The organism is Actinoplanes flavus (assembly GCF_017592555.1).
In the GTDB taxonomy this organism is placed as follows: Bacteria; Actinomycetota; Actinomycetes; order Mycobacteriales; family Micromonosporaceae; genus Actinoplanes; species Actinoplanes flavus.
Genome location: NZ_JAGFNS010000006.1, coordinates 56,176 through 113,846 on the forward strand (window position 1 = coordinate 56,176; position 57,671 = coordinate 113,846).

44 protein-coding genes and 1 pseudogene (2 of these 45 only partly in view) are annotated in these 57,671 nt (G+C 68.7%); 19 read left to right on the forward strand and 26 right to left on the reverse strand.

The window, feature by feature from the left end; translation table 11 throughout:
• The 3 genes from J5X75_RS10705 to J5X75_RS10715 all read right to left on the reverse strand — a co-directional run.
• Positions 1-3,352, reverse strand: the 5' portion of a protein-coding gene (locus J5X75_RS10705; RefSeq protein WP_208467197.1) for a PIN domain-containing protein. The gene continues 71 nt to the left of window position 1, outside the view; the window shows 3,352 of its 3,423 coding nt (coding positions 1-3,352); the start codon lies at positions 3,350-3,352; the stop codon falls past the left edge of the window.
• Positions 3,353-3,840: 488 nt separating this feature from the next.
• Positions 3,841-4,587 carry a TIR domain-containing protein gene (locus J5X75_RS10710; protein ID WP_208467198.1) on the reverse strand — a complete coding sequence of 249 codons (747 nt, stop codon included), beginning with the start codon at positions 4,585-4,587 and terminating at the stop codon, positions 3,841-3,843.
• Positions 4,584-5,795, reverse strand: a complete 1,212-nt coding sequence (locus J5X75_RS10715) for a helix-turn-helix domain-containing protein (RefSeq protein WP_208467199.1) — start codon at positions 5,793-5,795, stop codon at positions 4,584-4,586. Before J5X75_RS10715 ends, J5X75_RS10710 begins: the two co-directional genes overlap by 4 nt.
• Before the next feature lie 440 nt (positions 5,796-6,235).
• Here J5X75_RS10715 and J5X75_RS10720 point away from each other — a divergent pair, with 440 nt between their 5' ends.
• The 11 genes from J5X75_RS10720 to J5X75_RS10770 all read left to right on the forward strand — a co-directional run bounded on the left by J5X75_RS10720 (position 6,236) and on the right by J5X75_RS10770 (position 19,274).
• Positions 6,236-6,766, forward strand: a complete 531-nt coding sequence (locus tag J5X75_RS10720; RefSeq protein ID WP_208467200.1) for a hypothetical protein — start codon at positions 6,236-6,238, stop codon at positions 6,764-6,766.
• Between the two features lie 456 nt (positions 6,767-7,222).
• Positions 7,223-8,065 carry an aspartyl/asparaginyl beta-hydroxylase domain-containing protein gene (locus J5X75_RS10725; protein WP_208467201.1) on the forward strand — a complete coding sequence of 281 codons (843 nt, stop codon included), beginning with the start codon at positions 7,223-7,225 and terminating at the stop codon, positions 8,063-8,065.
• Between the two features lie 45 nt (positions 8,066-8,110).
• The gene (locus J5X75_RS10730; protein ID WP_208467202.1) at positions 8,111-8,980 is read left to right on the forward strand and encodes a hypothetical protein; all 870 of its coding nucleotides are present in this window, start codon (positions 8,111-8,113) and stop codon (positions 8,978-8,980) included.
• Positions 8,977-9,534 carry an SLOG cluster 4 domain-containing protein gene (locus J5X75_RS10735; RefSeq protein ID WP_208467203.1) on the forward strand — a complete coding sequence of 186 codons (558 nt, stop codon included), beginning with the start codon at positions 8,977-8,979 and terminating at the stop codon, positions 9,532-9,534. The genes J5X75_RS10730 and J5X75_RS10735 overlap by 4 nt, the downstream gene beginning before the upstream one ends.
• The gene (locus J5X75_RS10740; protein ID WP_208467204.1) at positions 9,531-10,058 is read left to right on the forward strand and encodes an orotate phosphoribosyltransferase; all 528 of its coding nucleotides are present in this window, start codon (positions 9,531-9,533) and stop codon (positions 10,056-10,058) included. The genes J5X75_RS10735 and J5X75_RS10740 overlap by 4 nt, the downstream gene beginning before the upstream one ends.
• An 8-nt stretch (positions 10,059-10,066) precedes the next feature.
• Positions 10,067-10,753 (forward strand): HAD family hydrolase, encoded by a 687-nt coding sequence (locus J5X75_RS10745; RefSeq protein WP_208467205.1) that lies wholly within the window; start codon positions 10,067-10,069, stop codon positions 10,751-10,753.
• A 283-nt stretch (positions 10,754-11,036) separates the two neighbouring features.
• Positions 11,037-13,706: an alanine--tRNA ligase gene (gene alaS / locus J5X75_RS10750; RefSeq protein WP_208467206.1), complete on the forward strand. Its 2,670-nt coding sequence runs from the start codon at positions 11,037-11,039 to the stop codon at positions 13,704-13,706.
• 426 nt (positions 13,707-14,132) lie between these two features.
• On the forward strand, positions 14,133-14,918 hold the full coding sequence (locus J5X75_RS10755; RefSeq protein ID WP_208467207.1) for a replication-relaxation family protein: 786 nt from the start codon (positions 14,133-14,135) through the stop codon (positions 14,916-14,918).
• 267 nt (positions 14,919-15,185) lie between these two features.
• Positions 15,186-16,070 (forward strand): replication-relaxation family protein, encoded by an 885-nt coding sequence (locus tag J5X75_RS10760; protein WP_208467410.1) that lies wholly within the window; start codon positions 15,186-15,188, stop codon positions 16,068-16,070.
• Between the two features lie 1,240 nt (positions 16,071-17,310).
• Positions 17,311-18,096: a DUF5131 family protein gene (locus J5X75_RS10765; RefSeq protein ID WP_208467208.1), complete on the forward strand. Its 786-nt coding sequence runs from the start codon at positions 17,311-17,313 to the stop codon at positions 18,094-18,096.
• Between the two features lie 83 nt (positions 18,097-18,179).
• Positions 18,180-19,274 (forward strand): three-Cys-motif partner protein TcmP, encoded by a 1,095-nt coding sequence (locus J5X75_RS10770; RefSeq protein WP_208467209.1) that lies wholly within the window; start codon positions 18,180-18,182, stop codon positions 19,272-19,274.
• 192 nt (positions 19,275-19,466) lie between these two features.
• Here J5X75_RS10770 and J5X75_RS10775 read toward each other — a convergent pair whose 3' ends face one another.
• From J5X75_RS10775 to J5X75_RS10790, 4 genes are all read right to left on the reverse strand, one after another.
• Positions 19,467-19,919, reverse strand: coding sequence for a hypothetical protein (locus J5X75_RS10775; protein ID WP_208467210.1), 453 nt, complete (start codon positions 19,917-19,919; stop codon positions 19,467-19,469).
• A 97-nt stretch (positions 19,920-20,016) separates the two neighbouring features.
• Positions 20,017-21,516: a recombinase family protein gene (locus J5X75_RS10780; RefSeq protein ID WP_238487682.1), complete on the reverse strand. Its 1,500-nt coding sequence runs from the start codon at positions 21,514-21,516 to the stop codon at positions 20,017-20,019.
• A gap of 110 nt (positions 21,517-21,626) precedes the next feature.
• Complete coding sequence (locus tag J5X75_RS10785) at positions 21,627-24,176, reverse strand: NACHT domain-containing protein (RefSeq protein ID WP_208467212.1); 2,550 nt, start codon at positions 24,174-24,176, stop codon at positions 21,627-21,629.
• 88 nt (positions 24,177-24,264) lie between these two features.
• The gene (locus J5X75_RS10790; protein ID WP_208467213.1) at positions 24,265-24,606 is read right to left on the reverse strand and encodes a hypothetical protein; all 342 of its coding nucleotides are present in this window, start codon (positions 24,604-24,606) and stop codon (positions 24,265-24,267) included.
• A 301-nt stretch (positions 24,607-24,907) separates the two neighbouring features.
• Between J5X75_RS10790 and J5X75_RS10795 the strand changes: the two genes are divergently transcribed.
• Together J5X75_RS10795 and J5X75_RS10800 are read left to right on the forward strand one after the other, a co-directional pair.
• Positions 24,908-27,343, forward strand: coding sequence for a phosphoketolase family protein (locus J5X75_RS10795; RefSeq protein ID WP_208467214.1), 2,436 nt, complete (start codon positions 24,908-24,910; stop codon positions 27,341-27,343).
• A 234-nt stretch (positions 27,344-27,577) separates the two neighbouring features.
• Positions 27,578-28,030, forward strand: coding sequence for a peptidoglycan-binding domain-containing protein (locus J5X75_RS10800; protein ID WP_208467215.1), 453 nt, complete (start codon positions 27,578-27,580; stop codon positions 28,028-28,030).
• Positions 28,031-28,033: 3 nt separating this feature from the next.
• Here J5X75_RS10800 and J5X75_RS10805 read toward each other — a convergent pair whose 3' ends face one another.
• The 6 genes from J5X75_RS10805 to J5X75_RS10830 all read right to left on the reverse strand — a co-directional run bounded on the left by J5X75_RS10805 (position 28,034) and on the right by J5X75_RS10830 (position 33,340).
• Complete coding sequence (locus J5X75_RS10805; protein WP_208467216.1) at positions 28,034-28,786, reverse strand: energy-coupling factor ABC transporter ATP-binding protein; 753 nt, start codon at positions 28,784-28,786, stop codon at positions 28,034-28,036.
• A 4-nt stretch (positions 28,787-28,790) separates the two neighbouring features.
• Positions 28,791-29,540, reverse strand: coding sequence for a cobalt ECF transporter T component CbiQ (gene cbiQ, locus J5X75_RS10810; RefSeq protein ID WP_208467217.1), 750 nt, complete (start codon positions 29,538-29,540; stop codon positions 28,791-28,793).
• A complete protein-coding gene (locus tag J5X75_RS10815; RefSeq protein ID WP_208467218.1) occupies positions 29,537-29,878 on the reverse strand; it encodes a PDGLE domain-containing protein in 342 nt (113 codons plus the stop codon). The genes cbiQ and J5X75_RS10815 overlap by 4 nt, the downstream gene beginning before the upstream one ends.
• On the reverse strand, positions 29,875-30,570 hold the full coding sequence (locus tag J5X75_RS10820) for an energy-coupling factor ABC transporter permease (RefSeq protein WP_208467219.1): 696 nt from the start codon (positions 30,568-30,570) through the stop codon (positions 29,875-29,877). Before J5X75_RS10820 ends, J5X75_RS10815 begins: the two co-directional genes overlap by 4 nt.
• Positions 30,571-30,634: 64 nt before the next feature.
• Entirely contained in the window at positions 30,635-31,591 is a 957-nt protein-coding gene (locus J5X75_RS10825) for an Acg family FMN-binding oxidoreductase (RefSeq protein WP_208467220.1), read from the reverse strand.
• 72 nt (positions 31,592-31,663) lie between these two features.
• A complete protein-coding gene (locus J5X75_RS10830) occupies positions 31,664-33,340 on the reverse strand; it encodes a GAF domain-containing sensor histidine kinase (protein ID WP_208467221.1) in 1,677 nt (558 codons plus the stop codon).
• Positions 33,341-33,427: 87 nt separating this feature from the next.
• Between J5X75_RS10830 and J5X75_RS10835 the strand changes: the two genes are divergently transcribed.
• Positions 33,428-34,075, forward strand: coding sequence for a response regulator (locus J5X75_RS10835; RefSeq protein ID WP_183222082.1), 648 nt, complete (start codon positions 33,428-33,430; stop codon positions 34,073-34,075).
• A 957-nt stretch (positions 34,076-35,032) separates the two neighbouring features.
• Here the strand turns inward: J5X75_RS10835 and pflA are convergent.
• Genes pflA through J5X75_RS10850 form a run of 3 tightly spaced genes read right to left on the reverse strand, consistent with a single transcriptional unit; the run spans position 35,033 to position 39,992 of the window.
• Positions 35,033-35,749, reverse strand: coding sequence for a pyruvate formate-lyase-activating protein (gene pflA, locus J5X75_RS10840; RefSeq protein ID WP_307798019.1), 717 nt, complete (start codon positions 35,747-35,749; stop codon positions 35,033-35,035).
• A gap of 14 nt (positions 35,750-35,763) precedes the next feature.
• Entirely contained in the window at positions 35,764-38,004 is a 2,241-nt protein-coding gene (pflB, locus tag J5X75_RS10845; RefSeq protein WP_208467223.1) for a formate C-acetyltransferase, read from the reverse strand.
• An 8-nt stretch (positions 38,005-38,012) separates the two neighbouring features.
• Positions 38,013-39,992, reverse strand: coding sequence for a hybrid sensor histidine kinase/response regulator (locus tag J5X75_RS10850; protein ID WP_208467224.1), 1,980 nt, complete (start codon positions 39,990-39,992; stop codon positions 38,013-38,015).
• A gap of 108 nt (positions 39,993-40,100) precedes the next feature.
• Here J5X75_RS10850 and J5X75_RS10855 point away from each other — a divergent pair, with 108 nt between their 5' ends.
• Entirely contained in the window at positions 40,101-40,490 is a 390-nt protein-coding gene (locus J5X75_RS10855) for an ATP-binding protein (RefSeq protein WP_208467225.1), read from the forward strand.
• A gap of 4 nt (positions 40,491-40,494) precedes the next feature.
• On the opposite strand, the gene J5X75_RS10860 is transcribed toward J5X75_RS10855, so the two are convergent.
• From J5X75_RS10860 to J5X75_RS10890, 7 genes are all read right to left on the reverse strand, one after another.
• Positions 40,495-40,890: an Hpt domain-containing protein gene (locus J5X75_RS10860; protein ID WP_208467226.1), complete on the reverse strand. Its 396-nt coding sequence runs from the start codon at positions 40,888-40,890 to the stop codon at positions 40,495-40,497.
• A gap of 51 nt (positions 40,891-40,941) precedes the next feature.
• Positions 40,942-42,093 (reverse strand): L-rhamnose isomerase, encoded by a 1,152-nt coding sequence (rhaI, locus tag J5X75_RS10865; RefSeq protein WP_208467227.1) that lies wholly within the window; start codon positions 42,091-42,093, stop codon positions 40,942-40,944.
• Positions 42,090-43,121, reverse strand: coding sequence for an ABC transporter permease (locus J5X75_RS10870; protein ID WP_208467228.1), 1,032 nt, complete (start codon positions 43,119-43,121; stop codon positions 42,090-42,092). The genes rhaI and J5X75_RS10870 overlap by 4 nt, the downstream gene beginning before the upstream one ends.
• Positions 43,118-44,113, reverse strand: a complete 996-nt coding sequence (locus J5X75_RS10875) for an ABC transporter permease (RefSeq protein ID WP_208467229.1) — start codon at positions 44,111-44,113, stop codon at positions 43,118-43,120. The genes J5X75_RS10870 and J5X75_RS10875 overlap by 4 nt, the downstream gene beginning before the upstream one ends.
• Entirely contained in the window at positions 44,110-45,612 is a 1,503-nt protein-coding gene (locus J5X75_RS10880) for a sugar ABC transporter ATP-binding protein (RefSeq protein ID WP_208467230.1), read from the reverse strand. The genes J5X75_RS10875 and J5X75_RS10880 overlap by 4 nt, the downstream gene beginning before the upstream one ends.
• A gap of 3 nt (positions 45,613-45,615) precedes the next feature.
• The gene (locus J5X75_RS10885) at positions 45,616-46,644 is read right to left on the reverse strand and encodes an autoinducer 2 ABC transporter substrate-binding protein (RefSeq protein WP_208467231.1); all 1,029 of its coding nucleotides are present in this window, start codon (positions 46,642-46,644) and stop codon (positions 45,616-45,618) included.
• A gap of 565 nt (positions 46,645-47,209) precedes the next feature.
• Positions 47,210-48,430, reverse strand: coding sequence for a DUF3618 domain-containing protein (locus J5X75_RS10890; RefSeq protein WP_208467232.1), 1,221 nt, complete (start codon positions 48,428-48,430; stop codon positions 47,210-47,212).
• A gap of 34 nt (positions 48,431-48,464) precedes the next feature.
• Between J5X75_RS10890 and J5X75_RS10895 the strand changes: the two genes are divergently transcribed.
• Positions 48,465-49,316 carry a hypothetical protein gene (locus J5X75_RS10895; RefSeq protein WP_208467233.1) on the forward strand — a complete coding sequence of 284 codons (852 nt, stop codon included), beginning with the start codon at positions 48,465-48,467 and terminating at the stop codon, positions 49,314-49,316.
• Between the two features lie 247 nt (positions 49,317-49,563).
• Here J5X75_RS10895 and J5X75_RS10900 read toward each other — a convergent pair whose 3' ends face one another.
• The 3 genes and pseudogenes from J5X75_RS10900 to J5X75_RS45915 form a co-directional block, all read right to left on the reverse strand.
• Entirely contained in the window at positions 49,564-49,980 is a 417-nt protein-coding gene (locus tag J5X75_RS10900) for a phage holin family protein (RefSeq protein ID WP_208467234.1), read from the reverse strand.
• A 395-nt stretch (positions 49,981-50,375) separates the two neighbouring features.
• Positions 50,376-51,055, reverse strand: a pseudogene (locus tag J5X75_RS10905) (response regulator).
• Positions 51,052-52,212, reverse strand: coding sequence for a sensor histidine kinase (locus J5X75_RS45915; RefSeq protein ID WP_208467235.1), 1,161 nt, complete (start codon positions 52,210-52,212; stop codon positions 51,052-51,054). The pseudogene J5X75_RS10905 and the gene J5X75_RS45915 overlap by 4 nt, the downstream one beginning before the upstream one ends.
• Before the next feature lie 181 nt (positions 52,213-52,393).
• On the opposite strand from J5X75_RS45915, the gene J5X75_RS10915 reads away from it, so the two are divergent.
• From J5X75_RS10915 to J5X75_RS44140, 3 genes are all read left to right on the forward strand, one after another.
• Complete coding sequence (locus tag J5X75_RS10915) at positions 52,394-53,119, forward strand: ABC transporter ATP-binding protein (protein ID WP_208467236.1); 726 nt, start codon at positions 52,394-52,396, stop codon at positions 53,117-53,119.
• Complete coding sequence (locus J5X75_RS10920; RefSeq protein ID WP_208467237.1) at positions 53,113-55,359, forward strand: ABC transporter permease; 2,247 nt, start codon at positions 53,113-53,115, stop codon at positions 55,357-55,359. Before J5X75_RS10915 ends, J5X75_RS10920 begins: the two co-directional genes overlap by 7 nt.
• Before the next feature lie 175 nt (positions 55,360-55,534).
• On the forward strand, positions 55,535-57,671 hold the 5' portion of the coding sequence (locus J5X75_RS44140) for a serine/threonine-protein kinase (protein ID WP_238487683.1). It continues 404 nt past the right edge of the window; the window shows 2,137 of its 2,541 coding nt (coding positions 1-2,137); the start codon lies at positions 55,535-55,537; the stop codon falls past the right edge of the window.

The following is a 57,671-nucleotide window of genomic DNA, read 5'->3' on the forward strand; positions in this document are numbered from 1 at the left end:
CCAGCATCATCGACATAGCAAAGGCATGCCCCTGCCTGGCAGCCAGATTGCGGTAAACGCCGGCAGCCACGGCCTCGAACGGGTCATTAACCGGCGGCCGTTCACCGATTCCCGCCCGGACACCGCGCAGCACGGCCGGGAGTCGATCGGCATTCATCCACGGCTGCGTCATGAACCGGTTTAAGAGGGCTTTCAGGTTGGCGCTGGCGCCGCTGTTGTCTTCGGTAATGCGAACCAGTCCGATGGCGGTCGCAGACACCCATCCCTCGATCTGTTCCGGTCCGGCGGTCACGGCGTGCGTCAGCATGGCGAGCACGAAATCGATCACCGGCTCCGGGTCGACCCAAGTCGCAGGCCGGGTTAGCGCGAAGGCCACCCCGCGTGGCGTGTGGCCGTCGATCGCCGCAGCCAGGTCGAACGTAGACCTGTCGAATCCGAAGTCGCTGAAGTAGTTCGTAAGCAGCACCGCCTCAGCCGCTACGCGAAGCTCACGCGAGACTTGTCCACGGCTCTGCAGGTGCCGGATCAGGTCCACCGTACCGAAGGCCTGGACGCCCATGCTGGCAGCGACCAAACGCAGACGAAGGTCGTCGCACCAGAATGGTGAGCCTTGAGCGGCCGCCATGTCGAGCGATGACAGCCACTCGAACCTCTGGTCGGTATCGCGGAAATTCGTCAACCGCGGCCACGGCCGACGAGTCGCTTGGCGCAGTAACGAACAGACCAACATGGCCTGCTCGGCATAAGCATCAGCGACAGACTCCTCGATCGTTGTGACGGTCGGTCGATGCCCGACTGGATCCCAGCCGGTCGACATAGTCGAGCGCATGCCGAGCGACTCCTGTCCCCGGATCGCGTCGTCGTAAGCGTCGTCGGTAGCAAGGACCTGTCCGAAGGAAGAGAACAGCTGCGAACGCAGGCGTGGTTCGAGTAAGGCCAGCGTATGAGCTGCGGTGATGTCGATGACCACGGTGCTGTTTAAGGCGCCCTCGGTAGCGGCCCTGCCAGACGCCTCTGCCGCCTGAGAATGCGCGTTGACAAAGCCGGCGCCGCGCTTGAGCGATACCTCCGTGTAAGTGACGCCGTAAGTACTAGCTATGAAACCCAACGGCAAGTTGGCCAGGTCGAGTTGCTTGGTCGCTTCGCTGAGTGATTCGTAACGTGCGCGGTGGGCCGGTGCCAGCGAGCCGAGCGGGTCCTCCTCCGAGATCGTCACCTTGCGAAACACCGTGCTGTCGGGAAATCGCTCGGTGTAGTCGAACATTGCGGCGTGCAACGCGGCGAGGTCCTCGTCGGTCGTCGACAGCCCTTGCCGTCGGAGGCCGAAGAAGATCTGAGCGATGATGACGCCCACCAGCTGCTCGTCATCTGGCCACCGTGCCATCGTGGACAGTGCCCGAGACACGAACTGGGTGCTGGTATCGAACCGGGCAACCAGCCCGATCCATGTGAAGGCGTCGTGCCGGTCTCGGGGAGCGAACGGATCCCCGTCAGGGGTAAGGGCGTTCCATGCACCCTCTCTGTCGTTGCGGCGCACCAAGGCGTGCACCAGTGCCCAGCGCGCACTTGCGGCGTTGGGGTCGAGCGTCACCAGGCTGCGGGCCTGCTCGATCGCTAGGTCCCACTGTCCGTCATCCACGTGAATCTCGAAGATCAACGCGCGGGTGTCGAACTGGCCAGCCCACTCCGGGCCACCCATGGTTAAGGCGCGTTCGGCTGCCCGAATCGCTGCTCCAGGCTCGCCCGCCGCCCGCAAGTGGGTTGCTGACGCGAGCATCAAACCCGGTTCGTTCCACCGCTGCGCACTGTCATTGAGCACGTCCGCGGCCAGCTGATGCTTTCCCTCTTGCCCATATCGGTCCGCGAGCAGCATCGCGAGCGCAAGGTGTTCGGTGGCACCAGTGCGTAGGGCTTCGATTGTTCCGGCCCCGGCACCCATGGCACGGTGGATGGCCTTAATCTCGTTGACCATCCGTGGGTGCTGTTGTTCGACCTCGGACAGGTCCGGCAGATCACCTCCAGTATGGGCTAGGCCTCGGACCGCGATGAGGAAGTCCGTGCCGGTCTCTGCCGCGGCCAGGGCGGTCTGCCACGCCGTGGCGGCGACCCTGTCGTCGGCAGTGCCGGTCAGCACCAAGGCTTCAATCTCGGCCATAAGGAAGGGGCTACCGATCTCAGCGGCTAACGTGCGGGCCTGGTCGTACTGGCCGGTCGTGGCGAGCAGTTCCGCCTTTTCCCTTCGCAGCCTGGGGTCAGCGGCCTCGTGTTGCCAGGCCTCGCCCTCAGGTGCCGCCTCGATAAGAGCCCGCGCTTGCTTCACTTTACCGCCGAGCCGCCGCGCCTTGACCGCAACGATGATCGCTTCGACGCTGTCACCGTGCCACGATCGTCGAGCGTTACGCGCCTTGATCGCCAATGCGGCAGCCTGTTCGGCATCGGCCAGCCGGCTGACGGTCTCCCCGTATTGCGCCCGGTAAAGCAGCAGCTCAGCGACGTAAATTGCTGCTCCGCTCGCGCCCTCAATTTTGGCGGCATCGAGCGCGTACTTGATCCCCAGGTTCAGGTTGTCCGCCCGAGCATGCAGCCGCGCGAGCAGATGCAGCCGCATTGCCTCGTCAGCGTTAGACGATGTCCGCCACTCTGACAGGAGGTCAATGGCCGGATCCCACTCCTTGCGGTGGACGAGCAACAAGGCATGGGCGAGCACATGTTCCGCGGCCGCGCCTGCTAGGAGTTCGTCGACCTCTGCGACGGCTTCCTCGGGCAGACTCATTGCCTGCCGGGCCTTCCAATAGGCCGCCGGATAGGCACCTCGCTGTACTGCCACGGCGAACAACGTCGCGGCCGTGGGGCTTTGGCCGTAATCGGAGGCCAGTTCGCCGAGCCAGCAGATCACCTCCACTGGCGCCTCGGAGAACCAGGCCGGCGGCTGCTCACCCCATTGCCTAAGGACAGCGCCGCGGTCATCAGCCGTAACGACGCTTTGCACCAACTGCTCCACGACCGGCCACGAATGACGAATCGCTATGGCTCGATCGCGGCGCCACGGTTGGAGCATGTTCACCTGGTCATTGAATGCCTGAGTCGTTGACATCCGACTCAGGATGGAGCGGGTGCCGTCCTCCACCGTCACTCGAGTGGATGACGCCTCGGCACGCATGTGTTCGAGCTGCCGGGCCTGCTCCTGCTCGCTCTCCAGGGAGTCAAGGTGCCGGGAAATCAGCCGGGCGACGGCCACGCAGGCGACGGCCACGAGGGCGAGTCCACCCATCATGAGGGTGACGTCATCGGTGAACAGATTGATCACCACAGCGGCAACGGCTTCGCTCACCGTAATGACCACAAGCGTCATCGCCCACAAGGGCACCCTTGCGCCTCGGCCACGATCCGGCTGGGCAGGGCTTCCGTCCGACGGCGAACCGTTTGCCGCATCGGGGGCGGCGGGTCGACCAAATCGCCACGACATATAGTTTGCTCGCCTTCAGTCCAGTTGCCGCCGCTAGATATGGCATCGAGCCGCGCTGCGGCACCGTACCAACTGTAGGCGACGGTGGAGAGGGCTTGGAGGCACCCAATGCAGCGGCAATTGGGGCGGACTATTCGCTTGGACGGTCATTGAAAGCTCGCATAAATGTCCGCAAACATTGAAACGACTGCCACCAAAGTCGACTAGCATGTAACACGACTGATACTCACAGCGAACATTTTCCGCTTCGGCTGGCTCGTCTGCAATCTACTCTATCGGAGAGAGCTGCGGACCATCGCTATGGCGTGATCGAGTGCACTCGACTCGGCAGATCAGGGGATCAATCAAAGCTGCCCAAAGTATGACTAGAAATCTTATAATCGTGCAGGTCGAGTTTCTTCTGGAGCAGAAAAGATGCCAATATCACCGAAGGCAACTACTTCGGAAAATGCATCCTGACCACCGACAATGAATCGCGCCTCCAGCACCCATCGGAGGCGGGTACGGTCCACGTTATGCTGAATCCACAACACTCGGGCACCCATCAACGTACGTCCTTTTTGGCGCCGTTCGCTCAGCCATGACTGGAACTGGACGTGGTTCCACACCGATAGCGGGACCTGACACTCGGCTCCGTTGCGGCGTGAGCCGTTGCTGATCATCTCCATCGCTGCTGCCGCCGCTTCGTTGAGAGTGGCGGTAACCGGTGCGCCGTTGCGGATAGCGCATTCTCGGAGATAGCCAACGTGGGCGGCGTTGGGTGGGGTACCGAGGACGACTCGGCCGCTGGATTCCCAGCGGCCGAACTCGACGTTTGTGGTCAACCCTGGCATGTTCTGCATGTTTCTGGGGACCCAGAACAGGATGACGTCGACGATGGCGAGCCAGCGGTCTTCCCAGGTGTGGTGGTCGTACTTCAGCGGCTTGCCGTTACGCGGCTCGGGCACGAAGACGACCAGCTCGCCGGCGCTCTGCCACGCGGACTCAACGGCCTTGAGCGCTTCGGGGCGCCACGACGGAACGTCAGTGGTTCGCGGCATCGGGCCGGCGATGAACAACGACGCGTCCCATGCTTCGGGCGGTTCCTCGTTGGCGTAGACGACGGTGACTCTGCTGCTCACGGGTTAACTCCCACACGCTCACACAAGGCTCTTAGTTCGGTCCATCCGGTTCCGCGCCGCGACTTCTCCAGCAGGTGGCGGACCGTTTCGGTGACCAGGGGTGACAGCCGCACTCGTTGTGGAGCGAGTCGTTCGGCGTTGAGGAGCATCCGCAGGGCTTCGGCGTCCTTGTTGATGTTGCTGAGCGCACGGGCAGTGTCGATGTAAAAGGCGGCCTGCCTCGACCGTGAGATCCCCGCGATGCCCGTGGGATCGATGTCCCGGGCGATCTGGACGGCTGCTCGTGGATCGCCGGCGTCGGCGTTCATGCTCACCCGCCACACGTCGATGGCTGTGGGGCCGAAGTTCAGCCCGAGTGCCGGGGACTGGCCGGTGAGCTGGGCGATGCGTTCGGCTTCGCCTATCGCGGCTTCCGCGGCGCTGGTGTCACCGAGTGCCCATTTCGAAAAGCCGGTCATCATGTAGAGCTGGCCGAGCATCTCCTTGCCATGGGGTTTGTCGGTGTGTGGTTCCAGCTCGGTGGTCGCTCGTTCGGCGATCCGGAGCGCTCGGGCGTACAGCCCGCAGCCGCTCGCCGCATGCGCTTGCGACCACGCGGACAGGCCGAGCATGACGGGATTCTGTAGGTAGGTCGCGGCTTGACGTCCGCGGTCGGCGATCAGCACCGCCGAGGCAGGGTCGCCGAGGTATCTGATGACGAATGAGGCGGTGTCCTGGGCAAGGACCAGCGCTTCGAGCGCCCGTTCTCGGTCATTACCGAAGGCTGCGGCGTGCAATTCACGCAGCAGCGGTGGGATGAGCTTCGCCGCGCCGGTGTAGTCGCACTTGAGGCGCAGGTCCATGACCAGGTCGAGGCGCTGGATCGATGACTCCAGCTCGCCTTCGGTGGTGCCGGGTGGATCTTCAAGGTCGGCTTCGATGGCCGCCTGCACGATGTGGTAGATCGCGCTCTTCGTTTCTGCTTCGCCGTGCTCAGGGCCGATGGCGCCGGTCCCGGTGAGTTCGGCAAGGGGAACGTTAAGGGCCTTGGCCAGGGCGGCCAGCATGAACCGGTTGTCGGCGCTGCGTTCGCCTCGTTCCAGCCGGCTCCACTGCACGTGACTGATGCCCGCTCGGGATGCCGCGTACCGGATGGACCAGTTGCGCTGTAGCCGCAGCATCCGCAGACGTTCACCGATGGGTTCCGTCGCGATGCGCGGTGATCTCATGCCTGCTCCCCGGGCGTTTCGGCCCCTGCGCGACGGAACTGCCGGAACCACTTGGTACCAGTGTGGCACGCGCCCGTCGATAACTTCCACACACGATCAGTAGCCGGATGCCGCATCGTTCGATGCCGTTGAACTGCCGGTCCGGCCGGAGATCGCGTCAGATCGGAAGGAGGAGCGATGGCAGCGAACACGTACTACGCGAGATCGGCGGCGGAACCACTGGCCGAGGCACAGCAAACTCTGGACCGGCATGTGACGTCGAGCGCGACCGGCCGTTGCCTGGAGTGCGGTTCGCTGGGGCCGTGCCGGAACCGGGAAGGTGCGGTGGCGATCTTCGCTCGGAGTCTCCGGCTGCCGATGCGTCAGCCGGGGGCAAGTCGGCCCGAGTTGATCGGCGCGGTGCGGGTTGGCGCGCCAGTGCTTGGGGCGGCGAGACAGCGATGAGCATCCTGACCGTTGCCGAAGATACGGTGCCGCGCCACGGCTGTCCGTATGACCAGCGAGTGCGCTCTTCGAGGTACGCGGTCGCACTTGCCGCCGGCGACAAGCCCGCCGCCGTGGTGTTGGACACCGAGGCCGATCTCGGTTGGGCGCTACGGCGGTGGCTCGTCGGCATGGTGGCCTTCGACCGGCGTGACAGCTGCTGGGTTTGGCTGGATCGCGATGAGAGCTGGGAAGGCCTGGTCGTCGGCGAGGCCAACGAGGATCTGACGGACCCTCGGGCCGCGGTGCTGGCCCAGCAGTGGGCGGCCGGCCTGCTGCTCGAAGAGGACTCGGATGTTTTGCTTTGTGACCTGTGCTTTTGCGGCTCGTCCCCGCCGCCGCGGCTGACGGAGTGGCGGACAGTCTGGTACGCGGGGATCCGCCATTACGCGCCGTTGTTCGCCGGTACGGCGGCGTGTCATGTTCCGGTTTCGGACCTCCGCCCGGCGACGGGTACGGAGTGCTGCTGCACGGAGCGCGAGAGATGACCGGGGAGGAAGCTGACCTGGAGGCAGGAACGCCGCTGCATCTCGCTGTACGTCCGGGCGGGGCCTGCCGCGCCTGCCGGGACCCTTGGCCCTGCGACGTGCAGCGGACAACCCTGGCCCGGGAGTACCGGCATGCCCGTACCTCGCTGCTGGTCTAACTCGCCCTCCGCATGATCGACGCGATGGAACACACGCCAGCCACTGAAGCGGGCCATCTGTACGGGCGGTACCTCGGCTGGGTGCCATCGGCAGACGACTGGAACGGTTCGCTGCCCGCTGTTGAAGACGCCCGTCACGGAGCCCGCGCCGCGTGACGGGAGCCGACGCGGGCGTGGCCAGCCCTTCCCCCTGTGGACGGTCACGCCCGCCCGGTCAATCCCTGCTGCGGTGCCGCTGTATCGAGCGGACCGCTGCCTTCATTCCGATCCAACTTCGGTTCCTGGAAGGAAGTCACTCATGACCAGCACCTTCATGAACCCGACCACGCTGCCGGCCGACGTCGCGGCCCTCCGGCGACTCGACTCCGGATTGATGGAACGGCTGCGCCACGAGGCGTTGACCGTGCCGCAGGACTGGGTCGTGGAGTACGGCGACTACCAGAACGGCGGCTGGCACACGTTGTCGCTGCTCAACGACTCCGGCGACCCGCGCGACGTCACGATCCGGGACTGTCCCCAACCGCAGCCCACGGCCCTCCTCGAACGGATGCGCGCCGTGCAGGAGTTGATCGCCGAGCTGGGCGTGCGGGTCATGTGGGCGCGGTTGGCGCGCCTGGACGCGGGCGCGTTCCTGTGGGAGCACCGCGATTACGGCGAGTTGACCACGACCGAGCGGCACCGCCTGCACGTGCCGCTGGTGACCAACTCCTCGGCCTACCTCGTGCTGGGCGGCACGAAGGTGCACATGAGCGTGGGCCGGGTGTGGCGGCTGACACCGACGAGCCCGCACGGCGTATGCAATCGGTACGGACCGTCACGAGTCCACCTGATCATCGACTGCTACGCCGACGACGCATTCGCGTCGCTCAACCACAGCGAGGCACCCGACCCGGGCACCGCCGAACGGCTGCCCGAGCCCGAACAGGCCCAGCTCGATGAGGCAGTCGCGATAGCGACCGGCCTGGCGGAATTGGGTTACGACCATGCCGCCGAAACGACGTTGCTGGAGCTCTTCTACCAGTACGCGATGCCGGAAGGCCGGGCCTACGACCTCATCACCGGCATGTACACCGCTCTGCGCCGCGACGACGACGCCCGACGGTGGCACGCCAAGAAGGCCGTGATGCTCGGCCACGCGTGACCGCTTCGCCGCAAACCTTTCCGTTCGATCTCCAGGAGGCTCGCTGTGAGTACCCACTTGCTCGACGACGTCGCCGCGGTCAACCTGCCGCGCCAATTCGGACTGCTACAGAAGGCGATCGGCGTGATCAGCCGTAGCCAGGCCGTGCACTCGCTGCACGTACGCGGCTCCCTCGCGGCCGGCACGGCCGACCGGCTCTCCGACCTCGACTTCATCGTCGCGGTCCACGACCCCAGCTTCGGCCCGTTCCTGAGAATCATCGACACCCTGATGAGCACCGAACTCGGCGCGCTGTTGCCGGGCTGGCGAGACACGATCGTCGCCCGCATGGGCGGCCTCGGTTACGTCTTCCTCGTCCCACACGAGGGCGCCCTGCACCAGATCGACCTGTACGCCGTGCCGGTCTCACGGCTGGACACCGTGCTAGCCCGCACCAAGGCGATGCCGGTTTACCAGGCCGAAGGCGAACACCGCGGACGCAACAGCCAACAGGTCGACTGGCTCATCAACAGCACCCTCGATCGACCCTGCACCGCCCAGGAACTGCTCGTGGAGATCTTGGTGCTGGGGCACATGATCGACAAACGGATCGCGCGGGGGCAGCGCTACGTCGCGTACGCGGAAATGTTCGCCCTGCACACCGCCGCGAAGAACCTCATCAAGACGGCGCTCGCGCCCGGATCGGCCTTCTACGGCTGGTACCACCTCGTGGAGGAGATCGGCGCCACGCCGATCGGCCGACAGTGCCTCGCCGATCTCGACCGTCTGATCTCGGGCCAACCGGTCCCGGACGCCTACGACTTGACGGCTGCGCTGACCATCACCCTGGAGCTAGGGGAACGCGCCGTTCCGGAGGCCGTCGCCGCGCTGCGTCCGGCGATCACCGCCTACTGGCACTACCTGGAGCAGATGTGAGAGCCCCCAGCGGCACAGCGGTGTTCTTCGGAGGTTGCGTTCCGGCTTCCCCGCGCGAGGAACACCTCGCTCACGACATCGGCGTCCTGCTCGCCGAGTACGGCTTCACCCTGTGGCACGGTGGCTACAACGGGCTGATGGAACACGCGGCGAAAGGGGCCGCCGAGCACGGTGCGCCGGTCGTAGCGGTCAGTGTCCAGAACATGCCGTGGGGCAGCTTCAACCCGCACGTCACCGACACGATTCTGCTGCCCACCATGGGTGCACGCATGCACACCTTCCTCGACGCGGCGGACGTCATCGTCGCCATGGGCGGAGGTATCGGAACACTGCACGAACTGACCGCCGCCCTCTGGTACGCGGGCAACATCCGCCCGGTCCCCGTGGTGATCGCCGGCGCGACCGCGAGCCGGCTGATCAGCTTCCTGCGGAAAGAGCGCTGGGTGTACGAGTCACCGACCCGCCCACTGAGCTTCCTACACAGGATCGACCGGGCAACCGATCTGATCCCCTTCATCACCGCTTCCCATGACGCTCACCGGAGCAAGTCGTGACGGCGCTGGCACAGCGAGTCCTCGCCGTCGGCACGATGAACGGCCCCTATGTGCTGCCCACCGGGAGAACCCTGGACTTCTACTTCGACGAATATCGCGTCGTAGCGGATCCAGCACTTCTGGCAGAGACAGGTAAGGCCCTCGCTCGCCTGCTGCCGCCGCGCATCGACGTGATCGCCGGGCTGGAGCTGGGCGGCGTACCGTTCGCGCTCGCCGTTTCCGCAGCCACTGGCCTACCGACAGCCCTCGTCCGAAAGGTGGCCAAGCCCTACGGAGCCCGACTGCAAGTCGAGGGCCAACCGCCTCCGGGCGCGCGGGTAGCGATGGTCGATGACGTGATCCGATCCGGACGGCAGATCACGATCGCCGCGACAGCGCTAAGGCAGGCCGGTAGCGATCCGGTGACGGCGCTGGCCCTCCTGATCCGGCCGGGCAACGCCAAGGCGCTACTCAACAGCCAAGGCATAGCCGTGGCAGGTGTCATCGACGACAGCCCGGTTCCGCTGAGGCTGGGGCAACCATGATCCATGCGGTGCTCTACGACCTCGACGGCGTCATCGTGGACAGCAAGTCCACCGTCGTGGAAACGCTATGTGAGGTGGCTGGCATCGCGCTCGGAACATTGCCACCACCGGAGAAGGTCCGTCGCCTGGCCTATCTGCCGCCGGTGCAGGTACTTGCCGAATTGGGCGTCGCTGACGCCGCCAAGGTGTTCGACGCCCACTTCGATACCGCGTACGCCGGGCACGCCCGTAAGTCACGGCTCGTCGCCGGGATGACGGCCGCGATGTGGCGTGTCCGGATGTCCGGACGCAGGCAGGCCATCGTCACCATGCAACGCCGCCACCGGCTCAACCTCCTTCCGTTGGGTGAGGTGCGCGACCTGATCGACACGATCGTGTGTTTCGAGGACGCCACGCCCAAACCCGCACCCGATCCGCTCTGGCTCGCACTCGACCGGCTGCAAATAGCTCCGGACCAGGCGTGCTTCATCGGGGACACCGCTTCCGACATACGAGCCGGAAGAGCGGCAGGTGTGACCGCGTACGGTGCGGCCTGGGGCTACCAAGACGCGGCTGCCCTGGTCGCAGCGAGCGCGGATGGGTTGCTCACCGAGCCCGCAGATGTCGTCGGTCTGGTCCTGGGCGAGCGGTCCGTCACAGTAGGCTACGATTCCAGCGCGACAGGTATGACCGTGCGCTCCGGCAGCAGCCCGTGAGCGGCGGCATCACCGTAGATCGGAAGCAGGGCAGGCATGGGAATGGTGGGGCGGCGAGCTAGCCGCGCCGAGCTGGGGAACGAGGACCGCGTCCTCGCCTGACCCCCTCGGCCCGGCTCGGCGTGACCAGAAACCCGCTTCCCACCGCTGTTTTCCTGTGCGAACCCGCCTGGACGGACACCGGCGAGGACCCCACACCATCCTTTCGCGTGCCCTGCACGTGATCTGCGGTGGTGTGGGGCGCCAGGTGCGTTCGCCACCTCATCACCTGTGAGGCTCTGCCATGCGTTCCGCCGACATCCGCAAGATCTTCTTCGAATACTTCACCAGCCGCGGCCATACCCGCGTCCCGTCCAGCTCGCTCGTCCCGGACGACCCGACGCTGCTTCTGGCCAACGCGGGCATGAACCAGTTCAAGCCGTACTTCCTCGGCGAGGTGCCGCCGCCGTATCCGCGCGCCACCAGCGTGCAGAAATGCGCCCGAACCTCCGACATCGACAATGTCGGCAGGACCACCCGGCACGCCACGTTCTTCGAGATGCTCGGCAACTTCTCCTTCGGCGACTATTTCAAAGCCGACGCCATCCGGTACGCCTGGGAGCTGCTCACGGAGCACTACCGCCTCGACCCCGAAAAGCTATGGATCACCGTCTACCAGGACGACGACGAAGCCATCGAACTCTGGCGACAGGTCGGTGTCCCCGCCGAACGGATCCAGCGCCTCGGCATGGACGACAACTTCTGGTCCATGGGCGTACCCGGGCCGTGCGGACCGTGCTCGGAGGTCTGCTACGACCGAGGGCCCGCGTTCGGTCCGGCCGGCGGCCCGGAGGCCAACGGCGAGCGCTACCTGGAGATCTGGAACCTCGTCTTCATGCAGAACCTGCGCGGTGAAAGCGCCGGCGGCGGCAAGGGCGACTTCCCGATCTTAGGCGAACTGCCCAACAAGAGCATCGACACCGGCCTCGGCCTCGACCGCATCGCCGCGATCCTGCAAGGCGTGGACACCGTCTGCGAGACCGACCTGCTCGCGCCCACCCTGGCAACGGTAGAACGCCTGGCCGGACGCCGCTTCCCCGGCCGCAACGGCAGCGACGAATCGGTCTCATTCCAGGTCGTCACCGAACACGCCCGCTCCACCGCGTTCCTGATCGCCGACGGCGTGCTCCCCTCCAACGAGGGCCGCGGCTACGTGCTCCGCCGCCTGATGCGCCGGGCGATCCGCCATGCGCGTTCCCTCGGCATCGACCGGCCCGTCCTGGCCGAAGTCGTCGGCAGCGTCATCGACAACCTCGGCACCGACTGGCCCGACCTGCGCAACCAACGCGAACTGATCACCGCCGTGGTCAGCCGAGAAGAGGAGACCTTCGGCGTGACCCTGCGCCAGGGCACCCGGCTACTCGAAGCCGCGATCACGCGCACTCGCACCAGCGGCGGTACCCGGCTCGCCGGAGAGACGGCGTTCGAACTGCACGACACGTACGGCTTCCCCATCGAACTCACCCTCGAAGCGGCCCAGGCCGCCGGCCTCACCGTCGACGAAGACCGCTACGCCGCGCTCTTGGAGGAACAACGACGCCGGGCGAAGAAGAGTGGCAAGGCCCAGACCGCGGCCGCGATGCGCCGCCAAGACGCCTACCGCGCGATCCTCGCCCAGCACGGCCGCACCGACTTCGTCGGCTACACCGCCACCACCGCAGACACCGAACTCATCGCACTGCTCGCCGACGGCGAACCACTCCCGGTGGCGTACGAGGGCCAACAGGTCGAGGTCATCATCAGCCGCAGCCCGTTCTACGCCGAACGCGGCGGACAGATCGGCGACACCGGAACCCTGACCACCGAAGACGGCACCACCATCGAAGTCACGGACACCACCTACGGTCTCGACGGCTTCTACGTCCTCACCGGCCGAGTAACCACCGGCCAGGCCCGTGCCGGTCAATCGGCCCACGCCGTCGTAGACGCGGACCGACGCGCCGCGATCGCCCGATCCCACTCAGCCACCCACGTCCTGCACGCCATGCTGCGCCGCAATCTCGGTGAACACGCTCGTCAGCAAGGCTCTCTCGTCGCCCCCGACCGACTGCGGTTCGACTTCGCCCACTTCGCGCCCGTCGACCCGGACCGTCTCCAAACCATCGGCACCATGATCAACGACTACCTACTCGCTGATCCCGTCGTACGCGTATGGCATGCGACCCGCGCCGAAGCCGAGGAAGCCGGAGCCATCGCCTTCTTCGGCGACACCTACGGCGACCTCGTCCGGATCGTCGACATCGGCGACGCCTCGCGGGAACTTTGCGGCGGCACCCACGTCGCTCACGCTACTCAAGCCGGGCCGGTACGCATCCTCGGCGAATCCTCCATCGGTGCGGGCCTACGCCGCATCGAAGCATTGACCGGCCGCGACGCACTCCAGCGAGTCGACCAAGAACGCCGCCTCCTCGACGAGGTCACCCAGTTACTCGGAAGCCGACCCGACGACCTGATCGCCACCCTGAGCAAACGACTGGCCGCGCTCGCTGAGGCCGAGAAGAGCCTGGCCGACTACCGTCGCCGGGAACTGGAGACCGTCGCCGCCGAACTGGCCGGGAAACGTCGCAACCTCGGTCAGGGGACGCTCGTGACCGCGCACGTCAGCAATATGCCGGCTGCCGAGCTTCGCACGCTTGCCATCACCGTCGTTGACCTCCTGCCACGAGCCACTCCGGCGGGCGTCATCCTCGCCACTAACGACGACGGCAAAGCGCTTCTGGCGGCAGCGATCAACCGCCCGCTGTTGGATCGTGGAATCCAAGCCCGCCAGTTGCTCATCGAGGCAGCCGCCACCATCGGCGGAGGAGCCGGCGGCACGGGTCCGATCGCCAGCGCAGGAGGACGTAACAGCACCGCCCTCGGCACGGCCCTCGCTCTGGCCGAGGATGCCCTCGCCGCCGTCATCGGCCCGTAAGCGCGAAGTCCAGCTGAATCCGCCTCGCGATTGGAGGGTTCTGGCCGATGCGCCCTTGGCCAGAACTCTCCGCCGTGCGGTGCTCCCCAAAGCCGCAGCAGCCCTAAGGAAAGTCTTTTTCGCGGCTTTCGTCATCGTACTTTCAGATGAACAAGTGAACAGCGAACGTTCGGAGAGCGCTCTCCATCGGTACTGGGTAGATGCGTGTGCTTTGTAGGCCGAGAAAGCTGCCGCCTCCGCCGCTCTCGCGGACACATAGCCGCAACATCGGTTGGACACCAACGTTCTGCGTTCCCCGCAACAGCCGGAGATACCCGATGATGATGATGATCGATGCGCGTGAGGGGGTGATGACGATTGGCCCGTCGTTACCGAGTCGGTCCGGGCGAATTCCACTCCACCCCACCGGTCCAGCCTGCTAGTGACGTGGATCTACGCGGGCTGCGCGAGCGGCACTGGCGACTGCTGTCGCTAGTGGCCGAACATGCGCTTCTGGACAGCGAGTGCGCCGCCGAATTGATGTTCGGCAGCCGTCCAGCAGCGGTGCGGCACCTGCAAGCCCTGGCGCGAGCCGGATTGGTGTGGCGATTCGCGCGCGATGACGATCGCACCCACCGCGCCTTCTACGAGGTCAGCACGAACGGCGTGGATGCCCTGACCGCCCGAACGCGGGCCAGCGGACTTCCGGTGCCCGTCAACCTCGGCGGCGCTCACCGCGATCAGTACGTGACCAACCACGTGCATGTCGGCTTGGTCCGCGCAGCCAAGGCCAGCGAGGGCCGGGCCTGGCTGTATAGCTGGCACCGCGGCGTAGAGGCCGCCGCCGGGATGCGCCGGCTCGGCATCTCCTCCGTGTATCCGCAGGCTGCGGGAACGTGGCTGGAGAACGGGCGGGTGCTGCGGTTCCTGCTGCATGTCGACGACGACCGACACTCTCTGTCCAGCGAGCCACCTCCGGCAGCGCAGGCGCTGGCCGGCTACCGCCTCGGCCGTACCGGAATTCCGGCGACCGCGCTACTCGTGCTGGCCTCGACCGCCGAACGCGAAGCCGAATTGCATCGCAACCTGACTGCACAACCTCTGCCAGTGCCGGTCGCCGCGACCACCCCGCAGCGCCTCTATGCCCTCGGCGACCCCAGCGCGAAAATCTGGACCCCGACCTCCACGGAGCCGGGTCGACTGGTCCGGCTGATCGACGTCGCGCCGTACTGACGTCCCCGGGCCATGGCACCGATCTTCGGTGACGGGGTGGCCGTCGGTGGGCTGTCCGCGGGGATGACCGCCCAGGTGATCGCTGCGGGGTCAGTCTTGATCCGGATCCCCAAACGGACACCCTGTGTGGCCTGACAGTGCAGGTCATCCCCACTGTCGCCAGTTCCGCGCATGTGCAGACAGACCCTCTACCTGGGGTCTCCCCGGGGGTACGCGAACATCTCCGAACTCCTCCTCATCGACCTCCTCGATCGAAAGGCGTCGCCTATGCAAGATGACTTCCTGAGAATCCAATCCCGCCTGACGGACCGCGACCACGTTCTGCTCGGCTGGCTTGCCGACCACGGCGTACTCACCTCCTTCCAGATCGCGCACGCGCTCTATCCGTCGCTCGACTTCGCCCAGCGACGGCTGCGCAAGCTCTGCGCAGAGGATGTCGACCTGCTCGCACGATTCCGCCCGTTCCGCGCCGAGGGCGGCACGTGGCCCTACCACTACGTGCTCGGCCAGCGCGGCACCGAGGTCGTGGCCGTCGCCCGCGGCACCGAACTGCCGCGCAAGGACCAAGCGCGCAAGCGGCGCTGGCACCTGACCAACCGGGCCAACCTCCCCCACCTGCTGGGCGTCAACCAATTCTTCACCGACCTGGCGGGGTACGCCCGAACCCACCCACACGCCAGCCTCGACCGCTGGTGGCCGGCATCGCGATTCACCACCTTCGCCGGATTCATCGAGGAAGGCGACTCACCCACCCTGATGGCCGCAGTACCGAAAGTGCGCCCGGACGGGCACGGCATCTTCACCGAACACGGCCGCAGCGTGCCGTTCTTCCTCGAACACGACACCGGCACCGAGCCACTCACCACCCTGATTGGCAAGATCGACGGCTATCTCGACCTCGCCTACCACCTCGGCCGCGATCGACCAGTGCTGTTCTGGCTTCCCACAGCCCTTCGGGAACGCCACCTCCACCAGCGACTCACCGAAGCCGGGATCCGCTACCCCATCGCCACTGCCGCCCGTGACACGGCCGCACAACGCGCGCTCAGCCCCGCCGACAACCTATGGCAGGTCTACCAGGTTCCCGGCGCCCGTCTCCGGCTCACCGATCTCGCCAATCTGACCGGCACCGCCGACCCAACCTCGGACTGAGCGGCTACCCGGCCTCGAAGGCGACGATCCATCGCATGACGATCGGATCGTTGCGCTGGACATCTGATGCCGGCTCCCACCGAGCCGTCCCGCCCCATACGGAAATCGATGTTGAGTCACCCCGGTCACCGTTGACAGGTTCTGTCAGGGCCTCTGAGCCGTGATTCGATCGCCTTCCCGCTATTGATCAACGTGCGCGTCTGACAGCTCCGCCGTCCAGTCCTTCACGCGGGATTCTGCCGGAAGCGCCTCTGAGCTGGCCTGTCAGATTGCATGGCCAGCACAGGGATGTTCTCCGTCCGCATTCGGTCCAGCGTGACCGGAGGCGGTTCCTGACAGAACCTAACAGTCCACGATGACCGAGCGTCGGACTGGCAGCCTGCTCTGCCCGCAGCCTCGCGGCCCCAACCGAGCCTGCCGTCCTAAACCACCGTCCGGCAGCATGCCGGACGAAATCCTTCCCATGATTGGAGGCCTCATGCGATTCGTGACCGTCTGCTTCCCGCAGCTCAACGCCCCTCAAGGAGGACGATGGTTCGACGCCGTGATGACCAACGGCTGAATCGCCGCTCATCACGCGGCCCCTCGCCCGCTACCCCGACTCGGTCAGCGGGCGAACTCGTCTCGGAAGACAACCCGCACGCGGACGTGCCCGGCCACCCTGACGCTCGCGGCACCTTGCCGATGGCCCGCCATCTGACCGACCTCGCCATCGAGGACGAGATCCAAACCCTCGCCGCCGAAGCAGCACTGCCAACTCCCGATCAAGCCGCCCGCCTTGCCCGGCTGCTACGGCTACATCAATGCAGGCGTCGCACAGCCTGACCGTTCCCACTTCCCGGTCGGACGCGGCACCGCTGCCGCGTCCGGCCGTTTACAAGATCGCCAGCCGCGGTCTGAGCCCGTGCGGGCATGTCCTTGATGTGGATCAAGTGCGCCGACCGTTTAGAGACGTACCGCGACAGGGGGACATCGCGATGCTGATATTTGCTGGCCGGGCGGTTCGCGAGAGGGTTATCCGGCGGCCGAGCATCCGTGTCGTCGAACGAGCATGGCCCATCCGGGGAGGTCAAGACGCGATTCGTCCGGAAGTTTGCGAAGGTAGCGCCACGCCGACCGCCCATGTGGCGTTGTACGAGACGAGATCACCGGCCTTGTAACCGCTGAAGCCGAAGAGATCCAATCTCTTCCAAACCGAACGAATGTTCGACAAGATGTGATCTCAAGGGGGGTGACTTCGATGGCGGACCGAAGCGGGATCGAGTGGACCGAGGCGACGTGGAATCCAACGACCGGCTGTGACCGCATTTCCCCTGGCTGTGACAACTGCTACGCCTTGGCACTGTCGCGGCGACTCAAGGCTATGGGGTCGGCGAAGTATCAGACGGACGGCGATCCGCGGACCTCTGGGCCTGGTTTCGGTGTTGCACTACACGAGGACGCCCTGAACATTCCCCGGCGATGGCGAGATCCGCGAGTTGTGTTCGTCAACTCGATGTCGGACCTGTTCCACGCCCGGGTGCCGGTGGCCTATGTGCAGCAGGTTTTCACGGTCATGCGAGAAACCCCTCGACACACCTATCAGGTGCTCACCAAACGCGCATCCCGGCTTGCCAAGCTCGCGCCGCTCCTCGACTGGCCGCCAAACGTATGGATGGGCGTCAGCGTCGAGACGGCCGATCAACTATTTCGCATCGACGATCTCCGACGCGTTCCTGCCGCTGTCCGGTTCGTCTCGGCGGAACCCCTACTCGGACCGTTGGCGAACATGAACCTATCCGAGATCGACTGGCTCATAGCTGGGGGCGAGTCCGGACCGAACAGCCGTCCCGTCCAGCCCGCCTGGGTGCGGGAGGTACGCGACCAGTGCGAGGCTGCGGGCACTGCGTTCTTTTTCAAGCAATGGGGCGGCCGCACATCAAAGTCCGGCGGACGCGAATTGGACGGACGCGAGTACTCATCGATGCCCGCACCGTCCACTGGTGCAGACGCGGCCGACGCTCGACTTCTCCTCACGCGGAGCTAACCCGCAGGGTCCCGGCGAAGGATTCCGCGCAGCGGTGTTGCCGTGCGACACTGCTGCGTGACGCCGGGTAGTCAGGGGGATCAATGCCGGTTGACGGTGATGTGCCATGGCCGTGTGCGCCCCATACGGAGGCCAAGCACAACATCTACCGCCGCTATCTGGAGCGATGGTTTCCGATATTGCTGGCTTACGAGAACTCGTATCCGTCGGTCACCTACGCGGAGGGGTTCGCCGGCCCCGGCATCTACAGCGGCGGCGAACCCGGCTCGCCGGTCATCGCCATACGTGCGTTGACGGCCAAGGTTCCGCCCACCAAGGGCGTCGCTCGGTTCCTGTTTGTCGACGACGACGAGCGCTGTACCAGCATGCTCAAATCGACACTGCGGGAAGCGTTCCCCGACCGCCCCCGATCCGACCATGCGATGCCCGTCAACATCGTCCCCGGCACGTGCGCCACCAACCTTGAGCCCGAGCTCGACAAGATGAAGGCCTGGGGGCAGCCGATCTTCGCCAACCTCGACTCCTGGGGTAACGCCCCAGTGCCCTACCGGCTACTGCAACGCCTTGCCACAAACGTTTCCAGCGAAGTCATCGTCACTCTCCAGCCACAGCACTTCGTCCGCTTCGTCACCAAAATGGGCCCAGCAGCCGATGAAGTCTTCGGCGGAGATCCGACCTGGCGTTCGGTCACCGAACTCGCGGCAGAGGCGAAGAGCCGGCACATTCTCACCTGCTACCGACAAGCGCTGCACACCGCCGGCTTCGAGTATCTGCTGGACTTCGAACTGGTTCCTCGCAACGGGCAGCCGTTGTATCTCGTCTTCGGCACCGGGCATCCGCTCGGCGTGAAGAAGATGAAGGACTCCCTCTGGGAGGTCGATCGCACCCAGGGAGTCGGCTTCCGCGATCCCCGCGACGAACAAGCCGAGACACTGTTTGACATCACCGCACCGGAACTCGGCCCGTTGACCCGGCTACTTGTTCAGAAACTTCGCGACAACGGACCCACCCGGATCGAGGATCTCCGCAAGTTCGCGCTTTTCGAAACGGTCTACCGCGAGGAACACGTCATCAGAGCCCTCCAGCCTCTGACGGATCAGGGCGTCATCACCAGCGACCGTCGTGGCAGCCTCCGCAGGTCCTCCATCGTCTCCCTCGCCCCGACCCCGGGCCGGTGAACGCGAATCCCGAGCGCTGCACACAGCTCCGCGAAACAACGAGGTTGCTGCGTACACAACCGACCCGAGCCCGTCTTGCTCGGCCATTTCGACTGCGTTGCCATCGGGACGCGGACTGAGCGCTGCGGCATTCGACGCAGCGTCGAATGCCGCAGGGTTTCTCCGATGCACGTTCTTGAGACCCTCCCACGTTCAGGCCTGCAGAACCTCGCGGAAGCCCTTGAGCAATGCCTCCAGCTCGTCAACCTTCGCAGCGAGCTCTTCCAGCTTTGCTTCGTTTTCCCTGTCGACCTGGATGGTGTCGGAGGTGTTGAGCTTACGTAGGGCGCGTTCAGCCTCCTCGCTGCTAGACCCATTGCGAACCGCATTGATGACCGCGCCGGCCTCGCTCCCGATCTTGTACACCACCACGTAGTGGTTCTGGTTACGTGGAAGCTCGGCGGGAAGGTGACCCAGACCCATGTTCGCCAGCTCGGCGCTGATCGTCGCCACTACGTTGACCTTTAGCCGCTGGTAGCCACTGAGGTAGCGCAGGTCCCACATGGATACTCGCAGAACGCCACCGCTGCTGCGCACGTCAGCGTCAAGCTCCTGCCACGTCTCATAAGCAGCCTCGTACTCGTCATCCGCGTCATACTGCGCCACTAGTAAGTCCTTATCGGAGGGAGGTAAGCGTTACGCCAGTCTGGTTTAATTTTCTACTTCGGTCAAGGTTTGATTTTAGATGCTTCGGCCCACTCGGTTAGAGGCCAGCGGCATCCTCGCCGAACCTCCACTTCCAGCCCAAGCGGTGACGGCCGAAGGGGCGACGGCTGCCCTTACCTGCTGGGAGGAGCGTGATGTCCGCGACCAGCCGGATGATGTCGCGTTTGACGGCTACCTCGTCTCCCAACTCGGCCCAGGCCTCGACTGCATGCTTGCCGATCCGGCCTCGGAGCACCGGTGGGATGCCGGCCTCGGAGGCTCGGGCCTCGTGCTGGGCGATCTGATCGAGGAGGCCCTTCTCGGCGCGAGCGAAGCTGATCGCGGTCACCTCGCCGTTCTCGGCAAGCCGCCGCCAGTCCTCCAACTCGGCGCGCAGCCGGGCGGCCTCGGCGCGGGCGTGGGCCACCTCGGCGTCGGACGCGGCCTGCGCGGTCAGGATCTCGTAAATGTCCTCTCGTAACAGCCACGCCACCACCACCCGCTGCACGAACTCGTCCATCAGATCCATCGGCGCCGCCACGCAACGCTTGTTCAGGCACGAGTACACATCACGCGACCAGTTACGCCGCCTGGCGAGCTGGCGTGAGATCGGGCCGCCGCACACTCCGCAGGGGACGACGTAGGACAGCAGGTACACCGCCCGTCCCGCGCGGGTGGTCTTGCGGGACGGGTCCTTCAACATGCGGACGGACGCCCAGTAGGTGTCCTCGTCCACGATCCCGTCCCAGATCCCGTCCCCGACGATCTCGCCACGCAGTACCCGCTTGCCGATGTAGGCGGGCCTCAGCGCGATCACGCGAACTACGCCGCGCATCCACTTCGTCCCCTGCGGGGACGGCACGCCCCGCGCGTTCAGCTCGTCCGCGATCCTGATCAGCGGAATGCCGCTGGTCACCTTGTCATAGATCTCCCGCACGATCCCCGCCCGGGTGTACTCGCTGGTCGTGCCGTCCGGCGCGGTAGCGATCAACACCTCGTCGTCGGGCTCCTGTCGCTCCAGGGCTCGGGTACGGGTGTGGTAGATCCGCCGGTACCCGTACGTCACCCGGCTGTGCGGGCGACCCGCCTCCGCCGCGCCGACGATGCCGCGCAGCACGTTGTCGCGAATCGAGTCGGCCAGCCATTCCGCCTGCACGGCCTGGAAGCCGAGCATCATCCGGTCGTTCTTGTCGCGCAGGTCGTACAGAACCCCGCCCACCAGCCAGAAGTTCAGGCCGACCTCGGTGCACATGTCACGGATCTTCACGTACACCGAGAGGTCGCGCTGGTTGCGGGAGATCTCCCAGATCACCAGCACGTCGCCCTTGCCAGTCTGGATCGCGTCGATCAGCCGCTCGAATTCCTCCCGCTCCTTCGTGGCGTGGCGGCTGGCCGACCGGTCGTTGTCCGTGAAGGAGGCCGAGTCCGTCCACCCGTGGGAGGTGATCTCCTTGACGTTGAGCACGCCCTGATCGTGGACGCTCTTGCCCTGTTCCTTCTTGTCCTGCGAAGCCCTCTGATAGCGCAGCGCTCGCACCTCGGCGCCACCCGCCAGCAAGGCCGTCTTGGTCTCGAACCGATTCGCGTTTCGCGGCCGCGCCGCCCGCCGTACCATCGATGCTGTCCCGTTTCCCCTGGTAATCGGTACCAACGCATCGACCATAGCTGTTATCGATCAATGGGAGTCCAGGACAACCAGACCGACGACGGCGACCACACGCCGCTGTAAAGACCGATCCGGACGTCGCGGCCGTGCGGCGTGGTGATCCGCTCGACGGCCAGACGCTCGATGAAACTGGGGAAACTCCCGCTGGTCAGCTGCGATTGCCACAGCAGGGCCTGGCTGCTCCAGTCACCGACGATGTCCGGACGCCCCGGGAACAACTCGCTCGCCCGGATCTGGTCGCTGACACACGCCAGGAGCAGCAGCAGATTGGCGCTGTAGGCCGCGTACCGGGATGGCTCGCCGTGGCGGGACGGCTGGTATCCGGCGTAGCGCTGCCCCGCCGGGCTGTGTGGCAGAGCCTGGAAGAGCCGCAGGAGGAGCGCCTTCAACGACTCCCGGACCGCGTGCTTCTCCGCCCACGCCGTCCCGCTGAGAAAGTCGATGATCGTGGAGCGGCGGCTCAGCGGCTGATGGGAGAGCAGCGCCCGCAGCAGATCGTCGTGCATCGGCGCCGGCCCGAACGACGACGTGGTCACCGACGCCTGGGCCGCCACGTCGAGCAGCACCTGCCAGGTGAGCCGGGCCACGAAGAACTCGGTGAACGTGGCGTGCAGGAACTCGTACGTCTCCAGGGAGGCCTGACCTCCGGCCCGCGCCCGATGAACGAAGAAGAACCGCCCGAGCGTCAGCTCGGCCGGGCGCAGCGCGACACGCAGCCCGCCCGGCGGCTGCTGGACCGGGCCGAGCAGACCGGCCAGATCCGCCTCCAGGTCGGCCTCGCTCACCCACAGCGTCGAACGGTTGAACATCGCGAAGGCCACCACCGCCAGCCGCCGCAACTCCTCCTCGACGGCGGCGGCGAGATCGCGGGCCGGCAGGCCGGGCCGCTGCTTGACCACCTCCCGGACGGCGAAACTGCGCAGCAGCCGCTCATACAGCTGGTCCTGCCGCAGACTGCCGCCGGCCTGCTGCAACGCGTTGCCGTCGGCGTCGTAGAGGGCCAGCATGAGCAGCAGCAGCGGTTGCTCGGCGAGATGCCGGTGGGCCAGCGCGCTGTCCACCGCCAGCGGCGCCAGCCGGCGGCTGGCGAGACCGGCCGCGTTCGCCCGGTTCCAGACCGCCAGCCAGGCCGTGATCTGCTTGTCGTCGAACGGCTCCAGCCGGATCGCGAGTGTCTCCGCCGTGGTCCGCGCCCGGTTGGCGACCGCGATCCGGCTGGTCACCACGACCGCCACCGGCCGGCCCTGGACGGCCTCGCGGTGCTGGAACGCGGCGACCCGCTCCAGGTAGTCGGTCTGGCTCACCCCGGTCGCCTGGAGCAGCTCGTCGAAGCCGTCGAGCAGGACGACGGGCAGGGCGTCGCCGGCCGAGCGGACCAGGGCCGGCCAGTCGAGCCGGTCCCCGGTGGCCGCGCGGATCGCGAACTCGAGCTGGTCCTGAATCTGGTCGAGGGACGGGGTGTCCCGCAGCACGACCCGGATCGGCAGGAACTCGCTGGCGGGCAGCCCGGCCGCCAGCACCCGGGTGAACACCGACTTGCCGGACCCGGGCTGACCCAGCACCAGCAGCGGGGCCCGGACGGCCCGTGGCGAGGTCAGGTGACCGATCAGGAAATCGCGTAGATCGTCTCGCACTGGGAACCGCGCCCACCAGTCGTCATCGCTGACCAGCGTCGACCCGGCATCATGCGACACCCGGAACCGGGGTGGCAGATAGGCCTCGCCGAGCGTGGGCACGGTGATGCCGTCCGGCACGTCGCCGGTGTCGACCACCGGACGGTCCAGGTCGTCGCGGTGGGCGGAGGCCAGCCCGGCCCGCCGCTCGTCCGGCGCCTGCCCGGCGTGGATCGCCAGCAGGACCGGGCCCATCTCGGTCAGGGACGCCCGGACCGCCCGCTGCTCCTGCCGGGCCACCCAGTAGGCGACCTCGGGAAACTCGGCGCACAGCCGCAGCAGCGCCTCGTCGTAGCGGGCGACCGAGGAGTGGGCGACCGAGGACAGCGTCTCGGCGATCCGGGTGCGGTCGGGCGCAGGTAGGTCCTCCGCGACGGCGAGGCCGTCGAGGAAGCTGGCCAGGCCGTCCGCGAGATCGTGGTAGTAGCTCCGCAGGTCGCGGCGGAAGTCGGCCAGCGACCGCTCCGGGCCTGGCAGCAGGCGTCCGGCCGCCATGATCTGGGGGACGAAGTCGCCGGGAGCGGCCGGACCGCCAGTGCCCAACGCGATCTGCTCGGCACGGGTCAGCTCGGCCGGCAGGCGCACTCCGGCCAGGCCCTCGAAGAAGGCGGCGACCACGATGACGGTGTGGGCGGCCTCGATCCGCTCGGTGCGGCCGTAGCGGGACAGGCCGCAGCAGCGCTCCGCCAGGCCGCGGACCAGCTGGTGGCTGAGCCGGGTCAGCTCGGCCTTCGCGTCGAACCAGCCCAGCACCTCCTCGACCAGCGGCGTCGTGCCCAGCATGAGCCAGCCGGCTGTCTTCTCCAGCAGACCGACGACCACGCTTTCCTGGCCGCCGAGAAGCCGGGCGGCGTCGGCGTAACTGAGCGACTTGGCCACGGATCCATCTTGGACGTCCGAGCGGAATGCGGCGTCATGCCCAGGGTTGAACCTTGCCGTCATCCCGTGGTCGTAGACAGAGATGGCCTCAGGAGGCGAAGCGGCGGGCGATGTCGCGGTGGGCGGCGGCCGCGGTGGCGGCGTCCCGGTCGCTGAACGGTGAGCCGGGGCCGGCGCCCATCGTCTCGACCTGGTCGGCGAAGCGGCGGTGGCTCTCGCCCGCGTGTTCCCGGCAGGCCAGGCAGGTGACGCTCTCCGGCAGGGTGGAGGTCATCGCGTACGGCACCCGGCAGCCGCACGCCGTCGGGACCTCGGCCGGCAGTTCGGCGGCCAGGCCGAACGTCGCGGCCAGCATGTTGCGCTCGGCGGCGCGGGACCGCAGCGCGCCCGCCTCGACGTGGATGTGTGGATCGTCCGACGGATTCACCATGGCCCCACTGTGCCATGCGCCGGCGGAATCGTCCGGCACGGGTGATGCCGCCGGGGCCGCCCGCGGGCAAGCCTGGACACGTGAGCGTGGAGCGCCGGATCCGGTGGCAGAAGTTTCCTCAAGAGGCCGTGGCGCCGGCCCTTCGCCACTTAACGTGAGCTTCATGTTCCGGCCACGGCATACCGGTGGTCGGCGGGGGTAACGTCCCGATCGGGAGGGTCTTAAGGCCCGTGTCCGTTCTCCGGGCCGCCGATACGTTGATCGTGACCAGTCAGGAACTCGAAAAATTCCGTCGAGAGGAATGATCGTGACCGCCGTTTCGGATCACCGGGCCGCCACGTTCGACCAGCAGGAGCTCGTGCAGAAGCTCGCGGCTCCGGACGACGCCGAGATCGCCAGTCTGGACGCCTGGTGGCGGGCGAACAACTACCTGACAGTCGGGCAGATCTATCTGCAGGGCAACCCGCTGCTGCGGGAGAAGCTCAGGTCGGAACACATCAAGCCCCGCCTGCTCGGGCACTGGGGCACCAGCCCCGGCCTGTCGCTGATCTACGCCCACATGTCCCGGCTCATCAAACAGACCGGGCAGCAGGCCCTCTACCTGACCGGGCCCGGCCACGGCGGCCCCGCCCTGGTGGCCGCCGGCTACCTGGAGGGCACCTACTCCGAGATCTACCCGCAGGTCGGCCTCGACGAGGGCGGCATGCTGCGGCTGTTCCGCCAGTTCTCCTCACCGGGCGGCATCCCGAGCCACGTCTCGGTGACCACGCCGGGCTCCATCCACGAGGGCGGCGAGCTGGGCTACGTGCTGGTCCACGCGTTCGGCGCGGTGATGGACAACCCGGACCTGCTGGCCATCGCGGTGGTCGGTGACGGCGAGGCGGAGACCGGCCCCCTGGAGGGCTCGTGGAAGGGCGTCTCCTTCCTGAACCCGGCCCACGACGGCGCGGTCCTGCCGATCCTGCACCTCAACGGTGCGAAGATCGCCGGGCCGACGGTGCTGGCCCGCAAGGACCCGGCCGAGGTGCGCAAGCTGTTCGAGGGCCACGGCTACGACGTCCTCGAGGTCGAGGGCGACGACCTGCCCGGCATGCACCACCGGTTCGCGGCGGTCCTCGCCGAGGCGTGGGGCAAGATCAAGGGCATCCAGGCCGCGGCGCGCGGCGGTCAGTGGGACGGCACGCGGCCCAACTGGCCTCTCATCATCATGCGTACGCCCAAGGGCTGGACCGGTCCGGAGAAGATCGACGGCATCAAGGTGACCGGCACGTGGCGCTCGCACCAGGTCCCGCTCTCCGGGGTCAAGGGCAACGACGACCACATGGCCGAGCTGGAGAAGTGGCTGCGGTCGTACAAGCCGGAGGAGCTCTTCGACGCCACCGGCGCGCCGGTCGCCCAGATCATGGACCTGAACCCGCCCGGTGACCTGCGGATGAGCGCCACCCCGCACGCCAACGGCGGCCTGCTCACCAAAGATCTCGACATGCCGGACTTCCGGGACTACGCGATCGACGTGAAGCAGCCGGCCCAGGGTCGCGCCGAGTCGACCCGCAAGCTGGGTGAGCTGATGCGCGATCTCTACACCCGCAACCCGGACCGGTTCCGGCTGTTCTGCCCGGACGAGACGAACAGCAACCGGCTGGGCGCGGTGTTCGAGGTGTCCGACCGCGGGTTCATGGAGGCGGTCAACGACGAGGACGTCAAGATCAGCAACACCGGCCGGGTGATGGAGGTGCTGTCCGAGCACAGCTGCCACGGCTGGCTGGAGGGTTACAACCTCACCGGGCGGCACGGCATGTTCGCCACCTACGAGGCGTTCGCCATGGTCAGCGCGTCGCAGACGGTCCAGCACGGCAAGTGGCTCCAGGAGGCGGCGCACCTGCCGTGGCGGGCCAAGGTGCCGAGCCTGAACATCCTGCTCACCTCGACGGCGTGGCGTAACGACCACAACGGCTTCTCGCACCAGGGGCCCGGCCTGATCCAGGTGGTGCTCCAGCAGCGTGGCGACGTGGCCCGGGTCTACCTGCCGCCGGACGCGAACACCCTGCTCTCGGTGGCCGACCACTGTTTCCGCTCCCGGTCGTACGTGAACCTGATCGTCATCGACAAGCAGCCGCAGCTCCAGTGGCTGACCATGGACCAGGCGATCGAGCACTGCACCAAGGGCGCCGGCATCTGGGAGTGGGCCGGCAACGACGACGGCGAGCGCGACCCGGACATCGTCCTGGCCTGCGCCGGCGACGTGGTGACCATGGAGACCGTGGCGGCGGCGCAGATCCTCAACAAGAAGCTGCCGCAGATGAAGGTCCGGGTCGTCAACGTGGTCAACCTGATGACACTGCCGCGGCCCAAGGACCACCCGCACGGCATGCCCGAGACCATGTTCCGTGAGCTGTTCACCGACCACGTGGACGTGGTGTTCGCCTTCCACGGCTACCCGGGCGCCATCCACCAACTGGTGCACGGCCGGCCGGACGCGGACCGGTTCCGGGTGCGCGGCTTCATCGAGGAGGGCACCACCACCACGCCGTTCGACATGACGGTCCGGAACAAGGCGTCGCGCTACCACCTGGTGATGGACGCGATCAACAACGCGAAGCGGCTCCCGGCCGGCGCCAGCGAGCTGAAGGCCTGGTGCCAGTCGCAACTGGCCAAACACGAGCAGTACGTGGTCGAGCACCTGGAGGACATGCCCGAGGTCCGGGACTGGTCGCTGGGCGACTGGGCCGAGCACTGATCTTGATCGTGCGATATCCCACTGGGTATTGCACGTAGATGAGCGGTACGGCGCGCGAATCTCCACATTCGCGCGCCGTTCGCGTATCGGAGTTCGCGAATCGGTCAGCGCGCCGAAAAGATTTCCTCCGAAACTACGGCGGAGACCTGTCTCACCCTTTCAATCATCGGCGTGGGGAGCGAAAGTGAGGGAAGCACACACCCGTCGCTCGACGATGAGGAAGGGGACCCCCGTATGACCGCCACCCTGAACCCCTGGCCGACGACCCGGCAGGGATCCACCGACCACCCGGTGCAGACGCTGCAGTACCTGCTGCTCGCCCATGGTCACACGGTCACCGTCGATGGCGTTTTCGGCTCCGAGACCGGCGACGCGGTGCGCGCCGTCCAGCGCGCCAAGAACCTGCCCGACGACGGCGTGGTCGACGCGGCGACCTGGCGGGCACTGCTCGTCGCCGTGCGTCCCGGGATGCGGGGCAGCGCGGTCCGCGGCCTCCAGGAGGAGTTCGCCCTCGACGGCGCCGACGGCATCTACGGCCCCAAGACCGAGGCGGCGATCCGCGACCTCCAGGCCAGCATCCGCGACGGGGGTGTGGCGGTCGACGTGGACGGGGTGGTCGGCCCGCAGACCTGGCAGGCGCTGGTCAGCGGCCTGCGCGAGGCGGCCCCGCTGAGCAAGGCGGCCTGAGGGTCAGCGCCGGATCGTCGCGGGATCGAAGCCGAACGGGAGCTCCAGCCGGTGCGCGGCCATCAGGTCGCGGTCGGCGAGCAACTCCCCGGTGGGCGCGTCCGCGACGATCCGTCCGCCGTCCAGGATCACCGCGCGCGGGCAGAGCTCCAGCGCGTAGGGCAGATCGTGGGTGACCATCAGGATCGTCACCGGCAGCGCGTCCAGGATCTCGGCCAGCTCCCGGCGGCTGGCCGGATCGAGGTTCGACGACGGCTCGTCGAGCACCAGGATCTCCGGCCGCATCGCCAGCACGGTCGCCACCGCGACCCGGCGGCGCTGCCCGAACGACAGGTGATGCGGGATCTGGTCGCGGTGCTCCAGCATCCCGACCGCGTCCAGCGCCTCGGCGACACGCTGGGCGAGCTCGTCTCCCCGTACCCCGAGATTCGCCGGACCGAAAGCCACGTCCTCCGCGACCGTCGGCATGAAGAGCTGGTCGTCGGGGTCCTGGAAGACGACGCCGACCCGGCGGCGGATCTCGGTGATCGCCTTGCGATCGCCGGGCGTGACCGGCAGCCCGGAGATCTCCACCCGGCCCGCGCCGCCGTGCAGGATGCCGTTGAGATGCAGCACCAGCGTGGTCTTGCCGGCGCCGTTCGGCCCGAGCAGGGCCACCCGCTCGCCCGGTTCGATGGTCAGGTCGATCCCGTGCAGCGCCTCCCGCCCGTCGGGGTAGGCGAAGGTGAGGCCGGTGATCTGGAGCGCCGCGGTCATGACGTCATGCTAGGAGGGCGGTCACGGCGATCCCGGCGGAGGCCACCGGCAGTGCGGCGGAGAGCACCCACTCGGCCGCCGGCGCCGGCGCGCCCACCGTGACCGGCATCCGCCCGGCGTAACCGCGCGACAGCATGGCCAGGTAGACCCGCTCGCCGCGCTCGTAGGAGCGCAGGAACAGCGCCCCGATGCCGACCGCGAACGCCTTCACCTGCCAGAGGAACCGCGGATCGTAGCCGCGGGCCAGCCGGGCGATCCGCATCCGGCGCGCGTCGTCGGCCAGGACGTCCAGGTAGCGCACCATGAACGTCATGATCTGGGTGATCACGTCCGGGCAGCGCAGCCGGTCCAGCCCGACGATCAGGTCACGGGTGGTGGTGGTCGCGGCGAGCAGCAGCGACGCCAGCACACCGAGGGTGCCCTTGGCGAAGATGTTCCACGCCCCGTAGAGGCCCTCGACCGACAGCGACATGCCCAGCCACTCCACCCGCTCGCCGTGCCCGGCGAACGGCAGCACCACGGCGAGCAGCACGAACGGCAGCTCGATGGTGGCCCGCTTCAGCAGCCAGCCGGCCGGCACCCGGGCCAGGGCGGCGACGATCGCGATCAGGACGGCGTACCCGGCGAAGGCGGCGAACTCCTCCCGCGGGGTGACCACCACGACGATGGTGAACAGCAGCACCGCCACGATCTTCACCTCGGGGGAGAGCCGGTGGATCGGGCTCTCCCGGTTGAGGTGCAGCGAGTTGTTCAAGAAGAGGCCTTCTCCCGCCGCCGCAGCAGCCAGAACAGGCCGCCGCCGATCGCGAAGGTGATCAGCACCCCGGCCACTCCGGACAGCCCGGTGGCCAGGAACTCGTTGTCGACGCCGGCCACCGCGTAGTCGGCCAGCGGGCTGTCCCCGAGCTGGTGCTCACCCTCCCGCTGGGCCATGCAGGTGCCGCCGGTGATCTCGTCGTCGGCGTTGAACGTGCAGCCCTCCCGGGCCGCGTAGTCCAGGCCGTCCGGGCTGCCGGAGGCGAAGCTGGACACCACACCCGCCAGCAGCAGGGCCACCAGCAGGCCGGCGATCAGGAACGCCTTCTTCCTCATGCGAGCACCGCCTTCGCCAGGACCGGCTTGCGGAAGTGGCGCAGGGCGTAGACCAGGTCGGGACGGACGCGGGCCACGGTGACCACGGTGATCGCCGCGATCAGGCCCTCACCGATGCCGATCAGGGTGTGCACGCCGGCCATGGTGGCGGCGATCGCGCCGATCGACAGCTCGGTGGTGCCGCCCAGCGCGTACTCCACCACGAAGCCCATCGAGGCGATGACGACGCCGGCGACCGAGGCGATCAGGGCGGTGGCGCCGAGCCCGGCGGGGTTCTTCGGCAGCACCCGCAGCAGGCCGGCGACCAGCAGGTACGCGGCCGCCGCCCCGATCAGGGCCATGTTCGTGATGTTCAGCCCGAGCGCGGTCAGCCCGCCGTCGGCGAACAGCAGGCACTGCACGATCAGCACGGTGGCGACGCAGAGCGCCCCCACGTACGGCCCGACGAGCATCACCGCGAGGGTGCCGCCCAGCAGGTGGCCGGAGACCCCGGGCAGCACCTGGAAGTTGAGCATCTGGACGGCGAAGATGAACGCCGCCACCAGGCCGGCCATCGGCGCGAGCCGGTCGTCGAGGTCGAGCTTGGCGCGCCAGACGCAGAACGCGAGGCCCACCACCGCCACCACTATGAAGATCGCGGAGACGGGACCGTCGACGATCCCGTTCGCGATGTGCATCGCCTGCGTTTCCATGGCGCCAGCATATGAGGACAACCCAGTTGTTGCATATCCTTGGCAACAGGCCCAGTGATGATCTTCACCCGGTCAGGACGTCCGCGACCTCCCGGCGCGGCGTCGGCTGGCCCTGGTAGCCGTACCCGATCCGGAGCGCGATCTGCGGGAACCCGGTCCGGCCCAGCGAACGCCGCAACTGGTCACGGGCCGCCGGCACCTCGATCGGCTGGGAGATCAGCGAACTCGCCAGCCCGGCGTCGGTCACCGTCAACAGAATGTGCTGCAACGCCTGACCCGCCATCAGCTGGTCCAGCTTGCGGTCGCCGGCGGTGCCCAGGATGCCGACCAGCGGCTCCGGCTCGTAGTCCCGGCCCGGCGCCCGGCGCCGCCCGCCGAAGTTGCGCTGCGGCAGCAGGTCCTGCGCCTGCCCCACGGCCGCGGCCGCGGCCACCGGGATGCCGTCGTGCGCCGACTCGGTGTCCACCCAGGTGATCATCTCGGCCTGGTAGTGGGAATCGCGCCGCAGCACCCGGTCGGCGCTGTGCGCGATCTCCGAGAACCCGGTCAGCGCCGTCATCCCGACCAGCAGATCCAGCCAGGCGCCCTCGGCCCGGGCCGCCTCGATCAACCGGATCCGCACGTCGGCCGGCACCGGATCGGGCCAGAACGGGTCACGGTTGCTGTGCCGGCGGTCGATCGCGGCGTACAGGTCCCGTTCGAGATAGGTGGGCGGCCGGCTCCGGCCCGGCGTGAGACGGGCGATCACCTCCGGCCGCGCGCTGTCCGGAAGCAGCATCACATCGGCCGGGGCGCCACCCCAGGCCAGCGCCAGGCGGGCGTTGAAGGTGGCCGCGCCCAGGGCGAGCCGCATGGCCCAGCCGCCGCCGTCCGCCACGGACAGCTGCCGGTCCGGGTCGGCCAGCACCTCGACGGCGCCGTCGTTCAGGCGGAACGCCCACGGCTGGCTGTTGTACATGGAGGGAGCCTGAATGCCGGCCGCGGCGGCGCGCCGCAGGTCGGACTCGTCGTAGCGGGTCACAGCGTTCTCCTTCACTGTCCCCTCCCACGGTGCCCTTTCCGGGTATCGCCGGTTAAGGGCCGAAGGTCCCGGTCAACCGCCGATCGGGACCCGCCAGGTCAGGAGAGTTCCGGAACCGTCCGGGCGGGGGCCGATCTCGAACGAACCACCCAGATCACTGGCCCGCTCGCCCATGTTCAGCACACCGCCCCGGGCCATGGCCGGCTCGATACCGGCCCCGTCGTCCTCCACCATCAGTGTCAGCTCCCGATCCGCGGCGCGCACCGAAACCCGGACACTGGTCGCCTGCGCGTGCCGGGCCACGTTCGACAGGGCCTCCCGCAACACCGCCATCAACTCCGGCACGATGTCGTCCGGCACCGCGCTCTCCACCGGCCCGGACGTCTCCAGCGTGGGCCGGAACCCGAGCGTGTCCAGCGCCGCGTCGACCGTGTCCCGCAGCTCGGTACGCAACGTCGCCCCCACCGGCGCCCGCAACTCGAAGATCGACCGCCGGATGTCGCGGATCGTGGCGTCCAGATCGTCGACAGCCGCGTTGATCCGCTTCACCACCTCCGGCTTCACCCCGGCCGGGGCCACCGCGCCCTGCAACTGCATGCCCGTCGCGAACAGCCGCTGAATCACCACGTCGTGCAGGTCCCGGGCGATCCGCTCCCGGTCCTCCAGCACCGCCAGCAACTCCCGCTCCTCCTGGGCGCGGGCCCGCTCCAGCGCCAGCGCCGCCTGCCCGGCGAACGACGACAGCAGAGCCGCGTCGTCGGTGCTGGCCGGATGGCTGACGATCAGCACACCCTGCGGCGAGTCGGCGCCCGCCAGCGGGGCCAGCAGCGCCGGCCCCTCCGGCACCGGGCCCGGCCACTCGGCGGCCCCCCGCAGATCCTCCACCAGCCGGTACGTCGTCTCCGGGCCGAACGCCGGCAGCACCTTGCCGACCATCTGCGCGCACGACGGGTCGGTGCCCTCCACCACCTCGATGCGGTAGCGGTCGCTGTCGCTCTCGTACAGCAGCACCAGCACCAGCTCCGCGTCGGCCACCTCACGGGCCCGGCGGGCGATCAGCCGCAGCGCCTCGGTCCGCCGGACCGTGCCGAGCAGCACGCTGGTGATCTCGGCGGCCGCGGCCAGCCAGCGCTGCCGGCGCTGGGCCAGCTCGTACAGCCGGGCGTTGTCGATCGCCACACCGGCCGCGGCGGCCAGCGCCACCACGATCTCCTCGTCGTCGTCGGTGAACTGGTCGCTGCCCCGCTTCTCGGCCAGATACAGGTTGCCGAAGATCTGATCGCGGGTGCGGACCGGGACGCCCAGGAAGCTGTGCATCGGCGGATGGTGGGGCGGGAAGCCGTACGAATTGGGGTGTTTCGTGATGTCCGGCAGCCGCACCGGATGCGGATCGGTGATCAGCAGACCGAGGACGCCCCGGCCGTGCGGCAGGTCGCCGATCTTCGCGTGCGCCGCCGGGTCGATGCCGAACGTGACGAAGTCGGAGAGACTGCGCCGGTCCGGGCCGACCACACCGAGAGCGCCGTACTTCGCGTCGGCCAGCGCGCACGCCGCCTCCACGATCCGCTGCAACGTGCTGCTCAGATCCAGGTCGGTGCCGATGCCGACGACCGCGTCGAGCAGGGCGCGCAGCCGTTCCCGGCTGGCCACGATCTCACCGACCCGGTCCAGCGTCTCCTGCAACAGCTCGTCCAGCCGGACCCGGGAGAGCGGGCTCAGCCCCAGCGACGGAGTAGATCCTTCAGTCACGCTTACAGAGGCTATCCGCCGCGGCAAAAGAGCGGCGCGGGACCAAAGGCCCTTGGTGCCGGGCCGGGCGGGCGGTAGGAAGGAGACATGATCCGAGTCTTTCTCCTCGACGACCACGAGGTCGTCCGCCGCGGCCTCGTCGACCTGCTCCAGGCGGGCGGGGACATCGAGGTGGTCGGCGAGTCCGGGTCCGCCCAGGAGGCGGCCCGGCGCATCCCCGCCCTGCGTCCCGACGTCGCCGTGCTCGACGCCCGCCTGCCCGACGGCAACGGCATCGACGTGTGCCGCGACGTGCGCGCCGTCGACTCGTCGATCAAAGGCCTGATCCTCACCTCCTACGAGGACGACGAGGCCCTCTTCGCCGCGATCATGGCGGGCGCCTCCGGCTACGTGCTCAAGCAGATCCGCGGCACCGACCTGGTCGACGCGGTCCGCCGGGTCGCCGCCGGCCAGTCGCTGCTCGACCCGGCGGTCACCCAGCGGGTGCTGGAACGCATCCGCAACGGCGTCGAACAGCCACGCGAGCTGGCGTCGCTCACCGACCAGGAGCGGCGCATCCTCGAATTCGTCGCCGAGGGCCTGACCAACCGGGAGATCGCCGGCCGGATGTTCCTGGCCGAGAAGACGGTCAAGAACTACGTCTCCAGCCTGCTCGCGAAGCTGGGCCTGGAGAGGCGTACGCAGGCCGCGGTTCTCGCGACCAAGCTGCTCGGCGAGCATCCCTCCCACCACTGACCTCGGCGATCCCTTTACGGCCTGGACTCCCGTCCAGGCCGTTTCTCCATCCCTTACCCCTCACCCCCGCGCGGTGTGACCTGGTCCGTCTTCGCGCGGAGCGTTCTTCTCCACCCCGCGCGGTGTGGCCCGGACGGTTCTCGGGCGGGGCGTTCTACTTCACCCCGCCCGGCGTGCGGCCCGAGGTTCTTGCCCAGGTCGTTCCTCAACCCGCACGGCGTGACCCCGGGCGATCTTCATCCGGCCGTCCTTCCATCTCCGCGCGGTGTGGCGTGGGCGATCTTCATTTGGGTCGTTCTCACGAGCCCGCCTGCCGCGGCCTAGATCATTTCCGTCCGGGCCGTTGGCTTTTGTTTCTTGTACGACAGAGCACGCGACCGTCTGCCGGGTCCGGCCGGTGACGCACCGCCGGGCGGTGCTGCCGGGCTGAGCTATCGGCAGGCAACGTTTTGTCGTCCGGCCATGGTGATCGTGATCATCGGAGCCGGCATCGGCGGTCTCACACCGCACTGAGCCTGCCCGCGGCCGGGTTCCCGGACATCGCGGTCTACGAGCGGGCCGAAGAGGTACGGCCCCTCGGGTGGGGATCAACCTGCTGCCGCACGCGGTGCGGGAGCTGACCGAGCTGGCCTGGGGGAGCGGATCGAGAAGCTGGGTGTCGCTCCGGGGACGCTTGCCTACTACAACACGCTTCGGCCAGCCGATCTGGAGCGAGCCGCGGGGCCGTGCGGCGGGATACCGGTGGCCGTAGGTGTCGGTGCATCGCGGTCAGCTGCAGATGGAGTTGCTGGCCCCGTCGGAGAGGGCCTCGGTCCCGGAACGGTCCGCACCGGCCACGCTTTTGAACCGTCAATCAAGTCAATGCAGTCGGTGCCGCCGGTGCAGTCAATGCAGTCGAATCAGTCGGTGCCGCCGGTGCAGTGCACGGGACGGGCACTTCCGTACGATGGAGGGGTTTCAATAGACCTGCAGGCCGTGGGCGCGGAACTGGGCCCGGACCCGGTCGAGCAGCGCGGGGGTGGGCGCGTCGGTTCCGGCCAGCGGGAACGGCTGGTTGAGGGCGGCGTATTTGGCGGCGCCGAGGCGGTGGAACGGCAGGACCTCGACGCGTTCGACGGTGCTGATCGAGGCGGCGACGGCGGCTACCGCGTCGACGTTCTCGACCGTTTCGGTGAGCCCCGGAACCAGGACGAAACGGACCCAGATCGGGATACCGCGGTCAGCCAGGCGGTGCGCGAAACTCACGGTCGGTTCGAGAGATCCGGTACGCGTGACGCGGTGGTACGTCTCCTCGTCGCCGGCCTTGATGTCGAGCAGCACCAGGTCGGTGACGTCGAGCAGCTCGTCGGACGCCTTGGCGCCCAGGTAGCCGCTGGTGTCGAGGGCGGTGTGCAGTCCCCGTTCCCGGCACCGGGTGAAGATCTCGCGGACGAAGTCTGGTTGCTGGAGGGCCTCACCGCCACTGAGGGTGACGCCGCCGTGCGCGACCTTGATGAAACGCTCGTAGCGCTGGATCTCGGCCATCAACTCGTCGGCGTCCATGGTCTGCCCGCTGCGCCGGAACCACGTGTCGGGGCTGTGGCAGTACTGGCAGCGCAGCGGGCAACCGGCCAGGAACGCGACGAATCGCGTTCCCGGCCCGTCGACGCCCGTGGAGACGTCGAACGAATGCACACTCCCGGTGACGGTCACAGCGTGCCGTGGAAGGTGCGCGAGATGACGTCGCGCTGCTGCTCCTTGGTGAGCCGTACGAAGTTCACCGCGTAGCCGGAGACCCGGATGGTGAGCTGCGGATACTTCTCCGGGTGCGCCATCGCGTCCTCCAGGGTGGCCCGGTCGAGAACGTTGACGTTCATGTGGAAGCCGTGACCGTCGGTGTAGCCGTCGAGCACGCCGACCAGGTTGCCGATCTGCTCGTCGCGGGTGCGGCCGAGACCGTCCGGCGTCGAGGTGATGGTCAGCGAGATGCCGTCGCGGGCGCTGCGGTACGGCAGTTTCGACACCGACAGGGCCGCCGCGACCAGGCCGTGCTTGTCCCGGCCGTTCATCGGGTTGGCGCCGGGCGCGAACGGCTCGCCGAGCCGCCGGCCGTCCGGGGTGTTGCCGGTGTGCTTGCCGTAGACGACGTTCGAGGTGATGGTCAGCACCGACATGGTGGGTTCGGCGCCGCGGTACATCGGCTGCCGCCGGATCTTCTCCATGAACCGGTTGACCAGGTCCACCGCGATCTCGTCGACCCGGTCGTCGTTGTTGCCGAAGGTCGGGTAGTCGCCGTCCACCGCGTAGTCGACGACCAGTCCGGTCTCGTCGAGGACCGGCTTGACCTGGGCGTACTTGATCGCGGACAGACTGTCGACGGCGACCGAGAGGCCGGCTATGCCGGTGGCCAGGAAGCGGTGCACCGGATAGTCGTGCAGAGCCATCTCAATACGTTCATACGCATACTTGTCGTGCATGTAGTGGATGACATTGAGTGCGTCAACATAGACCTCGGCAACCCAGTCGAGCGTCTTGTCGTACGCCTCGAACACCTCGTCGTAGTCGAGTACCTCCTCGTTCAACGGCTTCGACGCGGGCGCCACCTGCACGCCGCTGATCTCGTCGCGGCCACCGTTGATCGCGTAGAGCAGAGCCTTCGCCACGTTCGCCCGGGCGCCGAAGAACTGCATGTCCTTGCCGACCCGCATTCCCGACACGCAGCAGGCGATCGCCGCGTCGTCGCTCAGGTACGGCCGCAGCAGGTCGTCGTTCTCGTACTGGATGCTGCTGGTGTCGATGCTGACCTGCGAGCAGAACCGCTTGAAGCCCTCGGGCAGCCGCGGCGACCACAGCACCGTCATGTTCGGCTCCGGCGCCGGGCCCAGGTTGTAGAGCGTCTGGAGGTAGCGGAAGCTGGTCCGGGTCACCAGCGGCCGGTCGTCGGCGCCGATGCCACCGATCGACTCGGTCACCCAGGTCGGGTCGCCGGAGAACAGGTCGTCGTATTCGGGGGTGCGCAGGAACCGGACGATGCGCAGCTTGATGACGAAGTCGTCGACCAGCTCCTGGGCCTGCTCCTCGGTGAGGACGCCCTCGGCGATGTCGCGCTCCAGGTAGACGTCCAGGAACGAGGAGGTACGGCCGAGCGACATGGCCGCGCCGTTCTGCTCCTTGGTGGCCGCCAGATAGGCGAAGTACAGCCACTGGACCGCCTCGCGGCCGGTGGTGGCCGGGCCGGAGATGTCGTAGCCGTAGCCGGCGGCCATCTCCTTCAGCTCGCCGAGGGCACGGATCTGCTCGGACAGCTCCTCCCGGTCGCGGATCACGTCGGCCACCGACAGGCGGGCGTTGAGCGCCGTCTTGACCTGCTTGCGCTCCTCGATGAGGAAGTCCACGCCGTAGAGGGCCACGCGGCGGTAGTCGCCGATGATCCGGCCGCGACCGTAGGCGTCGGGCAGCCCGGTGATGATGTGCGAGCGGCGGGCGGCGAGCACGTCGGCCGGATAGGCGTCGAAGACACCGGCGTTGTGGGTCTTGCGGTAGTCGGTGAAGATCTTGCGTACGCCGGGGTCGAGCTCCCGCCCGTACGCCTTCAGGCCTCCCTCGACCATCCGCAGGCCGCCGGCCGGCATGATGGCCCGGCGCAGCGGGGCGTCGGTCTGGAGGCCGACGATCAGCTCGTTCTCCCGGTCGATGTAGCCGGGCCCGTGCGCGGTGATCGACGACGGGGTGGACGTGTCGGCGTCGTAGATGCCGTTGGCCCGCTCCTCGACGAACATCGCGGACAGCCGGTCCCAGACGCCGGTGGTCCGCGCGGTCGGCCCGGCCAGGAATCCGGCGTCGCCCTCGTAGGGCCGCACGTTGTCGTGGATGAAGCCGGCGACGTCGATCCCGGTGCGCCACGACGTCCCGGTGAAGCCGCGCCACGCGTCCCTGTTTCCTGCCTGCATGACCCCTCCTAGTGGTTCCCTCCCAGCCTCTCGTCGGGGCGTCCCGGGCGGGCAGGGCCAATGGTCCCGGGGCGGCGGGGAAGGCGGACCGTGGCGACCGTTCCGCCGCCTTCGTTCTCGTCCAGCGTGATGCTGCCGCCGTGCAGTTCGACGATGGCCCGGCTCAGCGCCAGCCCCAGGCCGGCGCCCGGGATGTCGCTGTGCCGGGCGTTCGAGGCGCGGTAGAGGCGGGCGAAGAGGCGGTCGCGTTCACCGGCGGGGATGCCGATGCCGCTGTCGGTCACGGTCAGCACGGCGGCGTCCTCGTCGGCGGTGAGCGAGACCCGTACCGCGCCGCCCTCGGGGCTGTGCTTGACCGCGTTGCCGATCAGGTTCTCGGCGACCTGGCGCAGCCGGTCGCGGTCGCCGGGAACGGTCAGCCGCTCCGGCAGGTCGGGCCGGATCGAGAAGCCCGCGGCCGCGCCCGCCACCACCGATGCCAGGTCCACCTCGGCGGTGAGGAGCTCGGCCTGCCCGGACTCCAGGGCGGACAGGTCGAGCAGCCGTTCGACCAGCGAGCGCAGCCGGGCGTTGTTGCGCTCGATCACCACGAGCATGTCCCGGATCTCGCCGACGGTCGTCCGGTCGGGCTCTTCGGCGATCAGGTCGGTGTAGGTGCCGATCGAGGTGAGCGGGGTGCGCAGCTCGTGGCCGACCAGGGCGATGTACTCGCCGACGCTGGCCGCGAGCTGGTGGGACAGCTCCTCGGCGCGGCGGCGTTCCAGGTAGGCGCCGAGGTGCCCGGCGATGCCGGTGAGCAGGACTTTCAGTGCCGGGTCGGGATCCTGGTGCTCGAGGGTGAAGCAGTTGATCACGCCGACCACCTTCTCGGCGCTGCGCACCGGCACGGCCAGCGCCGTCCGGTAGTGCCCGTCCTCGGCGAAGCGGGCCAGCACCGGTACGTCGGGCGCGTGGAGATCGGGCACCCAGATCGGCTCGCCGCGCTCCCAGCAGGTGCCGGCCAGGCCCTCCCCACGGTCCAGCACGGGTGGCAGCTCGATCGGCGGTGAGCCGGGCGTGAGGTGGGTGGCGGCCGGGCGCAACCGGTCGGTGACCGGGTCGACCAGCCACAGCCGCAGGAACGGCCAGCCCAGCCCGTCCGCCATGGCGCGCAGCACCTCGGCGCCGGCGCTGGCCGTGTCGGGGGCGTGCACCAGGACCTTGAGGACCTCGCTCTTGCAGCGCTCGTACTGGCGCTGGTGGTGTTCGGCGGTGACGTCGTGGACGGCGGCGACCGCTCCGAGGACGTGCCCGGCGGCGTCGCGGATCGGGCGGGCGTTGACGGCGAACCAGCGGGGCCGGTCCTGGCGGTCGTGGGCGAGGATCACGTCGTGCTGAACCTCCTCGCCGCGCAGCGCCCGGTACAGCGCCACGTCGTCGGGGTTCAGGGAGCTGCCGTCGTCGCGGCGCAACCTGAACCGCTCGGCCCAGTCCCGGGCCGGCACGCCCAGGCTGTCGTCGCCGAAGAAGTCACGGACCGGCTGGTTGATCACCACGAGCCGGCCCTCCATGTCGCAGGCCACCACCCCGGCGTCGAGGCTGCGCAGCAGCGCCTCGGTGAAGGCCGAGTTCCGGTGTGTCCCGGCCGGCCCCGCCAGACAGTCGCGCAGCGTCTCGGTGAGGTCCTCGGCGCTGAACGGTTTCGGCACGACGGCGGCGGCCTCCGCCTCGGCCAGGGTGCGGTCGCCGGGTGACAGGTGGGCGGCGATCAGGACGACCGGCACGTCCGCGGTGGTGGGGTGCTCGCGCAGCCCCCGGCACATCCGGACGCTGTCCAGGTGCGGCACGTCGAGGTCGGCGATGATCAGGTCCGGCCGGTCGGCGACCGCCGCGGTCACGGCGGCCGGGCCGTCCCCGGCGAGGACCACCCGGTGGCCGAGCCGGCCGACCACCTCGGTGATGACCGCCCGGTGTTCCTGGTCGTTCTCGACGACGAGCACCGCTGCCATAGCTGAAGCCTAATTCTTATTAAATGCGGCAATAAGGACAACGACGTTTCGTGGTGGTGGACCGCGGGGTACTGTCCGGCCGCACGCGAGCCATACCTGGGGTCAATCATGTCCGAGCTGACCGCCCACCTCGACGTTCCGCTGGGCCGTGGCGCACCGGCCGCCGCCCGCCGCACCGTGAACGCGGTGCTGGCCGGCTGGGGTTTCCACGACGCCGACTGGCTGGACGCCTGCGCCGTCGTGGTGAGCGAACTCGTCACCAACGCCGTCCGGCACGGCGGTGGCCTCGTCGAGCTGAGCATCGAGGCGCACGGCGGCCGGGTGACCGTCGCGGTCGCCGACGGATCCTCGGTGGTGCCCCGCCGCCGTGACCCGGACGGCGTCGGCGGTCGCGGGATCGCGCTGATCGAGGCGTTCTCGAATGGCTGGACGGTGGAGAACCACCACGGCGGCAAACGGGTCCGGGTCGAGCTGGAGCCCTACCCCGGAATGTTGTGACGGATCATCGCTCGTAATGGGCGGTGACCGCCCGGACCGCCGTCAGCGCGCCACTCACCTCGGCGCGCAGCCGTTCCGCGGTAGGACCGGGGTCGGCGACGGTCCCGGCCCGGGCCCGGTCCTCGACGGCGGCGCAGAGTGCCGCGAGCCGGATCGCCCCGATGTTGGCGGCCGACCCCTTCAGGCTGTGGGCGTGCTCGCTGACCGGTTCCGGATCACCCGCCTCCAGCGATCGCGCCAGCAGGTCCACCGCGTCCGGGGTCTTCGCGGTGAACGAGCGGAGCAGCCGGAGCACGAGAGCCCGTTCGGCCGGTGACGGATCCCCCTCGACGAGCTCGGCGATGCGGGCCCGGACCTCGGCCACCCGGGCCTCGTGCTCCGGCTGCGGAGCGGTCTCCATCCGCTCATGGTGCGCCCGGGCCGACGGTGCCCGGGGCCGATTCGCGGAGGATCACGCTCCCCAGCCCGCCTGTGTGCCACCGATCCGCTCGGCGGCCACGCTTTCCGCGTACCCCGTCGCCTGGAAGGCCTTGACCGGATCGCGCGGCAGGCCCCGCGCCTCCCGCCGGTCCGCGAGAGCGGACCGCACGTCGGTCTCGTAGGCGTCCATCAGCACCTGATGCGCGCCCAGCACGTCACCGGCCCGCTGCGCGGCGGCCAGCGCCTCCTGGTCCACCAGCAGCGCCTTGGCCAGCGCCGACTCGACGTTGAGGACCGAGCGGATCTGGCCCGGAATCTTCTCCTCGATGTTGTGGCACTGGTCGAGCATGAAGTTGACGCCCGACTCGGGCCGGTGCGCGCCCACGGCCACGATCTCCGACATGATCCGGAACAGCTGGAACGGGTCGGCCGAGCCGACGATCAGGTCGTCGTCGGCGTAGTAGCGCGAGTTGAAGTCGAACGCGCCCAGCCGGTTCTGCCGGATCAGCTGCATCACGATGAACTCGATGTTCGTTCCCGGCGCGTGGTGGCCGGTGTCCAGCACCACGGTCGCCTTCTCGCCCAGCGCCAGGCAGTGCAGCAGCGAGGTGCCCCAGTCCGGGATGTCCATGGTGTAGAAGTGCGGCTCGAAGAACTTGTACTCGAGCAGCATCCGGTGGTTGTCGTCCATCGCGTCGTAGATCGTGCGCAGCGACTCGGCCAGCCGGTCCTGCCGGCCGCGCAGCGAGTCCTGGCCGGCGTAGTTGAGACCGTCCGGCAGCCAGATCTTCAGATCCGTCGAACCGGTCTGCCGCATCACGTCCAGGCACTCGAGGTGGTGGTCGACCGCCTTGCGCCGGATCGCGCTCTCCGGATGGCACAGCGAGCCGAGCCGGTAGTCGTCGTCCTGGAACAGGTTCGAGTTGATCGCGCCGATCCGCACACCCAGCTTGTCGGCGTGCGCCCGCAGATCCGGCCAGTCGTCGACCAGGTCCCACGGGATGTGCAGGGAAACCCGGTTGGCCAGGCCGGTCACCCGGTTCACCTGCGCGGCGTCCGAGATCTTCTCGTACGGGTTCCGCGGCCCACCGGGACGGGTGAACACCTTGAACCGGGTGCCCGAGTTCCCGTACGCCCAGCTCGGGACCTCGATCGTGAAACCGTCGAGTCCGTCCAGGTTCATGATGCGCTTCCTCCGTACTTCCTGTTGGTGAGCCCGTTCAACAGCGCGGCGAACACCAGCACCGCGCCCAGCGCGAGAAGCTGGTATTGGGAACCCTCGTTACCGACGAAGGCGAGCAGGATGCCGGCGTTGAGCCAGACGATGAGCAGCGTGGCCAGCACCACCCCGGCGACCCGGCCGATGCCGCCGGTGATCGCCACCCCGCCGAGCACGGCGATGGTGATGGCCGGCAGGGCCATGCCGTTGCCGGAGACCCCGGCGTCCGGGCGCGCCGAGGCGAACTGGCCCACGGTCACCACGGCCACCAAACCCGAGATCAAACCCGCATAGACGTACGCCTTGAAGCGCGTGTCCTTGACCGGAAGCCCTGCCCAGCGAGCGGCGACGTCGTTGGTGCCGATCGCGTAGAGCCGCCGCCCGTACGCCGTCCGGGCCAGCAGCACCCAGACCGCGACGACGGTCGGCAGCAGGAACGTGAAGATGCCCAGCGGGACGTCGGGCACGTACTGGCCGAACAGCGGCAGCTCCACCGACCTGCTGATGGAGAACAGCTTCTGGATCGGCTCGGTGCTGATCGGCTGCTGATCGTTGATCACGATGGCCACCGACTTGTACGCGTAGAACGTCGCCAGCGTCGCGATCAGCGCCGGGAACCCGATGTACGACACCAGGAAACCGTTGACCGCGCCGAGCAGCGCGCCGAACCCGGCCGTCGCCAGGATCGCCAGCCACAGCGGCCAGCCCCATTCGCCGTACGCGAAGCCGAACACCATGCCGGCCAGCGACACGATCGCCCCCACGCTCAGGTCGATGCCGCCCCGCCCGGACAGGATGACCAGCATCTCCGCCAGCCCCAGCATGGCCAGTGGCACCGCGGTGATCAGCGCCGCCGACATGTAGTCGAAGTCGTACGGTGCCGTCAGGTAGCCGCCCGCGTCGTTGACGAAGAACGTCACCACGACGGCCACGATCAGAACCGCGAGCAGCGCGATCCGCTGCGTGAGAAGAATCCGGACCGCCCTGCTCACCGGTTCCTCCTCGCCCGGGCACGCAGCAGGTCGGCCCCGACCGCCACGATGATGAAAATGCCGACGAACAGGTCGGAGAGCTGCGAACGCCAGCCCAGCTGGGTCACCCCGGAGGCCACCGACTGCACCAGCAGCGCGCCGAGCAGGGTGCCGAGCACCGAACCGCGGCCGCCCATGATGCTCGTGCCGCCGATGACCACCGCCGCGATCACCGCCAGCTCCTTGCCGGCGCCGACCGACTGATCCAGCGTCGAGGTGCCCTGCGCGATCACGAAACACGAGGCCAGGCCGACCAGCAGACCGGTCAGCACGTAGGCCAGCAGGACCCGGCGCTGCACGCGGACACCGGCCAGCCGGGCCGCCTGCGCGTCACCGCCGATCGCGAAGAAGTGCCGGCCACCCGCCGTGTGCCGTAGCCACCACCAGGCGGCCGCCGTGATCAGCACGGTGATCAGGAAGGCGTGCGGGACGCCGAGGGTACGCCCGTCCGGTCCACGGCCGAAGAACGCCAGCGTGCCGGGGATGCCGTTCACCGTCCCGGAGCCGAAGATCCGCAGGCCCAGGAACATGAACAGGTTCGCCGTACCGAAGGTGATGATGATGGCGTGCACCCGGCCGTAGGCGATCAGCACGCCGTTGACCAGGCCGAGCAGTGCGCCCGCCGCGACCGACAGCAGCACCGCCACGGCGAGGCCCACCTCGGCCTCGACCAGCGCTTTCGCGGTCAGCACGGAACAGACCATGATCGCGCCGCCGACCGAGACGTCGATGCCGCCGGTGATGATCACGATGGTCATGCCGACGCCGATCAGCGCCACCGGGGCGGTCGCCACCAGCAGCGGCTGAATCGAGCCGGCGGTCAGGAACGCCGGGGTGCTCACCGCGAGCGCGGCCCACAGCACGGCGATCACACCGACCAGCACCATTTCCTGGCCGGTGACCGGTGACGGCAGCACCCGCTTCTTGATCTTCGCTTCCGCAACCGCGGTCATTCGCTGCCTCCCGCGGCTGCGGCCAGCAGGTCCACCTGGCTGGCGTCCGGGCCGAACTCGTCGGTCGTCGTGCCGCCCCGCACCACCTGGATGCGGTCGGCGATGCGCAGCGCCTCCGGCAGGTCCGAGGTCACCACCAGCACGGCGGTGCCCTCCTCGGCCAGCTCGGTGATCAACCGGTGGATCTCCTCCTTGGCGCCGACGTCGACACCCTGCGTCGGCTCGGCCAGCACCAGCACCCGCGGCCGCTCCACCAGTTGCCGGGCGAGGATCACCTTCTGCGCGTTGCCGCCGGACATCGCGCTGATCGGCTGCCGTTCGTGCGGCGTCTTCACCGCGAGCCGCTCGATCAACCGCAACGCGACGGCCTTCTCCCGGGCCCGGTCCACCCAGACGCCGAGCTTGGACAGCAGCCGCAGATGACCGGTGGAGATGTTGAACGCGATCGACTGGAAGCCGAACATCCCCTCGACCTTGCGGTTCGCCGGCAACAGGGCGATGCCCAGTCGCTGTGCATGCTCGGGGTTCTTGATGGTGACTTGCGTTGAGTCGACTAGAAGCTGTCCATGTGTAGCGCGATCAATGCCGTACACACATGCAGCGATCTCGGATACACCCGAGCCGACCAGTCCGTACAGTGCGACGATCTCGCCGGCCCGCACGGTCACGTCGACGTCGCGAAACTTCCCGGTGCGGCCCAGGCCACGCAGTTCCAGCGCCGCCGGTCCCTCCGGGACCTCACGATGCGGCCGGGCGTCGGACAGCTCCTCGCCGACCATCAGGTGCGCGATCTGGCGCACGCTCAGATCCTTGTTCGGGTACGTGCCGATCGTCCTGCCGTCACGCATGACCGTCACCTCGTCGGCGATCCGGAACAGCTCGTCCAGACGGTGCGAGATGTAGATGACCGCGACCCCGGCGGCGGTGAGCCGCCGGACCACGTCGAAGAGCACCTCGATCTCGGCGTCGGTCAGGATCGCCGACGGCTCGTCGAGGATCAGCACCTTCGCGTCGGCGGCCAGCGCCTTGGCGATCGAGACCTGCTGCTGCTCGGCCACCGAGAGGGTGCCGACCTCGGCGGTCGCGTACCGCTCCGGCAGGCCGAGCAACTCCAGCAGCTCGACCACCTTCGCGTTCTGCGCCGCCCAGTCGACCCGTCCGGCCTTCTTGAGCTCCCGGCCGAGGAAGATGTTCTCCGCCACCGTCAGCTCCGGGAACAGCTGCGGCTCCTGGTAGACGGTGGCGATGCCGAGTCCGATGGCGTCCGTGGTGCTCTTGATCTCGGCCGCCACGCCCTCGAACTCGATCCGGCCCGAATCGGCGGTCTCCGCCCCCGCCACGATCTTGATCATCGTGGATTTGCCCGCGCCGTTCTCACCGACCAGGGCGTGCACCTTGCCCGCCCGTACCGTGAAATCAGCGTGCTGAATGGCCCGGACCGCGCCGAACCGCTTCGAGATAGCGGTCAGGCGCAGCCGGGGCGTCGTCTCGTCGGTCATCGATCAGTAGTTGAACTTGTCGACGTTCTCGTCGGTGATGGCCAGGGCCGGGCCGAGCAGCAGCATCTTGTCGGCCTCGGTGTAGGCGACCGCCGACAGCTCGCTGGACACGTTGTTCGTCGCCGCGAACGGCTTGCCCTGCGCGATCTGCGCGCCGGCCCACGCGGTCAGGTAGCCGAGATTCTCGACGTCCCAGAGGATCGCCGCGCTCGACGACTTGTCCTGCAGGTAGGGCTTCATCGCCTGCGGCGTGCCCAGGCCGACCGTGAAGACCTTGCCGATCTTGCCGGCGTCCTTGACCGCCTGCGCTACACCCGGCGCGGACGAGGTGCACTCGCCGACCAGGCCGGTCAGGTCCGGATGCGCGTTCATCAGGTCGGTCGCCATCTGGGTGGCCTTCGCCTGGTCCTCACCGGCGTAGACCACGTCGACGATCTCCGCCTCCGGGTACTTGGTCTTGGTGTACTCCTGCTGCACCTTGATCCAGGCGTTCAGGTTCTCCGCGGTCTGGCCGCAGGAGACGATCGCGTACTTGCCCTTGCCGCCCATCTCCTTGAGCAGCGCGTCGGTCAGCCCTTCCCCGATGCCCTGGGCGGTGGCCTGGTTGACGAACACCTCCCGGACACTGGTCGGCGCGTCGGTGTCGGCGGTCGCCACGTGGATGCCGGCGTCCTTGGCCTGCTGGAGCAGCGGGGCCATCGAGTCCGGGTCGTTCGGGGCGACGATCAGGGTGTCGACCTTCTGCTGGATGTACGACCGGACGATGTCGGCCTGCGCGGCCGCGTCGGCCTGCGTCGGACCCTGGTAGAGCCACTCGACGTTGCCGAGCGCGGCGGCCGCCTCCTTGCCGCCCGCGTTCATCGCCTCGAAGTAGGGGACACCCTGCAACTTCGGGACGAAGGCCACCTTGTACGTTTTATCGCCGGACCCGCTGGAAGCGGCCGTGTCGGTGTCGTTCTTCTTGGTGCAGCCGGACAGAGCTATGGCGGCCGTCGTGGTGAGCACGACGGCGGCGGTGAACCGAGGGCGCATGAAGCCTCCCGAAGAGGAGTTCTTGAAACGTTCTAGCTGAGGTGTGACTCACGTTACGAGCCAGTTAGGGCAGGGTCAAGAGTTGATTCGGCGCGTGCCCTTGATTTCCTCTTCGGGTAGGCCAATTGCCCCATGGTGTCTTGTGAGACGTTTCAAGACGCGGTCGTGGGCAGCCGTCCATGCGCTCTGCCGGCCACCGGCGCGTCACCCGCTGTCTCCCCGCATCGGATCCACCCGGCGGCGCGGCGATCTTCCTCGGTGGATCCGTTCCGGTCACCGTGTCCCGGCGTCGGCCCGTTCCGCGCGCCCGCCACTCACGGCCGCGTCGGGTATGTGGTTTCCCACCCTTGTCGCCGCGTTGCGCTGCGTGTTGCTTGGGTTGAGGTGGCGTTGGCGTGGTGCGGCGGGCTTTGCCGCGTTGCGCTGGGTGTTGCCGGGTTGAGGTGGCGTTGCCGTGGTGCGGCGGGTGTCGCCGCGTTGCGCTGGGCGTTGCTGTATCGCGGTGGGCGTTGCCGTGGTGCGCGACGGGGCCCGCCATGGTGCGGCAGGCCCCGTCGGCGAGCGATCAGCGGAGTCTTCGGATGAGTGCCACGGCGATTGCGGCGACCACCAGGCCTGCGCCGATCAACGCGTAGCGCCGCCGCTTCTTGGACATCCGGTCTGGCATCGTGCCGATCGCTGACGAAGCGCGTTCACGCATCGTGCCGATCGCCTCGGAAGCACGCCCGGGCAGAGTACCGATCGCGGTGGTGGCGCGCTCCGCCGCATCAGCGGCGCTCTCGGCTAGGTGGGTGCGGGTCTCCGCCGTGGTCTGCCGCATCTGGCCGTGTTCGGCTGGATCAGCCGCACGATGGCCGTGGCCCTCCCCGGATTTGCCGGTCAGCGAACCCATCGCGTTGCTCGCTGCCTCCTTGAGCCGGGCCGGTTCGGCTTTCGAAGCCAGGTTGCCCGCCGACTCTGCCAGCCGACCGCCCTTGTCCGCGACCGTCGCGGCGATCTGTCCGCTTCTCTCCGCCACGGTGTCGGCGATCTGTCCGCTCTTCTCCGCCACGGTGTCGGCGAGCTTCCCGCTCTTCTCCGCCACGGTGTCAGCGATCTGCCCAGTCTTCTCGGTCGTGGCCTGCTTGATCCTCCCAGGCACGTCCATCTTCGCGGCGAGGGCCGCCGCCGTCTCGCCCAGCTCGGCCCTGGTCTGTTCGATCTCGGCGCGCAGTGCGTCGGCCCGCTCGGAGGCGTCCCCACCCTCACCGTTGCGAGCTCGCTCGGCCGCGGCGCGCACTTCCTCGTCCCGCTGGTCTTTCAGGTGCGGATCCGTGGCGGTCGGTGTCTTGTCCGGCTTGTCCTTCCGTTCCGAGTCGGTGGCGGTCGGTGTCTTGTCTGTCTTGTCCTTCCGTTCCGCCCTGTCCTTCCGTTCCGCGTGGGCGCCGCTAGGCGCCGTACCCCGCTGCTGCGTGCTCGCCGCACTCGATGTCGCCATGTGCTCGGCTGTCTCGGCGCCATGCGCCAGCGGGGTGGTCGCCGCCTGCGTCCCAGGCGTGCTGGTGCTCATCTCCACGACGTGGGCTTTGGTGCGGCTTGCCGTGCCCGACACAGCGTCGGAAGCAGCTCCCGTACCGGACATGGCGCTGCCTGCCGTTGCCGTCGAGCCTGGCGTGGGCATGGCGGCCCGCCCCGTTGCTCCCTTGTCGACCGCCTCGGGCGATTTGGTGCCGGGCTTCGAGTGACCGCTCGCCGCGGCGGCGCTCGGCGGAGTCGGCTTGGCCCGCCCACCGGTACCCGACGTCATTGCCGATCCGCCCGCGCCCATAGAGGGGGCCGACTTGGGCGCGTTCGCGTCCGGCGTTGTTGCCGAGCGGCCGGCCCTGGAGCCTGATGGCGGTGTGGGTTTGGCCGAGGTGCTGGTGTCCGTTGGCGATGGGCTGCCGGTCCCGGAGCTTGTCGACGTGGTGGGTTTGGCTGTCGCGCTCATGCCCGTCGGTGATGGGCTATCGGACCCTGAGTTCGGCGGTGTGGGCTTGGGCCTCGCGGTACCGTTCGCCGCCTTTGCTGTTGAGGTGTTCTGGCCTGTTTCAGACGTGGTAGCGGCGCTCGACCGCGCCGACGAGGATGAGGTCGGCTTTTGCGTTCCCGACCTGCCCGCGTGTTCTCCGTCGGCGGTCGGCGAAGGCGTGTCGGGCGTTTCCGTGCCGCCGTACTGGCCCGAATCGCTGCCCGGCTGCCCGGCGCCCGCCGCTGGAGTGGGCTCAGTCTTCGTGCTGGTAGGCGGCGATCGATGCCCCGAAGTGGCCGCGGGCGGCGGCGTCGGCTTGGGTGTGCCGGCATTGCGCGGAGGTTCCGTGTGGCTGGGCGGGATGCTTGCCGGCGGTGGTGTGGGTTTGGGTGTTCCTGGACCACCGGAATGCGTTGCACCCTCACCCGCCGATGAGGCTGGCCCCGCGGACGAAACGTTTCCCGCAGTCCCGGTGGCGGCGCTGGTGGTCACTGTGCTGCGCGAGGCCGGTCCCGGCGTCACGGTGCTGTGTGAACTCTGCTTCGTTGTCACGGTGCTGTGTGAACCCGATGCCTGGGAGGTGGCGCCGTGCGCGCCCGTTGCGGGTGCCGGGCTGCTGTGTGTGCCCGGTCCGGCTGCCGGTTTGCTGTGTGCGGCCGGGGCGTTCCGGGCGCCGGCTTGATCACTTCGCATGCCGCTGGGCGCCTTGTTCGTCGCCGACCCGCTCACCGGGGTCGCCCCCGAACGTCGGGTTGTATCACCCGTGACCGGTTTACGACTGCCGGCCGCTGTGGCCGTGGATCCGCTGCCGGCGTCGCCCATCGGAGTGGTGTTGTCGGGCGTCCGGCTCGACGCGGGTGGGCCCGGCTTGGGCCGGTTGTGGCTGGACGATGACCGGCGGGCCTCTGCGGGGTTGCTGTCGGAGGCGTTCATGCGTGCGTCCCACGCCGGGCAGCCGCCATGAACTCGTTCACGTCCTTGCGGCCGCTGGCGATCGCCACCTCAGGAGTGGGCGGCACCGCCTCTCGTACCTCCCGTTTGCCGGCGATCGCCGTGATGACGGCGGCGCAGAGCAGAATCACCGCCACGGTCAGGGCGGCCGCCCACATCGGCATGACCATCGACAGGGCCGCAACAGCGGTGATCAGCAGGGCGCCCATCCCGTACAGTGCGATCACCCCGGCTCCGCCGAGCAGACCCGCACCCTTCCCGGCCTTCTTGCCTTTTTCGACCATCTCGATCCGGGCGAGTGCCAGTTCGTCCCGCGCCAGGGTGGTCACCTGTTCACTGAGCCGGCTGACCAACTCCGCCGTCGACTGATCGATTCGTGGGTCTGTGTGGGTCATCGTCCCCCTCCGTCCTGCACGGTTCTCCGCGACAGACGTGTACCCCGGCCAATGCTGACTAATCGCCCTTTCTGCCTCCCGAAATGCCGGAAAAGTCCGGCGCCGTCGAGTAGGCGGCACAGGCTGGTCCCGTTCCAGCCAGCCACGCTGAACGCTCGACGGACGGCACGTGCGCCGGCCTGGAGAACGCGACCGGCCCACCACCCTGCCGATCTTCGCAATGGCCGCGGAGGCCATCCGTGCACACCGAGCCGGAGCGCGTGGATCTGTCGCCGCCATGCCGAGGCCCTCCGCTTCCCGGGACCGGAGCTGTGCGTTCAGATCGCCTCCATTCCGCCACTCGAGGTTTGCCGCCTTCCGAACCGCGGCGGCGAAGGGCCGAACTCGCCGCCGGTTCATTTGGCTGGGACCACCAGGCCGGTTTCGTAGGCGACGATGACGAGCTGGGCTCGATCCCGCGCCTGTAGCTTGGCGAGCAGCCGCCCGACGTGGGTCTTGACCGTGGCGAGGCTGAGTTGCAGGTGCGACGCGATCTCCAGGTTGGAGAGGCCGCTGCCGATCAGAAACAGCACCTCACATTCGCGATCGGTCACGTTTCCCAGGTCCGTGGACGGCCGCCCGGCCGGCTCGGGCAGATCGGCGAAGTGCGCGATCAGCCGCCGGTGATCGCCGGCGCCAACAGCGCGTTGCCGTCGGCGACCACCCGGACAGCAGTGATCAGGTCGGCAGGCACCACATCCTTGAGAAGGAAGCCACTGGCGCCGGCCCGCAATGCGGCGAACACGTACTCGTCGTAGTCGAACGTGGTGAGGATCAGGACCCGCGTTTCCGGGGTAGCGGCCGAAGCGCAGATCCGGCGGGTGGCTTCGATCCCGTCCATGTCCGGCATGCGGATATCCATCAAGATGACATCCGGCTTCTCCTGCCGAGCCAGCGTGACCGCCTCCTCTCCGGTGCCGGCCTCGCCGACCACCACCAGGTCGGATGTGGTGTCGAGGAGGAGCCGAAAACTGGCCCGCAGGAGAGCCTGATCATCGACGATCAACACCCGGATCGGAGTCTCCGGAGCGGTCACGACGGTGATCCATACGGCAAGGTTGCGACGACGGCGTAACCGCCCTCGGGGCGCGGGCCGGCGCTGAACGTGCCGCCGTGGGCCGCGACGCGTTCCCGCATCCCGGCGAGTCCCGTCCCGCCGGCCGCCGGAGCGGGCTGTCGTCTGCCGTCGTCGGTGACCTCGATCCGCAGGTGGTCGACGGCACCCAGGACGTCGACCCGGCACGTTGCCGGAGCGGCATGCCGGACCACGTTGGTCAGCGACTCCTGGACGATGCGGTAAGCAGCCAGCGCGACCAGCTCGGGAAGGTCGCGGCTCCCGTGGACGTCCAGGTCCACCGCCACCCCGGCGGCCTGGGCTCGGTCCGCGAGCCCGGTGAGGTCCCGCAGCGTCGGGGCCACGTCGTACACCGGCTCGGTCCGCAACGCGCCGACCGTCCTCCGTAACTCGGCGAGCGCGCTCCGGCTCGCCGACTCGATCACCTCGAGGGCGGCGAGCGCCTCCTCCGGCCGCTGCCGGGCGACGTGATTGGCGACGCCCGCCTTCACCGCGATCAGGCTCAAGCTGTGCCCGACCGCGTCGTGCATCTCCCGGGCGATCCGCAGTCTTTCCTCGGCGACCGCCCGGGCGGTGGCCTGCGCGGCTGTCAGCTCGGAGTGGCGCCGCCGCTCGCGCAGCGTCCATCCGACAGCCCAGCTGGCACCACACACCAGCGTGGTGAACGCCATCCCGGCGAGCCCGGGACCCTGCGGTGCGTGGGTTGCCCACCAACTCCCGAACACCACACCGCAGAGCAACAACGCCGACGCACCCAGAGCGGTCCACCGCCCTCGCGGGCCGGCCACGTGGCGGCCGACGTTGTAGAGCGCGGCACCGACGACGAGCAGGGGAGCGGGTGAGGCGTAGTCCGGGATGATGCCGGTGCCCAGGAGCGCGGTCGAGGCCACCGCGACAGCGACGGCCACCGAGACCGGCCACCGGCGCCGCACGGCGAGCGGCGCGCTGATCACGGCCGCCGCCACCACTGCCAGCCAACCTGGTTCGGCCAGCCGGTCCGCTGGGGTCTCCGCCGCCGCATACCAGCACAGCACACCGGCACCGGCGGCGAGGGAGAGATCCGCGGTCAAACGCGCCACCGGACCGGGGCGCAGTGTCAGGAACGACGAAGCGGGCACGGGGGGAGCGTAGCCATCAATGTCGCCGGAGCGCGTCGGCCCGCAGTCGGTCAGACCCTGGTATGACCTGGCGCTCCACGCCCTCCCGTGGGTGGACGCCGCAAATCGGCCCACGGCCCGACGACTTCCGCGCACCGAGCCGCGAACCTCGATTCGAGCACCGCCGACCCGAGGAGAGGGCATGACAGTCCGGTTGGACGACGTGGGAAAGACGTATGACGGCGGAGCCGGCCCGGTGACCGCGCTGGACGGGGTGACCGCCACCTTCGACGAGGGCACCTTCACCGCGGTGATGGGGCCGTCGGGCTCCGGCAAGTCGACCCTTCTGCACTGCGCGGCCGGGCTGGAGCCGCCGACATCGGGAGCGGTGACGATCGCCGGTACTCGTCTGGGAGAGCTGGACGAGACCGCACTGACGAGGCTGCGGCGGGACCGGGTCGGTTTCGTCTTCCAGGACTTCAATCTGGTGTCCTCGCTGACCGCCGCGCAGAACGTCGCTCTGCCACTACGGCTCGCCGGACGGCGAGCCGACAGCGACCGGGTGCGGGCGGCCCTCGCCGAGGTCGGGCTGGAGGACCGGATCGGGCACCGCCCTCGCGAACTCTCCGGAGGCCAGCAGCAACGGGTTGCGATCGCCCGGGCCCTGTTCACCAGGCCGGCGGTGTTGTTCGCCGATGAGCCCACCGGTGCTCTCGACAACCGCACCTCTCATCAGGTCCTCACCCTGTTGCGGGACCTGGTCGACCGGCACGGGCGCACGGTGGTCATGGTGACCCACGATCCGGTGTCGGCCGCTGTCGCCGATCGGGTGGTGCTCCTGGTGGACGGGCGGATCACCGACGAGTTGACGGGCGTGGACGCGGCTGGTGTCGCGGACCGGATGACCGCGCTGGAGCGGTCGTGCTGACCCGGGGCCGGGCCGGCACATTCGTCGCGGTTCTGGTCGGCACGTTCATCGTCACCACGTTCCTGCTGCTGCTGACGTCAGGTCGACCACGAGTCCCGGATCGCTTCGCCGGATCCGCCGCCGTGGTGCAGAGCCCGGCGCCCGACAACCGGCCCGACGAGTTCGCCGAGCCGGTGCCCTGGCCGGCCGAAACCATGTCGTCGCTGGTGAAGCGGCTTCGTGCGGTGCCCGGAGTAACGGATGTGACCGTCGATCGTGACTTCTACGCGCAGCCGGTGCTCGACGGCCGCGCGGTCGCCGGCAGCATCCACGGGCACGCCTGGCACGGGGCGGACCAGGCCGGGGCCGTCGTCGACCGGGACCTGGGCGTCGCGGTCGGCGATTCGATGACCCTGCTGACCGGGGCCGGTCCGGAGCAGTGGCTGGTGACCGGGCACACCGACTGGCCGGGCGTCTATCTGCCGGAGGAGGCGGCGAGTCGCCTGGCGCCGGGCGTCCGGGCGATCAGTGTCGAGGGCACCGCGGATCCGGTGGCACTCCAGGCCGCGGTCGGAGCCGACGGGACCGTGCTGACCGGAGACGAGCGAGGGCTCGCCGAGCCGCGTTCCGATGCCCGGACCCGCTGGATCGGCATGCAGGTTCTCACCGCGACCGCCGCCGTCGCGGGGTTCGCGTGTGTGTTCCTGGTGGCGTCGACGTCCGCCTTCGAGGTGAACCAGCGCCGTCGCGAGATCGGTCTGCTTCGGGCGGTCGGCGCCACCCCGCGGCAGGTCCGCGCCATGCTCTACCGGTCGGCGCTGATGCTCGGTGCCGTCGCGTCAGCGGTGGGTGTTCTTCTGGGATCGATCGCCGCCGTGCCACTGGCCTCCGTCCTGGTGGGGGCTGGTCTGGAGCCGGCCGGCCACACGGTGCGCTGGGCTCCGGGAGTGCTTGCCGCAGCACTCGCCGTCGGCCCGCTGCTGTCGCTGGCCGGCACCATGACCGCGGCGCGCCGCGTGTCACGGGTCGGACCTCTGGAGGCGCTGCGGGTCGCCGAACTGGAGCAACGCGCGATGAGCCGCGTGCGCTGGGCGTTCGGGTCGGCCGCCGGCGCCGCCGCGATCACCGCCGGTGCTGCGGCGGCGGCTTCCGGAGACATGCGGGAGTTCGGGACGTACGCTCTGCTCGGCGCGATGGCGTTGATCGCGGCGTTCGCGCTGCTCGCACCGGCCGTGGTGCCCGCGTTGATCCGGGTGCTGCTCGCACCGCTCTCGGGGATCATCACCACCCTGGCGCGGGAGAGCGCCCGGTCCGCCGTGCGGCGCACCGCCTCGACCGCAGCACCCGTGCTGTTCACGGTGGCGTTCGCGGTCTTCGTCACCGGCACGGTCCAGACGTCGAACGCCGCTTTCGACTCCGAGCGCGCGGCCACCGTCCCGGCGGGACAGGTCCTCGTGCCGGACGGCACTCCCGGCCTGCATGACGGTGTCGCGCCCGAAGCCCCTCTCGACACCACCGTCTACATCGGCCAGCGTGCCCTGACCGCCATCGGCGATGTGCGGGTCGCCTATGGGACCGCCCTGGTCGCGGGGCCGGAGGCGGGGCGGGTCGGCTCGGTTCCCGGCCGGGTCACCGTGACGTTCGGCGACGGATCGTCCGAGACACTGCGGGTGACCGGGACAGCACCACCGGGCCCGTTCACGTCCGGCCTGGTCGTGCCTCGCGACACGGTCCGGAAGCACGATCCGTCGGCGCTCGCTCCCGCGGCCTACCCGGCGCCGGACAGCGCGCCCGGTCCCGGCGCCCGTAAAGCGGCGCCGGCTGACCTCGCCCGCCAGATCGAGGCAGAGGACGACCGGCTGATCGGCGTCTTCACGCTTCTGTTGCTTGCCGTCTCCGCCGGTGCGGGGGCGATCACCGTGGCCAACACGCTGCTCATGACGGCCCGCCACCGACGGTCCGACTATCGGGCGCTTCGACTGGCGGGCGCGACCCGCGGGCAGGTTCTTCGGGCGGTGAGCCTGGAGACCGCCTTGGCCGTGGCGATCGGCTCCCTGCTCGGCGGCACCGCCGGCCTGATCGCGATCGCCGGCTCGGCGCGTTCCCTCAGCGCCCAGACCGGCCAGGACGTGCCGGTCCTGGTGTCATGGCCGGTTCTCGCCGCGACCGTGCTGACCTGTCTGCTTCTCGCCGTCGGCGCCGCCACGATTCCAGCCGCGCGCCTGATCCGCCGCCATTCGCCGGCCGGCCTTGCGGTCTGACGAGTGACGTGTCGTTCACCATCCCGCGCCAGCCGGCTACCGGGGGGACGCGGCGAGAGCCGGGTCGGGGTACGCGGGACGGCTCGGCAGGACGAGCGGCGGCATGTCCGATGTGTCGGGTGGGGCGGATGGGGGGCTCGCATTACGGGTGCGGCTGGCGGGTATAACGGTGCGCATGCCTGATGCGCCCGTGCTCCTCGCCGGACGGTACCGGCTGGGCGAGAGCCTCGGCCGCGGAGGAATGGGGCAGGTTCGGCTCGCCCGGGACGAGACCCTGGAGCGCGACGTCGCGATCAAGGAGATCGACCAGCCGCTCGGTGGGGACGGCGCGAGTTCCGCTCGGCGCACGCTCCGGGAGGCGCGCGCGGCGGCCCGGATCAGTCATCCCAACGTCGTCCAGGTGTACGACGTGCTGCAACTCGAAGACCGCACCTGGATCGTCATGGAGTATGTGCCGTCACGGTCGCTGCGGGAGGAGATCGCCGGGCAGGGACGACTGGATCCCTACCGGGTGGCGCGGATCGGTCTGGATCTCCTCGCCGCCCTGCGTACCGCGCACCGGCTCGGTGTGGAGCACCGCGACGTGAAGCCGGCGAACGTGCTGATCGCCGACGACGGGCGGGTGCTGCTCACCGACTTCGGCATCGCGGCCGTCGACGACGACGGAGTGATCAGCCGATCCGACATCCTGGTCGGTTCGCCGCAGTTCATGGCCCCGGAGCGGGCGCAGAGCGGCGTCAGCGGCCGGGAGGCCGATCTGTGGTCGCTCGGCGCGACGCTGTACGCGGCCGTCGAGGGCCACGCGCCCTACCAGCGAGGTTCCACCATGGCCACCCTCGCGGCCCTGGCCACCGAGGAGCCTGACCCGCCGAAGCACGCCGGTCCGCTTCGGCCATTGCTCGACGGTCTGCTCAAGAAGAATCCGGCCAGACGCCTCACCGCCGAGGACGCCGAAAGCCTTCTCCGCGCGATCCTCGCCAACCTGTCGCCGGAGAGCAGCCGTGGCATGAGCCCACCGACCCGGAGGGCCACCGCCAGAGTCCCGCGCCCACGGATCGCGAGCGATCAACTGCCGGTCGCAGGCGCAGCCGGAGAGGGCGAGCCCGACGGCGGTCGAGCGTCCGGGGCCGCCACGGGACCGCATCGCGAAGCGGTACCGGCTGGCGGGGCGCCGTCAGCCGGGCAGCCCGCCGCAGGCTCGGGTGAGGGCGGCACAGCGGGGTCGGATGGCGTTCAGGTCGCGGGTGAGGGTGGTGTGGCGGCCTCGGATGTCGCCCACACTCCGGCGGTCGAGGCAGGAGCCACAGCCGGCGACGCTCAGGCATCCGAGGACGACGCGGCAGCCGATCGCGAGGCGCTGCCCGAGAAGGGTGCCATCGTCGCGGGCCCGGGCGCAGCGGTCACGAGCGGCACCAACGAGGACGGCCGCTCGACGGACGCTGCTGACGTGGGCCATGAGGCGGAACTCGATGCGGGTGGCGTGTCGGGGGATGCTGCGGGCCTGGGGCGCGGGGCGGCGCGTGGTGTGGGTGGGGGGTTGGGCGATGCGACGGGGTGGGGGCGCGGGCCGGCGCGTGATGTGGGTGGCGGGTCCGGCGATGCTGCGGACGCGGAGCGTGGGACGGCGCCTGATGTGGGTGGTGTGTCCGGCGATGCTGCGGACGCGGGGCGTGGGGCGGCGTTCGATGTGGGTGGTGTGTCCGGCGATGCTGCGGACGCGGGGCGTGGGGCGGCGCTCGATGTGGGTGGTGCGCCGGGGGATGCCGCGGGCGTGGGGGATGCGGCGGCGCTCGAAGTGGGCAGCCGATCGATGGAGAGCGTGGGAAAGGACGCCCGGGCGGCTGAGACGGTTGTGGGCGGAGCCGCGCCCGACGGCGGTTCGGACGATGGGTCCGGCGCTACGGAGACTCGTACCAGGGTCGATGGCGAGCCGGTCAGTGGGGCGAGCCGTGTGGGCGGCGGCATGTCCGGAGGAGCGACGACATTTCCGGGCACGGCGGGTAATGGCGAGCTGGCGACAGTTCGCACGGCGCCCGGCCGGCCTCGTCGCCTGATTTTGCTGGCCGCGGCGATCGTCGTGGTCCTTCTGGTCGGTGGGATCTGGTTTGTCACGGGCCGGGGTGGCGGAACTCCGTCGGCGGACGAGAAGGAGACCGGCACCACCGCCACGGCAGGCACCCCCGAAGCGACCGCGTCGCGGGCCCCGGAGAGCGCGCCGGCCACGCAGAACGCCCAGGCGCCGTCACCATCGCCGTCACCGGAGGGGGACGGGCGACCGGTGCTGCCGGCCGGCTGGGAGCTGTATACGGACA

What these genes read in the sequence shown, in the direction of transcription:
- pflB (WP_208467223.1), bottom strand. Translation starts at nt 38,004, where the DNA reads ATGCAGGCAGGAAACAGGGACGCGTGGCGCGGCTTCACCGGGACGTCG.
- J5X75_RS10860 (WP_208467226.1), bottom strand. Translation starts at nt 40,890, where the DNA reads ATGGAGACCGCTCCGCAGCCGGAGCACGAGGCCCGGGTGGCCGAGGTC.
- J5X75_RS10900 (WP_208467234.1), bottom strand. Translation starts at nt 49,980, where the DNA reads ATGACCCACACAGACCCACGAATCGATCAGTCGACGGCGGAGTTGGTC.
- J5X75_RS10800 (WP_208467215.1), top strand. Translation starts at nt 27,578, where the DNA reads ATGACCGCCACCCTGAACCCCTGGCCGACGACCCGGCAGGGATCCACC.
- J5X75_RS10715 (WP_208467199.1), bottom strand. Translation starts at nt 5,795, where the DNA reads ATGAGATCACCGCGCATCGCGACGGAACCCATCGGTGAACGTCTGCGG.
- J5X75_RS10915 (WP_208467236.1), top strand. Translation starts at nt 52,394, where the DNA reads ATGACAGTCCGGTTGGACGACGTGGGAAAGACGTATGACGGCGGAGCC.
- J5X75_RS10880 (WP_208467230.1), bottom strand. Translation starts at nt 45,612, where the DNA reads ATGACCGACGAGACGACGCCCCGGCTGCGCCTGACCGCTATCTCGAAG.
- alaS (WP_208467206.1), top strand. Translation starts at nt 11,037, where the DNA reads ATGCGTTCCGCCGACATCCGCAAGATCTTCTTCGAATACTTCACCAGC.
- rhaI (WP_208467227.1), bottom strand. Translation starts at nt 42,093, where the DNA reads ATGAACCTGGACGGACTCGACGGTTTCACGATCGAGGTCCCGAGCTGG.
- J5X75_RS10815 (WP_208467218.1), bottom strand. Translation starts at nt 29,878, where the DNA reads ATGAGGAAGAAGGCGTTCCTGATCGCCGGCCTGCTGGTGGCCCTGCTG.
- J5X75_RS10760 (WP_208467410.1), top strand. Translation starts at nt 15,186, where the DNA reads ATGCAAGATGACTTCCTGAGAATCCAATCCCGCCTGACGGACCGCGAC.
- J5X75_RS10875 (WP_208467229.1), bottom strand. Translation starts at nt 44,113, where the DNA reads ATGACCGCGGTTGCGGAAGCGAAGATCAAGAAGCGGGTGCTGCCGTCA.
- J5X75_RS10790 (WP_208467213.1), bottom strand. Translation starts at nt 24,606, where the DNA reads ATGGTGAATCCGTCGGACGATCCACACATCCACGTCGAGGCGGGCGCG.
- J5X75_RS10885 (WP_208467231.1), bottom strand. Translation starts at nt 46,644, where the DNA reads ATGCGCCCTCGGTTCACCGCCGCCGTCGTGCTCACCACGACGGCCGCC.
- J5X75_RS10795 (WP_208467214.1), top strand. Translation starts at nt 24,908, where the DNA reads ATGATCGTGACCGCCGTTTCGGATCACCGGGCCGCCACGTTCGACCAG.
- J5X75_RS10765 (WP_208467208.1), top strand. Translation starts at nt 17,311, where the DNA reads ATGGCGGACCGAAGCGGGATCGAGTGGACCGAGGCGACGTGGAATCCA.
- J5X75_RS10890 (WP_208467232.1), bottom strand. Translation starts at nt 48,430, where the DNA reads ATGACGTCGGGTACCGGTGGGCGGGCCAAGCCGACTCCGCCGAGCGCC.
- J5X75_RS10770 (WP_208467209.1), top strand. Translation starts at nt 18,180, where the DNA reads ATGCCGGTTGACGGTGATGTGCCATGGCCGTGTGCGCCCCATACGGAG.
- J5X75_RS10720 (WP_208467200.1), top strand. Translation starts at nt 6,236, where the DNA reads ATGAGCATCCTGACCGTTGCCGAAGATACGGTGCCGCGCCACGGCTGT.
- J5X75_RS10820 (WP_208467219.1), bottom strand. Translation starts at nt 30,570, where the DNA reads ATGGAAACGCAGGCGATGCACATCGCGAACGGGATCGTCGACGGTCCC.
- J5X75_RS10805 (WP_208467216.1), bottom strand. Translation starts at nt 28,786, where the DNA reads ATGACCGCGGCGCTCCAGATCACCGGCCTCACCTTCGCCTACCCCGAC.
- J5X75_RS10725 (WP_208467201.1), top strand. Translation starts at nt 7,223, where the DNA reads ATGACCAGCACCTTCATGAACCCGACCACGCTGCCGGCCGACGTCGCG.
- J5X75_RS10850 (WP_208467224.1), bottom strand. Translation starts at nt 39,992, where the DNA reads ATGGCAGCGGTGCTCGTCGTCGAGAACGACCAGGAACACCGGGCGGTC.
- J5X75_RS10835 (WP_183222082.1), top strand. Translation starts at nt 33,428, where the DNA reads ATGATCCGAGTCTTTCTCCTCGACGACCACGAGGTCGTCCGCCGCGGC.
- J5X75_RS10855 (WP_208467225.1), top strand. Translation starts at nt 40,101, where the DNA reads ATGTCCGAGCTGACCGCCCACCTCGACGTTCCGCTGGGCCGTGGCGCA.